Annotated in this window: 50 protein-coding genes and 9 pseudogenes (2 of these 59 only partly in view); 31 read left to right on the top strand and 28 right to left on the bottom strand. The window is 68.7% G+C overall.

Annotated features, from left to right (window positions below; genetic code table 11):
* A protein-coding gene (gene uvrA, locus AMK29_RS19760) for an excinuclease ABC subunit UvrA (RefSeq protein WP_073814572.1) crosses the window boundary here: on the bottom strand, positions 1-37 show its 5' end (the start). It extends 2,432 nt beyond the left edge of the window; 37 of the gene's 2,469 nt are visible here — the first part of the coding sequence; the start codon lies at positions 35-37; its stop codon lies off the left edge, out of view.
* 300 nt (positions 38-337) lie between these two features.
* Here uvrA and AMK29_RS19755 point away from each other — a divergent pair.
* Positions 338-1,190, top strand: a pseudogene (locus tag AMK29_RS19755) (hypothetical protein); the annotation flags it as partial.
* 463 nt (positions 1,191-1,653) lie between these two features.
* Here the strand turns inward: AMK29_RS19755 and AMK29_RS19750 are convergent.
* The 8 genes and pseudogenes from AMK29_RS19750 to AMK29_RS19720 all read right to left on the bottom strand — a co-directional run bounded on the left by AMK29_RS19750 (position 1,654) and on the right by AMK29_RS19720 (position 7,020).
* Positions 1,654-1,896 carry a DUF6411 family protein gene (locus AMK29_RS19750; RefSeq protein ID WP_073814571.1) on the bottom strand — a complete coding sequence of 81 codons (243 nt, stop codon included), beginning with the start codon at positions 1,894-1,896 and terminating at the stop codon, positions 1,654-1,656.
* Between the two features lie 334 nt (positions 1,897-2,230).
* A complete protein-coding gene (locus AMK29_RS37235; protein ID WP_241845519.1) occupies positions 2,231-2,746 on the bottom strand; it encodes a hypothetical protein in 516 nt (171 codons plus the stop codon).
* A 399-nt stretch (positions 2,747-3,145) separates the two neighbouring features.
* A pseudogene (locus AMK29_RS37665) lies at positions 3,146-3,253 on the bottom strand (DUF6207 family protein); the annotation flags it as partial.
* Positions 3,254-3,555: 302 nt separating this feature from the next.
* Entirely contained in the window at positions 3,556-4,629 is a 1,074-nt protein-coding gene (locus AMK29_RS19735; RefSeq protein ID WP_143202919.1) for an RICIN domain-containing protein, read from the bottom strand.
* 182 nt (positions 4,630-4,811) lie between these two features.
* Positions 4,812-5,264: a hypothetical protein gene (locus tag AMK29_RS19730; RefSeq protein WP_073814569.1), complete on the bottom strand. Its 453-nt coding sequence runs from the start codon at positions 5,262-5,264 to the stop codon at positions 4,812-4,814.
* 89 nt (positions 5,265-5,353) lie between these two features.
* Complete coding sequence (locus AMK29_RS19725) at positions 5,354-6,067, bottom strand: hypothetical protein (RefSeq protein WP_079196981.1); 714 nt, start codon at positions 6,065-6,067, stop codon at positions 5,354-5,356.
* Positions 6,006-6,680 (bottom strand): DUF6879 family protein, encoded by a 675-nt coding sequence (locus AMK29_RS37805; protein WP_338012736.1) that lies wholly within the window; start codon positions 6,678-6,680, stop codon positions 6,006-6,008. The genes AMK29_RS19725 and AMK29_RS37805 overlap by 62 nt, the downstream gene beginning before the upstream one ends.
* Before the next feature lie 43 nt (positions 6,681-6,723).
* On the bottom strand, positions 6,724-7,020 hold the full coding sequence (locus AMK29_RS19720) for a hypothetical protein (protein WP_073814567.1): 297 nt from the start codon (positions 7,018-7,020) through the stop codon (positions 6,724-6,726).
* Between the two features lie 68 nt (positions 7,021-7,088).
* Between AMK29_RS19720 and AMK29_RS36445 the strand changes: the two genes are divergently transcribed.
* Together AMK29_RS36445 and AMK29_RS19715 are read left to right on the top strand one after the other, a co-directional pair.
* Positions 7,089-7,232, top strand: a complete 144-nt coding sequence (locus AMK29_RS36445; protein WP_158071331.1) for a hypothetical protein — start codon at positions 7,089-7,091, stop codon at positions 7,230-7,232.
* A gap of 87 nt (positions 7,233-7,319) precedes the next feature.
* Entirely contained in the window at positions 7,320-7,898 is a 579-nt protein-coding gene (locus tag AMK29_RS19715) for a hypothetical protein (RefSeq protein WP_073814566.1), read from the top strand.
* A gap of 233 nt (positions 7,899-8,131) precedes the next feature.
* Here the strand turns inward: AMK29_RS19715 and AMK29_RS19710 are convergent, their stop codons facing one another.
* Positions 8,132-8,545 carry a hypothetical protein gene (locus AMK29_RS19710; RefSeq protein ID WP_143202917.1) on the bottom strand — a complete coding sequence of 138 codons (414 nt, stop codon included), beginning with the start codon at positions 8,543-8,545 and terminating at the stop codon, positions 8,132-8,134.
* A 561-nt stretch (positions 8,546-9,106) separates the two neighbouring features.
* Here AMK29_RS19710 and AMK29_RS37940 point away from each other — a divergent pair.
* On the top strand, positions 9,107-9,547 hold the full coding sequence (locus AMK29_RS37940; protein ID WP_443334074.1) for a DUF6207 family protein: 441 nt from the start codon (positions 9,107-9,109) through the stop codon (positions 9,545-9,547).
* Between the two features lie 335 nt (positions 9,548-9,882).
* Here the strand turns inward: AMK29_RS37940 and AMK29_RS19705 are convergent, their stop codons facing one another.
* Both AMK29_RS19705 and AMK29_RS19700 read right to left on the bottom strand, forming a co-directional pair.
* Positions 9,883-10,782: a GNAT family N-acetyltransferase gene (locus AMK29_RS19705; protein WP_073814562.1), complete on the bottom strand. Its 900-nt coding sequence runs from the start codon at positions 10,780-10,782 to the stop codon at positions 9,883-9,885.
* 1,291 nt (positions 10,783-12,073) lie between these two features.
* Positions 12,074-12,709, bottom strand: coding sequence for a hypothetical protein (locus tag AMK29_RS19700; protein WP_143202916.1), 636 nt, complete (start codon positions 12,707-12,709; stop codon positions 12,074-12,076).
* Positions 12,710-13,240: 531 nt separating this feature from the next.
* Between AMK29_RS19700 and AMK29_RS19695 the strand changes: the two genes are divergently transcribed.
* The 3 genes from AMK29_RS19695 (at position 13,241) to AMK29_RS19680 (ending at position 17,805) form a co-directional block, all read left to right on the top strand.
* Positions 13,241-13,732 (top strand): hypothetical protein, encoded by a 492-nt coding sequence (locus AMK29_RS19695; protein ID WP_143202915.1) that lies wholly within the window; start codon positions 13,241-13,243, stop codon positions 13,730-13,732.
* A 1,534-nt stretch (positions 13,733-15,266) separates the two neighbouring features.
* Positions 15,267-16,007 carry a class I SAM-dependent DNA methyltransferase gene (locus AMK29_RS19685; RefSeq protein ID WP_073814556.1) on the top strand — a complete coding sequence of 247 codons (741 nt, stop codon included), beginning with the start codon at positions 15,267-15,269 and terminating at the stop codon, positions 16,005-16,007.
* 979 nt (positions 16,008-16,986) lie between these two features.
* Positions 16,987-17,805 carry a barstar family protein gene (locus tag AMK29_RS19680; RefSeq protein WP_073814555.1) on the top strand — a complete coding sequence of 273 codons (819 nt, stop codon included), beginning with the start codon at positions 16,987-16,989 and terminating at the stop codon, positions 17,803-17,805.
* Between the two features lie 323 nt (positions 17,806-18,128).
* Here AMK29_RS19680 and AMK29_RS19670 read toward each other — a convergent pair whose 3' ends face one another.
* Complete coding sequence (locus tag AMK29_RS19670; RefSeq protein WP_143202914.1) at positions 18,129-18,605, bottom strand: hypothetical protein; 477 nt, start codon at positions 18,603-18,605, stop codon at positions 18,129-18,131.
* Between the two features lie 396 nt (positions 18,606-19,001).
* Here AMK29_RS19670 and AMK29_RS37225 point away from each other — a divergent pair.
* Positions 19,002-19,364: pseudogene (locus AMK29_RS37225) on the top strand (phosphotransferase); the annotation flags it as partial.
* A gap of 117 nt (positions 19,365-19,481) precedes the next feature.
* Here AMK29_RS37225 and AMK29_RS19660 read toward each other — a convergent pair.
* A pseudogene (locus tag AMK29_RS19660) lies at positions 19,482-19,715 on the bottom strand (ATP-binding protein); the annotation flags it as partial.
* A gap of 469 nt (positions 19,716-20,184) precedes the next feature.
* On the opposite strand from AMK29_RS19660, the gene AMK29_RS19655 reads away from it, so the two are divergent.
* From AMK29_RS19655 to AMK29_RS37935, 5 genes and pseudogenes are all read left to right on the top strand, one after another.
* On the top strand, positions 20,185-20,616 hold the full coding sequence (locus tag AMK29_RS19655) for a DUF6003 family protein (RefSeq protein WP_073814552.1): 432 nt from the start codon (positions 20,185-20,187) through the stop codon (positions 20,614-20,616).
* A gap of 229 nt (positions 20,617-20,845) precedes the next feature.
* Positions 20,846-21,654, top strand: a protein-coding gene (locus AMK29_RS35740) for an IS5 family transposase (protein WP_443334073.1) whose coding sequence is annotated in 2 segments (ribosomal slippage) — positions 20,846-21,193 and positions 21,196-21,654 — 807 coding nt in all. Because the reading frame shifts where the segments join, the coding sequence is not laid out codon by codon here.
* A 70-nt stretch (positions 21,655-21,724) separates the two neighbouring features.
* A complete protein-coding gene (locus AMK29_RS19640) occupies positions 21,725-22,294 on the top strand; it encodes a hypothetical protein (protein WP_241845517.1) in 570 nt (189 codons plus the stop codon).
* 477 nt (positions 22,295-22,771) lie between these two features.
* A complete protein-coding gene (locus AMK29_RS19635) occupies positions 22,772-23,041 on the top strand; it encodes a GlsB/YeaQ/YmgE family stress response membrane protein (protein ID WP_073814550.1) in 270 nt (89 codons plus the stop codon).
* A 354-nt stretch (positions 23,042-23,395) separates the two neighbouring features.
* A pseudogene (locus tag AMK29_RS37935) lies at positions 23,396-23,491 on the top strand (IS5/IS1182 family transposase); the annotation flags it as partial.
* A gap of 56 nt (positions 23,492-23,547) precedes the next feature.
* Here AMK29_RS37935 and AMK29_RS19625 read toward each other — a convergent pair.
* On the bottom strand, positions 23,548-23,997 hold the full coding sequence (locus AMK29_RS19625; RefSeq protein WP_073814832.1) for an SMI1/KNR4 family protein: 450 nt from the start codon (positions 23,995-23,997) through the stop codon (positions 23,548-23,550).
* A 382-nt stretch (positions 23,998-24,379) separates the two neighbouring features.
* Positions 24,380-24,844: an SCO4402 family protein gene (locus AMK29_RS19615; RefSeq protein WP_241845515.1), complete on the bottom strand. Its 465-nt coding sequence runs from the start codon at positions 24,842-24,844 to the stop codon at positions 24,380-24,382.
* Between the two features lie 37 nt (positions 24,845-24,881).
* On the opposite strand from AMK29_RS19615, the pseudogene AMK29_RS19610 reads away from it, so the two are divergent.
* The 3 genes and pseudogenes from AMK29_RS19610 to AMK29_RS19600 all read left to right on the top strand — a co-directional run.
* Positions 24,882-25,198 (top strand): annotated as a pseudogene (locus AMK29_RS19610) (ATP-binding protein); the annotation flags it as partial.
* Positions 25,199-25,282: 84 nt separating this feature from the next.
* Positions 25,283-26,059 carry a hypothetical protein gene (locus AMK29_RS19605; protein WP_073814547.1) on the top strand — a complete coding sequence of 259 codons (777 nt, stop codon included), beginning with the start codon at positions 25,283-25,285 and terminating at the stop codon, positions 26,057-26,059.
* A gap of 541 nt (positions 26,060-26,600) precedes the next feature.
* A complete protein-coding gene (locus tag AMK29_RS19600) occupies positions 26,601-26,873 on the top strand; it encodes a DUF6296 family protein (RefSeq protein WP_073814546.1) in 273 nt (90 codons plus the stop codon).
* Between the two features lie 158 nt (positions 26,874-27,031).
* Here the strand turns inward: AMK29_RS19600 and AMK29_RS19595 are convergent, their stop codons facing one another.
* Positions 27,032-27,379 carry a hypothetical protein gene (locus AMK29_RS19595; protein ID WP_073814544.1) on the bottom strand — a complete coding sequence of 116 codons (348 nt, stop codon included), beginning with the start codon at positions 27,377-27,379 and terminating at the stop codon, positions 27,032-27,034.
* Between the two features lie 449 nt (positions 27,380-27,828).
* Here AMK29_RS19595 and AMK29_RS19590 point away from each other — a divergent pair, with 449 nt between their 5' ends.
* Positions 27,829-28,155, top strand: a complete 327-nt coding sequence (locus AMK29_RS19590) for an SCO4225 family membrane protein (protein WP_079196978.1) — start codon at positions 27,829-27,831, stop codon at positions 28,153-28,155.
* A gap of 228 nt (positions 28,156-28,383) precedes the next feature.
* Here AMK29_RS19590 and AMK29_RS19585 read toward each other — a convergent pair whose 3' ends face one another.
* The gene (locus AMK29_RS19585; RefSeq protein ID WP_241845513.1) at positions 28,384-28,668 is read right to left on the bottom strand and encodes a hypothetical protein; all 285 of its coding nucleotides are present in this window, start codon (positions 28,666-28,668) and stop codon (positions 28,384-28,386) included.
* A gap of 990 nt (positions 28,669-29,658) precedes the next feature.
* A complete protein-coding gene (locus AMK29_RS19580) occupies positions 29,659-30,708 on the bottom strand; it encodes a fatty acid desaturase family protein (RefSeq protein WP_073814541.1) in 1,050 nt (349 codons plus the stop codon).
* Positions 30,709-31,256: 548 nt separating this feature from the next.
* Here AMK29_RS19580 and AMK29_RS19575 point away from each other — a divergent pair.
* Positions 31,257-31,664: a hypothetical protein gene (locus AMK29_RS19575; RefSeq protein ID WP_073814539.1), complete on the top strand. Its 408-nt coding sequence runs from the start codon at positions 31,257-31,259 to the stop codon at positions 31,662-31,664.
* A gap of 184 nt (positions 31,665-31,848) precedes the next feature.
* Positions 31,849-34,410 (top strand): NACHT domain-containing protein, encoded by a 2,562-nt coding sequence (locus tag AMK29_RS19570; protein WP_073814538.1) that lies wholly within the window; start codon positions 31,849-31,851, stop codon positions 34,408-34,410.
* A gap of 633 nt (positions 34,411-35,043) precedes the next feature.
* Here the strand turns inward: AMK29_RS19570 and AMK29_RS19565 are convergent.
* Positions 35,044-35,427, bottom strand: a complete 384-nt coding sequence (locus AMK29_RS19565) for a hypothetical protein (RefSeq protein ID WP_073814537.1) — start codon at positions 35,425-35,427, stop codon at positions 35,044-35,046.
* A 43-nt stretch (positions 35,428-35,470) separates the two neighbouring features.
* Positions 35,471-35,674 (bottom strand): annotated as a pseudogene (locus AMK29_RS35725) (transposase family protein); the annotation flags it as partial.
* Positions 35,675-35,783: 109 nt separating this feature from the next.
* Here AMK29_RS35725 and AMK29_RS37660 point away from each other — a divergent pair.
* The 6 genes and pseudogenes from AMK29_RS37660 to AMK29_RS19540 form a co-directional block, all read left to right on the top strand.
* Positions 35,784-35,894 (top strand): annotated as a pseudogene (locus tag AMK29_RS37660) (phosphate acyltransferase); the annotation flags it as partial.
* Positions 35,895-37,811: 1,917 nt separating this feature from the next.
* Positions 37,812-38,969 (top strand): threonine synthase, encoded by a 1,158-nt coding sequence (locus AMK29_RS19555; protein WP_073814534.1) that lies wholly within the window; start codon positions 37,812-37,814, stop codon positions 38,967-38,969.
* Between the two features lie 24 nt (positions 38,970-38,993).
* On the top strand, positions 38,994-39,665 hold the full coding sequence (locus AMK29_RS19550) for a helix-turn-helix transcriptional regulator (protein ID WP_073814533.1): 672 nt from the start codon (positions 38,994-38,996) through the stop codon (positions 39,663-39,665).
* Between the two features lie 118 nt (positions 39,666-39,783).
* The gene (locus AMK29_RS36440; RefSeq protein WP_158071330.1) at positions 39,784-39,921 is read left to right on the top strand and encodes a hypothetical protein; all 138 of its coding nucleotides are present in this window, start codon (positions 39,784-39,786) and stop codon (positions 39,919-39,921) included.
* Between the two features lie 421 nt (positions 39,922-40,342).
* Positions 40,343-41,620, top strand: a complete 1,278-nt coding sequence (locus AMK29_RS35165; RefSeq protein ID WP_079196976.1) for an eCIS core domain-containing protein — start codon at positions 40,343-40,345, stop codon at positions 41,618-41,620.
* A 715-nt stretch (positions 41,621-42,335) separates the two neighbouring features.
* Entirely contained in the window at positions 42,336-42,836 is a 501-nt protein-coding gene (locus AMK29_RS19540) for an SRPBCC family protein (protein WP_198942281.1), read from the top strand.
* A gap of 283 nt (positions 42,837-43,119) precedes the next feature.
* Here AMK29_RS19540 and AMK29_RS19535 read toward each other — a convergent pair whose 3' ends face one another.
* The 4 genes and pseudogenes from AMK29_RS19535 to AMK29_RS19520 form a co-directional block, all read right to left on the bottom strand.
* Entirely contained in the window at positions 43,120-43,971 is an 852-nt protein-coding gene (locus tag AMK29_RS19535) for a universal stress protein (RefSeq protein ID WP_073814531.1), read from the bottom strand.
* A gap of 193 nt (positions 43,972-44,164) precedes the next feature.
* A complete protein-coding gene (locus AMK29_RS36435; RefSeq protein ID WP_158071329.1) occupies positions 44,165-44,314 on the bottom strand; it encodes a hypothetical protein in 150 nt (49 codons plus the stop codon).
* A 502-nt stretch (positions 44,315-44,816) separates the two neighbouring features.
* Positions 44,817-45,257, bottom strand: a complete 441-nt coding sequence (locus tag AMK29_RS19525) for a VOC family protein (RefSeq protein ID WP_073814827.1) — start codon at positions 45,255-45,257, stop codon at positions 44,817-44,819.
* Between the two features lie 42 nt (positions 45,258-45,299).
* Positions 45,300-45,563: pseudogene (locus AMK29_RS19520) on the bottom strand (IS5/IS1182 family transposase); the annotation flags it as partial.
* Positions 45,564-45,805: 242 nt separating this feature from the next.
* Between AMK29_RS19520 and AMK29_RS19515 the strand changes: the two are divergent.
* The 3 genes from AMK29_RS19515 to AMK29_RS19500 all read left to right on the top strand — a co-directional run bounded on the left by AMK29_RS19515 (position 45,806) and on the right by AMK29_RS19500 (position 49,511).
* Positions 45,806-46,324, top strand: coding sequence for a hypothetical protein (locus tag AMK29_RS19515; RefSeq protein WP_073814529.1), 519 nt, complete (start codon positions 45,806-45,808; stop codon positions 46,322-46,324).
* A gap of 635 nt (positions 46,325-46,959) precedes the next feature.
* Complete coding sequence (locus AMK29_RS19505; protein WP_241845511.1) at positions 46,960-48,177, top strand: protein-L-isoaspartate O-methyltransferase family protein; 1,218 nt, start codon at positions 46,960-46,962, stop codon at positions 48,175-48,177.
* 641 nt (positions 48,178-48,818) lie between these two features.
* Entirely contained in the window at positions 48,819-49,511 is a 693-nt protein-coding gene (locus AMK29_RS19500) for a hypothetical protein (protein WP_073814527.1), read from the top strand.
* Positions 49,512-49,630: 119 nt separating this feature from the next.
* On the opposite strand, the gene AMK29_RS19495 is transcribed toward AMK29_RS19500, so the two are convergent.
* The 3 genes from AMK29_RS19495 to AMK29_RS19485 form a co-directional block, all read right to left on the bottom strand.
* The gene (locus AMK29_RS19495) at positions 49,631-49,960 is read right to left on the bottom strand and encodes a deoxyxylulose-5-phosphate synthase (protein ID WP_073814526.1); all 330 of its coding nucleotides are present in this window, start codon (positions 49,958-49,960) and stop codon (positions 49,631-49,633) included.
* 315 nt (positions 49,961-50,275) lie between these two features.
* A complete protein-coding gene (locus AMK29_RS19490) occupies positions 50,276-50,914 on the bottom strand; it encodes a response regulator (RefSeq protein WP_073814525.1) in 639 nt (212 codons plus the stop codon).
* The gene (locus tag AMK29_RS19485) at positions 50,911-52,224 is read right to left on the bottom strand and encodes a sensor histidine kinase (protein WP_079196973.1); all 1,314 of its coding nucleotides are present in this window, start codon (positions 52,222-52,224) and stop codon (positions 50,911-50,913) included. Before AMK29_RS19485 ends, AMK29_RS19490 begins: the two co-directional genes overlap by 4 nt.
* 226 nt (positions 52,225-52,450) lie before the next feature.
* Between AMK29_RS19485 and AMK29_RS19480 the strand changes: the two genes are divergently transcribed.
* From AMK29_RS19480 to AMK29_RS19470, 3 genes are all read left to right on the top strand, one after another.
* Positions 52,451-53,158: an ABC transporter ATP-binding protein gene (locus AMK29_RS19480; protein ID WP_073814524.1), complete on the top strand. Its 708-nt coding sequence runs from the start codon at positions 52,451-52,453 to the stop codon at positions 53,156-53,158.
* Positions 53,155-55,500, top strand: a complete 2,346-nt coding sequence (locus AMK29_RS19475) for an ABC transporter permease (protein WP_079196972.1) — start codon at positions 53,155-53,157, stop codon at positions 55,498-55,500. Before AMK29_RS19480 ends, AMK29_RS19475 begins: the two co-directional genes overlap by 4 nt.
* Positions 55,501-55,997: 497 nt before the next feature.
* Positions 55,998-56,082, top strand: the beginning of a protein-coding gene (locus AMK29_RS19470) for a hypothetical protein (RefSeq protein ID WP_073814522.1). It continues 410 nt past the right edge of the window; only the first 85 of its 495 coding nucleotides appear in the window; the start codon lies at positions 55,998-56,000; its stop codon lies off the right edge, out of view.

Raw genomic sequence — 56,082 nt, 5'->3', positions numbered from 1 at the left:
GGACATGCACGAAAGGGTCGGTCGCATCCTCGTTCACCGTTCCTGATTACCTGATCGCACCGCGAACCGCGCGATGGGCGCCGTCACCGGGCCCCGCTCCCGGGGAACATTCGAGAGTGCTCGACCGTGGATGCGCCGACCGGGGGCGCCGAGCTCCCGCTCGTGATGGCGCACGCAACCGTGTGGCCCGGTGGCGGGACAGGCCGCTGCACGCGGAGATCCGGCCGGACCGCCTGTGCCTGCCGGCAGGAGCCAGCGTGTCACGTGGCGTCGGCGTTACCTCTGCGGGGCATCCTGTGGCCACGTGCGATCGCTGGGCAGCCGGCGGTAGGGAGTCATGCGGGTGTCGTCTCAGGACGTTACGGTCGTGACTCTTCTGGCGGATCCGGATGCGCCGACGGAGATCGCGCAGCGCATGGATCGGATACTTCCCGATCGGCTCGCCGCCAGGTCAGGCCGGCAACGGCGGTTCGACGTCGAGGTGGTCAGTGAGCCCTTCACCGCAGGGACCGAGGACCTGTCCACCGTGACGCGCCGGATCGTGGACCGCGCATGTACGGGGAACTGGGATCTCGTCGTAGCCCTCACCGACCTTCCGCTGCACGCACACGGGCGCAAGCTCGTGGTGGATCTGAGTCACGAACACGGCTTGGCGCTGCTGTCTCTTCCCACGCTGGGGGGGGCCTCCGGCTGCAGAGCAGGGCCCGGCGGGCCGTGGAAGAGGTCGTGCTCAGCTTGTCGGGTCCGCAGGTCACCGGGTCCGAGGGGCCTCCGAGCACCAAGCCGCTGCGGGGGCCCTTCTCCGGCCGTCTCATGCCCATCCGTCCAGGACAGGCGGTGAGGAGGAGATCGCGGATCTCCGGTACGTCGTCCGTGGGCCGTACGGATACCCGAGGGTGCGCTTCGGTACGGTCCGCGCCAACCGGCCGTGGCGGCTGGTGCCGGGTCTGTCGAAAGCCCTAGCGGCCGCACTCGCCACGGGAGCGGTCGCCACTGTGAACTCCACCTTCTGGAACCTGGCCACCTCCCTGAGCACGCCACGCCTGGTGATCGCCACGGTCGGGTCCGTCGCGCTCATGATCGGCTGGCTGATCGTGGACGCGAACCTTTGGCACCGAACCGGTGAGGTCTCGCCGGAAGCGAAGAACAGGGCGGCTCTCTACAACGTGTCCACGGTGGTGCAACCGGGTCGCCGTGCGGGCCAGCGGAGCCAGCTCGGGAAAGACCGTGGTCACGTCGAACGGCCGGGGCGGAGTGGTCGGGGTGCTGTTCATGAACTCGATCTTGCCAACTGGCTATGACAAGGGAACCCGCAGCCGCCTCGGGGCAGCCATCTCTTCCGGGCGGTACATCCTGGAACGCGCGGGTGCGAAACTGCTTTGACCTGCGCCAACGCTCAGCCCCGCACTGTCCCTCACTTCACCATGCAGGACGGCTGCTCGGGAGAGCCCGACCACCGCAGCAGGTTCCCGGCTGCGGTGCGTTCGATGTCGCCGGTCCAGACATCTGGATGGTGAGCACAGCCATGTCGCCAGAAGCGTTCTTCCGGCTGCTTCTGCGACCCGACCAGCCATCCGTAGTCGGGTCCAGACCAGACACACCGCGGCCCGGCCGCCGACGGGGGTCGGGGGCCGGGCCGATAGGGGCGCGAGGTCAGAAGGGCATGTGGCCTCGAATGCGGCGGCCGGCGGAGCCACTCTTGCCGACCGCCTTCGAGCTGCTGCGGAACGGCTTGCTGAAGAGGCGGCCCAGCGGGCCGGGGGCCTTGCCGCCCGCGCGGGAGCCCAGGCCGAGGGTCTTCTGGGTGCCGCGTTCGGGGTGCTTGGAGAGGCGGGGCAGGAAGAACGCCAGAACGGCGAGTACTACGCAGACGGCGATGATTCCAGCGATCATCATGGTTGGACCCCACTTCCTCGGTGGTGCGGTGACGCTTCGTCGTGTGTGACCGCGCCTACCCGGCGAACCTTCGTTCACGCCCCGGCTGTCACGTGCTGAACGGCGCAGACGGCGTTGCGTACGCACAAGGTCGACCGATCCACCTCGAACTGTGCCCGGCATGCGACGAAAGGCGACCTGAGGCGTGAACCAGATGCACCTGTGCCCGGTCCAGAGCCAAGCGCGGTCACCCCGACCGCGGCACTGGAGACCTGCGCGTGGCCCAGGGCGGAATGGTCACGCAGGACAAGAACCGCAGCTGCGGCAGCGTTGGCGGCCCTTCACGAAGTACCCGTCAGCGTGAGGGGGGGGCGGGTGGTCTGCGACCGGTGAGGGCTGCGGCTCGATCCATGAGGGGCTCCGCGATGTCGGCGTATTCGCCGCGGGCGACCGAATGACGCAGTTCACAGAGCGCGGCGAGCTCCCCCAGTAGTCCTGCCGGGGTGGCGAGAACGCCGGCGAATTCGTGCCGCACTCGCGCGGCGACCGCGGGGACGCGCAGGCTGTGGGCCAGCAGAAGGCCCGCGTCGAAGCCGACCGGCACGCTGCCCCACCGCTCCCGGTCCATCACCGTGCGCGGGGCATGGGTGAGGTTGGCGCGGTGCAGGTCTCCGTGCCCCGTCGCACGCTCGATGCGGCCGGGGGCGTCAATGCCGAGGAAGAGGGGAAAGGAGCGGCGCATCCGGAGCGTCCGTACCGTCTCCCGCTCCGTCTGCACCCCCGCCAGGTGGTCGAGGGCGCGGTGGAGGTCGGCCCACCATCCGTCGGTGAGGTGTGGGTCGGCGATGAGTTCTGGCGTGTGCGGGGGCACGACGGGGTGGGGATGTGGGTGAGGAAGCTGGCGTCGTGGGTCCAGCCGTCCTTGTTCAAGGGGACGATGGCGTGCAGGCGTGGGCGCGGTACGGCGTCCGGGACGTTCTCGGCACGGGTGATGCCCTGAAGTGGTGAGGGAGTGCCGGCCCGGTCGTCGGGGGTGGCTTCGACGCGGAGCCAGTGGTCGGTGCCGGCGCGGGAGCTGATGGTGCGGCCGTTCCATCCCTACACGCAGGGCAGGCTGGTCGTGACGGCGAGGCGGTGGGCCGCTTCGCCGTGCGCGGCCTCCATCCGCTGTTGGGTACCGTTATCGGGGGGTCGAGTGCATCGAGGACCCTCTAGAGTCCGTGTCGGTACCAAGGGCCGGCGCAGGCGACCGCAGAGAACGGCTCGTGGGTCAGCGGCGCAGGTCGGCGTAGAGCCGTGCAGTCACACCCAGGGCCCCCAGGATTCGCCGTATCCGCGGTGTCCCGGAGGTCGCCCAGTGCCGGCCGAGTTGCTCGACGGCTGCCTGGAGGGTCTATTCGTCGGTGTCGGTGATGTCGAGAATGATCAGGCCGGGCTCGCTGACGGGGATGGGGTCAACCGGTTCCATGCCCGCCCGAAACACCCCTGGGGGGGTGGCGCAGTCGGGAGCATCGCCCGGACCACCTGGACGGGTCGAGCTCCGCGCGGATTTGACCCGACGGACGGTCCAGGCGCCAAGCCAGGCTCTCTTCATGATCTGACGAGCCGTGTCGTGACCGACCATGCGAAAGGGTCTCCCGCCCTGGTCTGCCACTTTCACAGCAGGGAATCCGCGTTCACTCAGCTGGTCAGCGTCCAGCGCTGGTTGGCGGGGCCGTGGCAGCCCCAGACGAGCAGGCGGGTGCTGTCGGTCTCCGTCGCACCGGCTAGGTCGAGGCATCGGCCGGCCCGGAAGCCGGCGGAGGTGACAGCCCGGACGCCGCAGCAGGCCCGAGCGGGTGAGCCGGTCGCAGTGGTAGGTCGCGGTACTGACGGTGATGTGGGCGAGACTCGCGGCTTCCGACACGGACGGTCGCCGGCGCGCGTGGCGCAGGAGGGCGGCGCGGACCGGTCCCAGTACGAGGTCGAGGCGGTCCTGCGCGGGCGGGGGTGCGCCTCGGTGGACCGGTGCGCGAGCCGGCCCAGCCCCGGGAGCGGGTAACCGACCCAGAGCAGGTCCGGGTCCTCCGCGCTGTACGTGCAGGCGCCGAACCCGGACGCCAGCGGGACCAGGACGAACCGGCGCCGCCACGGTCCGGTGGCGTGCTGCGGGCACGGGTGCGGCAGGTGGAGCCGGCCGTCGGCGTACCGGACGGGGGCGCCGAGGTCGTTGATGAGAGTGTCGAGCGCACCGGTGACGGAGGCGACCCCGACGCGTTCGACTTCGCGGCCCAGCAGCGCGTCCGCCTGGTGCCACAGCGGGGCGAAGGCGTCCCAGACGGCGCGCGTGAGGGTCCGGTAGGTGTCGACGAACTCCCCCGGCCGTTCGGCCACGTGCTGCCACGGCGCGGGGACGGCGCTGCCGAACCGGTGCTCCACCTCACCGAGCAGGGTGTCCGGCTCTATGCGGTCCAGCTCGTCGGTGATCGAGGTCGCGGTGCCCGTTCCGCCCCCGGTGCCGACGCCCGACGTCAGGGCGAGCGAGTCGGGTGCCCAGGGATGGCTGGAGGCGAGCAGTGCCCGCAGGGTCGCCGCGGCCGCGGGAGGTGCCGTGTCGCGGATGACGCGCCGCCACTCCGGTGGCATCCCGTGGGAGGCGTGGCCGAAGGTGTCGGCGATGACGGAGAAGAGCGTCGTGCCCGGGAGCCTGCTGACCGACAGTCGCAGGTCTTCCGTGGGGCCGACGGGCACGGTCGGTTCCTTTGGCATGGCCATCCCCCGATGGTTCCCCTGGGTGACCGGTCGTCCCCGGTCGGCTGGGAGCCTAGGGGGACGGCGCCTCCCCGGACGGGCGTTGGCCGGATGGTGGGGGAGGACGACCGAAACCCCCGCCGCGCGGGCGGCGGGGGCAGGGGGCCGGCCGGTGAGCGGTCGGACCCGGTGTGCGGTGGGGGTGATCAGCAGGCGTTGACCCAGTCGTGCGACGAGATGTTGTCGTTCATCGGCTCGCCGCCGCCGTTTCCGTTGTACGGGAAGCGGTCGTAGCGCATGTCCATCAGGTAGCTGCCGTTGCCCAGGCAGTACCAGGCCCCGCTCTGGTCGGTGTGCCAGAAGAGCCGCACGTCTTCGTAGGCGCCGGCGAAGCCGTTGTTGTGCACCGACGTCGCCTGGTTGCGCATGTTCCGGTCGGCCCAGTTGTCGCTGTCGCCGGACCAGGTCGCCTGTCGCCCGCCCTTCCACGAGTGTTCCCAGGCGTACAGGTAGCCGTCGGCCGCCGCGGTGGTGGTGCCGGCCGCCACCGCGGAACCGGCCGTCGGCGCGGTCTCGGCGTGCGCCGCTGACGGGAACAGGCCGATCGTGGCCGCAGCCAGCGCGGTGGCCATGAGGTGGGTGATGCGGTTCTTGGACACGGACTCTCCTCGTGTGATCTCGACTGTCGGTGCAGGGGTGAGCGACCCGCGCCGGTGTGCACGGGGGCCATGGGGTGGCGGACCGCCGGTCAGCGGCCCAGTACGGCACGCGCCCGCGGCAGGGCGGCGGCCCGGAGCCGCTCCACCCGCTCCACGGCGGTGCGGTGCTCACGACGGAGTTCCCGGTCGTGATGGTGGTCGAGGCGCTGGGCGACGGCCGCCAGGGCGCTGTCATGTGCGCACCGCGCTTCCTGGACGGCCACGCGCACCTCGCGGGCCCTGTCGGGAGCGCCCTTCCCGCCGAGGAAGACGTCCCTGGCCTCGCGCGGGGTCCGGTACGGGAAGCCGTGTTCGCGCATGCACGCCGACCATTCCCGTACGGCTGCGGCGAACTCGGGTTCGGCGGCGACCCGCTGCCGCCTGATGCCGCCCAGGTTGCCGACGAGGGTGTTCGCCGCGTACCAGCCGGCAACGTCTCCGTACAGGGCGCGCCAGGCCGTCACGCGGCAGCCGTTGCCGCTGTGTCCCACGACCGCGCCGCCGGGCAGTTCGGCACGCAGCCCCTGCCCGTCGGTGGTGCCGTTGAGGGCGGTCATGGCGGCGTGGCGGCGTTCCGGGGACAGGCCGCCGAGGTGCTTCCGGTTCGGGTCCTGGCGGCGGAGCGCCTCGACCCGCGGTTCGAGGACGCTGCCGTAGCCGTACCTCCCGGCCCACTGCGCGTCGTCGACGACGTACGGGAAGTCACGCGCCTCGGGCAGTGGGTTCTCGGGCTTGGCCCAGTACCGGAACCCGGCCGTCGTCATGCACCGGCGCTGGAGCTCCTGTTCCGCGTCGTGCAGCAGGCTCCGCCCAGTGGCGGTGGTGGCGGCGACGGTCCCCGCTGGTGCCGGGGCTCCGCCCTCGCCTGCCGGTGCCCCGGCGCTTACGTAGGCGGTGACGGCGAGGAGGAGGGCCGTCCCCGCAAGCGCCGTGGCCGTCGGCCGGCGTAGGCCGATCGGGCCCGGCCGTCGAGAGAACGCTCTCCTCATCACTGGTGTGCTCCTGACATACGTGGGTCACAGGGCCCGATGCCTTGCGGTCGCGAACCCGTCGCGGCCTGCCCGGTACCGAGGAGTCTCGCGGGGCGGCCCGCCGGCCCGACAGCCTTTCGAAGGCTTTCGAAACGTGCCCGCAAACGGCACCGCCGCCGCCCACGCCCGGCTGTGGACCGGTGATGGCGTGCTCGAAGCGGATGTAGCCGGTGACGGGCTCGGAGACGATCCGGGCGCGGTGGACCTTCACCCCTCGGGCGACGGTCCGCTCCACCAACGGCAGTCGCCCACTCCAGAACTCCGAGTCGTCCGCGGGCACGCTCCCGTCGCACAGGAAGGTGCCGTAGACTTCCCGCTCCTCCCCCACCACGTAGACGCCGCGCATCTCCAAGTGCAGGGCGCGATGTCGTGCGGAGTCGAGCAGCTCCTCAAAGCTGGGGACCGGCGGCTTCTGCGGCATCACACGCCTCCTTTATCTGGGCCACCATCCGGGCCGGGATACGGATGACCGTCTCATCGTCCGCCGACGGACTGTCCGCACTGCAGGCGGCCCGGGTCACCTCGTCGCCGAACTTGCCCTGCAGGACCAGTTCCGGGCCCTCGTCGGAGTCGGTGTCCACCCACACCGCCGGGCAGTTACCCACGCCCGAGTTCGGATCCGTACCGAAGAAAAGTAGCGCCGTGAGCGCGCCTCCGAAGCCAACCGGTTGGGGACAGTTGCGCATCGACCGCCCCGCGCCGGGACACCGCCGTCAAAAGGCCCTCACACGACGGCATTCGGTCCCTGCTGGACTTGATCGACTACGCCTTGGCCGATGACGACATCGCAGAGGCCACAAACCTGAACTACTGGGCCTACTGGGCCTACTGGGTCGGCACTATGAGCATGCAGCAGCCGAATGACACCTCGATGGCAGACCGCGCGCTCGCAGCATGAAGACCTGGTGATCCTGCTGCGGGGCTTGCCCCGCTGGTTGTCTCACGGGCCAGGGATGCTGTCGGTGGCGGCCGGTACGTTGCGACCATGGGTATCTATCTGGTGAGTGTCACCGCGCAGGACTGGTCGCAGCCCGGGGAGGACGGGTACGGGGACGTCGCCGTCGCGTTGAACACCGAGCTGAAGCGGCGCGGCCTGCCCCCTTACGAGCTGGGGCAGGCCGTATGGGAGGCGCCGGGCTGGTTCGAGGAGAAGGTCAGCCCGTCCATGGACGGCTTCGTGACCCTGTGCAGGACGCGGCTGACCGATGTGGAGCTGTCGACCCTCCTCGACTGGAGCGTGCTAGTGCCCTTCGCACTGGAGGAGGCGATCGTGCTCCCTGTCGGCACCGCTTTCTCCGGCGAAGAGACAGTGGTCGCCGGGGCCCCGCAGGTGCTCGCCCTGGCCGAGCGGCTCGCCGGCGCCGTCGAACTGCCTGTGGACGCGATACCGGCGGGCGAGAACCTCGCGCTGAGCTTGTGGTTTCTGGAGGGCGGGGCGGGGCGGGCCGCCCGGGCGCGGCCGGGACCGTGGGCCGAGGACCGGGACGCGGCCTTCTACGTGGCTCTCTACCTGCGCGCCGCGCAGTACTCCATGCGGTACGGCTGCCCCATGACCTACTCCTGAGCCATCACGGCGGCCGAGGATCGAGGGTCAAGGGTCGTGCCCTGGATACCTGCTATCTGCGGACCGGTCTACTCAAGGTGGCCGACCCGAGGTTCTTCGCCCACCCGGGCCGGCTCACCGGGCCTTCATACGCCCCCACCGTCCGATCCTCCAAGCACACACGGCGCCCAGAGAACTGCATCATCCGCTCGCCAGGTGCTGCGCTGTGCCTCCGTCACGAGCCCCCGCGCAGCTCAGCGTGGATCGCCGTACGAAGCCTCTTCCATCGCCGTCAGAAGTAGCTGGAATTCGGCGTCAGCGAGCGCGTGGGTCACCCTGCCGAGTTGTACGGGGCACCGGCTCACGAGGGACGCGGCGAACTGCAGCACGGCCGCCTGGCTCCTGGACGCCTCCTGGGACCACGTTGGGGTCTGCAGGAGGTGGCCGACGCCGTCCCAGTCGACCGCCGGATACCGGGCGGAGAGGTCGATCAGCGGATGGTCGACCGCGGCCGCCAGTTCCTGGTCATGGGTGAGACGCCGCAGCCAGTAACCGTCGCTGTGAGCTCCCAGCAACTTCGTCGCGGCCCGCATCGGCTCATTCACCACCCCCTCCAGCAAACTCTCAGCAAGCTCCTCCCCCGTCGCGCTGTCACTGACCACGGTCATCGACATCTCCATTCGTCGTGAAGCGAAGCCACCAAAACGGCGGCCCACGACTTCACTGTGCGCGGCGACACCGGCCAGCCTGTGGCGAACACGCCGGACAAGGCAAAGTCATGGACCGGTGGTACCAACGGCATCTTTCCGGCCGTCGCCGAGTCGACGTCCTGCCGTGCCCATCACCACGACGCCGAGTGCAAGTCCTGGACGCTGCGATTGTCCGGCTCTCCCTCGACCACCGGATCGGGGTCCAGCGGCGAGGGCAAGCTGGAGGGGGAGCACCGAAACGAGCGCGTTCGGGTGGTGTGCATCCCGACCGTCATAGCGTCATCGGCACGACCGTCTTGATCGTCTATGTCGAGGTCGGCTGAGGGCCGTGCCTCGTTCCGGTTCGTAGACCGCTCCAAGTACGGCGGATTTTAGGCTGGCGTGGGCGACTCAGGCCTATCGGAGACGGCCTGACGGCGACTGACATGGCCTTGACTCACGCTCGGCCTCTTTCACTCGAACGGATGCGGGTCGCTGTCGGGTGCAACCACCCTGCCCGGAACTGCAGTCGCGAGGGGCATGCAGATCCATGAGCAGCACCTTGCCGAACCGGGCGCGGGCGTCCTGGACGTCACCGTCGTCGACCTGGAGACGGCCTGCGTGGCGCTGGACGGGCCACGGCAGCTGTGGACGGCCTCCGGGCGTCATGCCGGTCGGCGCATGGCAGGCGAGAGCGGGCGTGCGAACCGGGTGCACGCGGCAGTGCTTCGGTGTCCAGGTCGCCGCGAGGCCCTCGCGTTCCTCGGCACCGAACAGCACCAGCAGCCAGAACACCGCAACCACGACCAGGGCCCCACTGAACGACAGCGAGGGGAAGCCGAAGGCTACGTCAAGGAACTCCCCCCATGGCTTTCCCCTGCTCCATCTCGACTTTCCGTCTCCCGTCACCGGCGGCCCGTGCCCACGCTCTCCCCGTGGAGCCATCCCCAAGCACAACCACACCTCTTGGCATTGCCGTGACCAGGCAGTCTTCGACGCCTTCTTGATGCCGATCGCGAGCGCCCATGAACGGCGTCCCAGTCTTGGTCCCCGCGCGTCAGGAACTCGTCCGCGACGCGTCAGGAACCGGGGAGGAACCGTGACGGAAAGAGAGCCTGCTGGCCATCCCGCTGGTGGGTCCCGTAAGGGAACGGGCGCGGCCGCCGTTGATCATCGTCGGTGGGGACTGACGACGAGACGGTGGTCCCTCCACGGCAAGATCCTTCACGTTCACTGTCCGCCCGCATGCCGCCGGGCACCAGTGAGCGGTCCGGACGTGCCCTCGGACCGGACCGCTCACCGTGTGCTACTCCTCGCTAGGCCGCTTGGCCCGCCGGGTGGAAGTTGATGCGTTCACGGATGACGGGGAAGCCAGCCTTGGCGAAGTTCGCGGCCATGGGGAAGTTGGCCTGGTCCGTCGCTCCGCTGACGAACTCCGCGCCCTGCTCGACGAGGAGGTGGGTGCACTCCGCGAGGAGGTCGTAGGCGTAGCCGCGACCGCGCTGCTCCGGGACGACTCCGATGAAGCCGATCGTCGGGCCGGAGGGGTTGTGGGCCGGAATGTGGATGCCGGCCAGGTCGCCCTCCGGCGTGTGTGCGATCTGCCACCACTCCCGTGGGGAGGGGCACCAGTGGAAGAAGTCGAGTTCCTCCTGGGCGGCCTGGTCGAGGCCGCCCTCCTCGATGGCCCTGAGCGCGTGGGCGTCCAGGGTGGCGGAGTGGATGCGGCGCAACGCGTCGAAAAACACGGCGTCGTCGGGTTCGGCGCTGAAGCGCAGGCGTCCGGGCCGCTCGGGCAGACCTCGCTCGGCGGTCCAGCGGTACAGGAAGCGTTCCACCAGGAGTTCGTACCCTGCGGCTCGTGCGGCGGCGAAGCGCGCCTCGGCTCCGGCGCGCAGGTAGGTCTTTTCCCGCCAGCCGCCGGGCAGGTTGATCTCGAGTTCGACCTGCCAGGGAGCGGAGCGCAGGAGTTCGGCCCCGGCCGCCTCCTCGCCCTCGGCCACGTCGAACCAGTTGATGTTGACGGGCTCCGAGTCGTCGGGGCCGCCCCACCACGCGCCGCGTGCGACGACCTCGCCGTCGCGCAGGGCGACGCGCTTCCAGTCGGGGCGGAACCGGGTACGCCGGTGGCCTTCACCGGCGCCGAGGGGGTCGGGGTGTGCGTCGAAAAGATGTGCGTCGCTCGCGGAGAGCGTGCGGATGACCGTATCGGTCATGGATTCCTCCGGGATACAGGCTGCTTGGAGCGCTCCCGGTCAGAACTGACGAAACACGCCGGGACAGCGGAAAAGGGAGCGCTGGAAAGGTGTGAACCGCACGGCACTCGCCTCCTTCCATCCATCTCAGGGCGTGAAGCCACACCGTACGTGATCTTCCGCGGATCCGTCCACGGATTTTCGCGCCTCTTGAAGGAGGGGTTCGCGGGAAGATGCAGAGCTCTCTCAAAGGCCCGCAGTTGGCGGCAATCACCTGCGGTGTCGCACGAAAGCGCCGGCCACCGCCTCGGACCCGCGAGCAACCGACCCCGTTCCCCCGCTTCTTCGGGAACGGGGGAACGGGGTACGGGGTACGGGGTCGGTTGCTACAGGTCGAGCGCGAGGAGATCAGCCCGCACGACACGCCCACACACGCCCCGGCCAACCATCAGCGGGAACGACACCGGCCTTCAGCAGAAGAAGGACACGCCTCACCGACAGATCCCAGCTCAACGCCCGCGACCTGATTCGCGAGGCACTGAAGGATCCATGGCGCCCATCACACGCACGGACCGGGGCGCCCGACCCCGTTGCGGAGGACGTGCTTTCGGCCACGACTAGACACTGACCAGGCTGAATGATCGTACTAAGGCCGGATCGCACGCCATGCGACACACGATCAGTTCGATGCGCCTCCGACCACAGGCGTTCTTTCATCGGCGATCCCGGGCTTCAGTGCTCGCGGGTCGCCGCCGTGTGCCCGGCGGGCGACCACCCCTTGCCGAAAGTTCCGGCCCTTCACACTCGGGCTTCATGCCTCACGGCATTGGCGCGCGGGGAGCTGCGAGTGCTGGCTACGACCGCGACACCGATCTGTCCAGCCCCGTTGTCGTCGGATCAGCCGAAGTCGATCGTATCCGCGCGAAGTCGGTCGGAGCCGGGGCAGGGCGGAGCAGGGGGGGGTACCTCGTCCCGGCACGCGTTCTTCCATCGCTTGCAAGGTGCTCCGTCCCGCCCTCAGGCGGGGGCCATGACGCCCCGACCGGTTCCTCGACCGGCTTCCACCGGTCGTCGATGAGCATGAAGTCCCCGCCCTCAGCCCAAGCAGTTATGGCGGGGCGAAAGCGGGTGGGCGAGGCACGACGACGGCACGGCAGACCTAGGAAAGTCATTCACCATGACCGACGACGCCTACATGGGAATGTGAAGAGGGCACCCGCCCGGGAATACCCGGGCAACCCCCCCTGAACTCCCACCTCTGCGGACTACGCCGCCCGCCTGCCCCGCAACTCATCGCACTCGCCGCCAGGCTTCAGCACCGCTGTCCCGGCCCGATGACCGCAAGTCCCACCTGCCCGGCAAGCCAGTGTGCGTACGGCTCTCTCCTCTGACGGCCGTCGACATCGACGCTGCGAACGTGGACGAGGACGGTGTGGTAGCCGGCGGGGCCGTCGTACTGGCGGGTGCTGGTGTTGAGAAGGAGCGTCACCTCTGCGTGCTTGGACTCGCCGCGAAAACCCACCTCGGGCGCGTCCGGCCAGCACAGGTCCTGCCAGTTGATCTCGCCCACGCTCGGACCGATCGCCGAGGTGAAGGCGCCCTCGACGCTGTCGACCGCCTGGTTGAGCAACTCGTAGTCCACCGGCAGCCGCCCTTCGTACGCCGACGGTTCGGTCGGCAGGTCCGGCCCCCGGACACCTACGAGCCATGCAGGGCGGTCCTCGAGCAGCACCCGATCGTCGAACTCCCCGTACTGTTCCTGCCCCCGGAACCACCCCTCGGGCAGCTCCTTCGCCCGCCGCCGCACCTCGTCGACAGAGCGTAGCTCTGCGTAGAGGGAGACGTTTGTGTACTCGCAACGGCCGAGCTCCATGAGGCGGCGCGCGATGCTCAGGGCAAGGGCCGGGTCGGGGCCGTGGAAGACGGGGTAGGCGATGTCGTTGGACATGAAGGGACTGTGCCACGATCCGTCACCGCAGGTCATCGCATTTTCGGCCCAGTCCAGGGCACGCATCCGTCCGAGCCCGCCACGTACATCGGCAGCTAGGTCCTGGGCGAGTCACCGTTCGGATGGTGATGTCGTACGGGAGAGGAGCCTTCGGTGATGGTCGCCGGGCAAAGGTCGGCTCGACGCGCCATGCGGGATCGGCTGCGGACAGGCTCCGCCGCACACATGGGGATGCGGGCGATGCGGGGGCGGCGTTGGTGAGAGGGAACCGGAGTGATGTGGTGTGCGTCGTGTGATGTGTCGCGGTTCCTCGGCGCATGAAGAGGCAGGGAAGCAGTGCGAGACCTAGTAATCCGAGTGGCAGTGGGATGCGTGGTCCTTGCGATGGCATCCTGTGCAGCTCCGGAGGAGCCGGCCCGGACGCCACTGCCGACGGCCGAGCGCGGGAGCATGCCCGGGAAGGCAGGTTCGCAGCCCTCACCGGCGGAGTCGTCGAACACGGCCGAAGCCGTCGCCCAGGCGACAGGCCACATGCTCGCCGCCGCCACCGGCGCCAATGCGCCGGCCCACCCTGGTCTGCTGGTCGCCGCCGAAGCGGCTAGCGGGGCGCTCTTCGTCTGGGAGACGGCCGACGGCCGATCCTGTCATGGTGTCGCGAAGACGCAAGGGATGACGACCGTCGCGTGCGCTTCCCGCCCGAACACCCCCCCGGTGGGGGATAACCCGCGACTCGTGCCGTTGGTCCGCATGATGGCGACGGGATGGAACGTGGTCTTCGGCACGGAGCACGAGACAGTTGAGTCAGTCACCTGCAACGGTGAACCGGTCCGTGTGCGGAACGTCGGCGTGCTGGCGGACGGACGCCGCACGATCCACGCCATCGAATTCCCCGACCTCACTCTAGGCGCGGTGACAGTGAAGGTGAGGAGGGGAACGCGGGCGGTCACGGAGCGCCTCGAACTGCACCCGTCCTCGAAATCGGATGGCCAGGATCTGGCGTCGTGTGACCCCGCCAAGCCCTAGGGATCATCTCCAAAGGTCAGAGCCAGAGCAGAATTGAGACGATGGTGACGGCGGCTTGGTAAAACTCACGAGTCTTGTCGTAGCGAGTGGCCGGGCCGCGTCACTGCTTGAGCCTGTTGAAGCAGCGCTCAACAACGTTGCAGCGGGGCTAGATCGCTCGGTTGAAGCCGGGTGTCCGGCCGCCTCGTAAGTCTCGGTTCAACCGCCCGAGGATCTCGTCGAAGCGTTCGGGGATCGTGGGCGGAATGCCGCGTCGCCGCAGGTAGAAGCGCCACTTGCGAAAGCTGTAGCCCTTGTCTGCGACTATACGGTCGGGCCGGTCCGCGGACGCCCGGGGCCCACTCCGAGCACGCTGATCAAGCCCATCATCTGCCGTAGCGGGTACTTCTCCTCTGCCGGGGCAGATCGTGCAGGCGTGTGAGTATGGCGCGGCCGGAGTGCTGGAGTTCCAGGTCGAAGACGACGCCCCATCCCGAGGATTTCCCGCCGCGGCGGGGTGGTGCGAGTGTTTCCCGGATTCAGAGCGGGGCGTGCGGCCGGGCCCATGCGGTCGAGACAAGCGACGACATCTCGAGCGACGGAGTCGTTGTCTTCCCCGGCGCGCAGCAGGGCTCGAACGGCGGTGTCGGCCTCGGCTTGTCCGCCTAGGCGGTCCGGCGATACTGCTCCCAGAGCACGCCTGGGCTCCGAGCCTGGCCCGCGCACGCCATATCGGCCCGGGCTGGAGCCGACCCCAGACCCTGACGCTCAAGCGTCGCGCCCGAGTGACCCGCTTCGTAATGTCAGTCCGTGGCGTGGTGTGATGCTGGGGTCTGCCGGGCGAGCCGGGCTCCAGGGGCGCGGGGGGGGGGAGAGCCGGACACCTGCCGCCCGACCGAGTTGGCTCGTTGGCGCCACCCCTCATGGCCTCAATCAAGAATTTCGCGCTGCGCATCACCCGCGCCGCGAGAGGCGAGGGAGGGCTCACCTGGGCCCGGGGCCGTTGCCTTGGCTGGGGTCAGCGCCCGGGTCCGCCAGCTCCGGCCTTTCCTCTGTACAGGGCGACGGAATTCTGCTGTTCGTTCGTCATGACCCCAGCCTCCCCGGCACTAACCCGCCCGCATCAGAGCGCAGATACTCACCCGCACCCGAGTAGGAAGCACGCCCCCGCATACATGGCCGGATCGAGGACTCGGCCGGGCGCGTGCACGCGGCCATCACGCCGTCGTCACCGTCGTCACCGTCGTCCGCGAGATCTGCAGTGCCGCTCAGGTTGCGGGAGGGACGGGATGCGCGACCGTGATGGCTATGTGGGTCCGGGCGGGGAGAGGCAGACGCGACGGGTGCCCGCACTCCCCCAGGGCGCCGCCGTGGAGCACGGTTGTCGGCCACGTCGGCGGGAAGGGCCGACCCGGCTGCCGCATCCCTTCCCCTGCCGGCCCCGAGCCGGAGGGTGCCCTGGAACGTCCGTAGCCCGCCGCGAGCCCTGAGGTCGGGGCCGGTGAAAGATAAATGCGTCGACAGCGTCCCTCGGTACCCGGCAAAGTGGCCGCCCGTGACGAGCAGTGAGTTGTGGACCCGTGCGACCGCCGATCGCTACGACGCCGAGGAGAGCAAAATGTCCTCGGCTGCCGTTCTCGGACCGACTCTCGCCTTTCTCGCCGAGCTCGCTGGAGACGGACAGGCACTGGAGTTCGCCATCGGGACCGGACGAGTGGGAGTCCCGCTCCGTGAACGCGGCGTGCCGGTGATGGGCATCGAACTGTCCGAGCACATGGCAGCGGTGCTACGGCGCAAGATCGACGAGGACTTCCTCCCGGTGATCATCGGGGACATGGCCACCACCGTCGTTCCCGGCGAGTTCACCCTGGTCTATCTCGTCTACAACACCATCACGAACCTGCTCACGCAGGACGAGCAGGTCGAGTGCTTCCGCAACGCCGCACGTCATCTGGAGCCCGGCGGCCGATTCGTCATCGAGCTGGGCGTGCCGCCACTGCGGTTCCTTCCGCCCGGCCAGGTCGCGGTGCCGTTCGACGTCTCTGAGCAGCATCTCGGTTTCGACACCTTCGACCTGGTTGAGCAGATTCTCGTCTCGCACCACCTCACCCGCGACGGCGACGACGGCCGATACCGCCGCGAAAACTCCCGGCACCGGTATGCCTGGCCTACAGAGCTCGACCTGATGGCACGGATCGCCGGGCTCGAGCTGGAACGTCGCGTCGCGGACTGGGACGGGGCACCGTTCACCCGGGACTCAGCGAAGCACATCTCTGTGTGGCGCAAACCAACGTGAGATCGGGCCAGCGGGCTGTGAGCGTGAGCCGGAAGCTGGGCATCCGGTGGGCGCGTGTCCCCTGACTTCGGGTCCTGTCCGGTTGCGATGCGCCGCCTGCATCACCTCGGACCGCCTGGGGATGTAGCGCGCCCTGTCAGCCACCAGAACACAAGACACCGGCACCTCCTATTCGAGGTGGCGAAGGGGCGCGGCAGGAGCCCCTTCGCGGGTCCACAGGCCTGCCCCGCCGAGCCGGAAGACCGGACCCGGATGGCAAGCGGCAGCGCTGCCGGTCTACCTGCACCCGGCATCGCGGGCCCCACGCCGAACGGCCCGCACCGGCACCCCGTGCGGCCGTTCACCACCCAAGAACCCCCGGGAGGGGAGGTCCGGCAGACCCTGCATATCCAGAGCGCGGTCCCAAGTGCTCAGCACCCGCATGCCCCCGATCCCCCGACCCACACCCAGCCGTCCGACCGAGCAGCCCGGAAAGCCAGGCCGGGCCTGCCAGGGGTCGGCGCAGTGAACCGCAGATACGGCTTGCGGGTCAGCGGCGCGCGTCGACGGAGAGCCGTGCTGTCATACCCGGCTCTCCGGGGGCGCGTCGTACCTGCGGTGTCCCGGAGGTCGCCCGGTGCCGACCGAGTTGCTCGACGGCTGCCTGGAGTCTCGTCGTCGGTGGCGGTGATGTCCAGGACGATCAGGCCGCGATCGCTCCGGTGGATCGGGTCAATCGGTTCCATGCCCCCGCCAGAACGCCCCTCGGGGCGGTGGAGTCGGAAGCGTTGCCCGGGCCACCTAGACGGCGAGCCCCGCGGCTTTGACCCGGTGGACGGTCCAGGCGCCGAGGCAACACACACCGACGCCAAGGACGCTCACACGAACTGTCCATGACGTCGAGTTCAGAATGGGTTGGAGTCAAGGGTGGGGACAGCGCCGACGACAGCCCAGCGAGTTGTCGGGCGTCGGTAAGGTCGGCGCTCTCATTAGGGGTGCGATGCGAACATCACAGCGGGGCAGCGAGGGGCAGAAGTACGCACTGATCTCGGAGGAGGACGACGGCGACTTCTGGGGCTTTGCTCACGAGGCCCAGTGGCTCTTCACGCCTCTGCCAGATGAAGAGGGCGCACGCCGGGTGCACCTCGAGGGGTGCCTCCCGCAGGGCGGCCTACGGGAGAGCGTCGATCATGTCGGTGGTCGTCCCGCCATGGCGGGGAACGCCTGGCTCGCTCTTCTCGACGGCGACGGTGCCACCATGGGGTCCTACTCCGTCTACGAGGTCACCGTCGTCGACGTCAAGCCTTCCGCCCGCGGAACCGGCCTCGTCGACCTGACGGTGACGCTGTGGTGCGAGGACACCCTGCCCGGAGCGGAACGAGCGTGGGACCTGGTCCGCACGGGTCACCTGAATCGCACCGGCATGTGGCATGCACTCGCACCTCAAGAGAGGCGCGCGTGGCTATCGGTGGCGCTGTGGTCCCGGGCGTACCGACGCCAGGGAAAACCCGATGCCCCGGCAGGCCAGGTGTTCGCCTTCGACGGTCGGCACATCGTCGACGAAGACAGCTTCTACTGCGCGATCGGTGAGGCCGTCAATGGACCCGGCGGATACTTCGGCTGGAACCTGGACGCGCTGGACGACTGCCTTTGCGGGGGCTGGGGCGCCAATGCTCCATTCACCTTGCACTGGGAGTCCTCGGCCGAGTCTCGGGCACGGCTGGTAGAACGCGTCCCCGTCGGCGACCGCGAGGTTACAGTGTTCGACCTGATCCTGAAGATCTTCGAGGAACGGGGCGTGAGCGCCATCCTTGAGTGACGGCTGGTCGCTTCCTGGCATCGGTCCGGGGAAGATCGTTCGGACTCTTGCGGACGGCGGCGTGGGATGCCGAGGTGGACAGCTGGTCGCTGGGCTCGGCGTTGGGTTTCGGCGCGCTCCGCGCGAAGGAAGGTGAGGGTGGAGTCGAGAACCTCGATCTCACCGATCCAGCCTCCGGTCTCGGCCCGCGTCCTGCGTTGCAGGAGGTCGCCCGACTTGGAGAGCCGGGCGAGCATCTTGGGATTGACGTGGTCATCCGGGCAACGGATGCAAGCTTCTCGGAACCACTCACGCTGGTGGATTCTGGACCGGCTAAAGCAATCTCAAGAGATGACCTCCACGGAATCCGGCTTGGGGAACGGCATCATTGCCCAACCCAGGGGCCAGCCTTCTCCGCGTTGCTCCGACGCCTCGACCTCCAGACGCCGGGGAATCCGCCAGATCCACCATTCGGCGTCGTCCTCAGCACGCCCCGGCCACGGAATCGTGGCGCGGCGATACCGCTCGTCGACGCCGTCGAGCTCCGGCCGTCTGATCTCCCGGACGCGTGCTGGGAGCTTCGGCCAGATCTTCGCCAGGACGCCGCGGCACCAGATGTCGTCGCTCAACTCAGGAGCGCACCACGAGTAGCCCTCCTCCACCTCGCCGATCACGCTCTTCCAACGATCGAACAGCCCATGGAGGGTGACCCGTTGTCCGCCTGCCCAAGTGGGAGCGACCGCGGTGATGGCAGCCTGCACAGCGTCGGATTCCTCTGCGCTGAACGCGAGGCTGTCCCTGGGCCCGTCCGGTCGATGCATGCAGCGACTATCGCCTGGTGGTAACGCTGCCTGCCACCGGCTTTCCCCATGCCGCCCGACGGCGACCGATCAGGCCGTCGGGCCTCCGATCGATGACCCCACCGCTTGTCGATGCCAAAGTCCCGATCGTGGTAGTCGTTCGGCTGGCGATGCGGCTGGGGTCGGGCATGGCGGGGTAGACGGTCCGGTCGTCGATCCGGGTCAACTTAGCTTCGGAACCGGCGAGGCTGACGTGAAAACCTTCTCCATTGGGTTCGTTCCATCCCAAAGCCTCTGATCTGTAGCTCTCAGCGACCGAATTGGTGATGCTGTCACAGGGATCACAGCGAGTGTTCCGGAGAGCGAAAGTCGCTCCGCATGCGCCTCAGTACCGTAACTTCGCAACCGTGACTTCGAATGACCGACGCCGAGTTCGAGATCACCGCGGACCTGGTCCGCCACCTGCTGCACGAGCAACAGCCAGACCCTTGCAGGGCTGGCCATCCGGGGGGGCGAGCGGTGGGGCCATCAAATGTGGCGCCTCGGGGACGAGTTGGTTGTGCGCATGCAGCGCATGGATCCCACTCCGGAGCTCCAGCTAAAAGAGGGCGGTGGCTACCGGTGCTGGCCTCGCGCTTGCTGCTCCCGGTGCAGTGCGGTGCGGTGCGGCGAACCGTCCCAGCGCGCGCTTCTCCAAGCACTGGACCGTGATGACGTGGGTTCCCGGCGGACCATGGCTCGATCAGCCGCGGCGACCACGCGACCGACAAGCTGGCGGGGCTGTGGTCGCTGTCCTCACTGCCCCACCACCCGCTCACAGCGCGGGCATGTTGGCCTCTGGCCAAGCACCACCCGAAGGCGCGCCGCCGGCGAGGCCACGAAGCATCATCAGGACGTGCCGCGGCGGTCGTGTTCCCTGTGTCCCAGTTCGTCGGTGCAAAGGAGATCGACGCGGCCGTAGCGGGAGATGGTCTTGGCCAGCTGCTTCTCGTCGACGGCTTCGAAGAGCTCGTTGCCGAGCTCGGCCGCCGGGACGTACGCGACCCGGTGGCCGGCCATCACGGCCTCGATGCCGAGTGCGACCAGCAGGTGGGACTTGCCGGCGCCGGAATCCCCGATGAGAGGCAGAGGGGCAGTTGCGATGTGCCCCGCCTATACGACAGTGGACCGCCTGGGGATGTAACGCGCCCTGTCAGCCACCGCAACACAAGACACCACCTCGTGTCAGCGACCAACCATCGCCATCGGCCAGAGACCTGGAAGAACACGCCGCGCCTGGCCAGCCGGCACCGACATGACCTCACCACCGTGAAGCCGACACATCGCACCTGATCGCGCCCCAAGCGATCACGGACAGCGCGCCCCTCGAGAGATCCCGGGGCCACTGGTGCGGGGCGTGCCTGGTTCCGGTCGGCTCTGCAGCGCGTTGGTGGAGTCGATCTCGCTTGCACCTGTCCCGCGCACGACCGGCACTCGCCCCTCTTCCACCAGTCGTTGTGAGCAGGAAGTGCCGGCCGCCACGCCGAACAGCTATAGCGGGGCGAAATTGGGTAGGCGGCAGCGCAACGACGCCGCGACAGACCTTGGAAAGTGATCCGCCATGACCGATGACGCCTACCTCTTTCTCGCCGACACCACCCCCGGCTCGGATTTGCCAGGCACGCCCGTCTCCCTCACCGGAGAGCTGGAGTGCCTGCAGACACCGGCTGTGCAAGCGTGGCTCGATGCCCACGAGACCGACGCCACCTCTCCGGCGCTGTGCATCGTGCCGCCCGAACAGACCGGGATGATCCCCGATGGGGTCGAGCGGCTGCCGGTGCCGCTGACCGAGGAGGAGCTGGAGCGGGTGCGCCGGGCCGGCGCCACCGATCCGGTGGCGGTCGTCGAGGAGGAGTTGCTGTCCTACCGCGACAGCGAGGAGGGCCGCGACGCCCTGCTGCACAAGGCCCTGGCCGCCGGCGTACCGGCGCACCGCATCGTGGAACTGTCCGGGGTGGACCCCACGGCCCTGCCGACCGCACCTCGCGTCTGACCGATCCCGTTCCTGAACGGCCCCAGTCCCTGCCTTCCACCCGCACGGATGCAGGGACTGGGGCATGTCGTGAGGGCAATCGCCCGGGAGAGCGGTCCCGTTGCTCAGAGTGGCGCTACGGGTGGTCAGGACGTGCCCGTAGACCTTGGCGTCCAGCCCGATGAAGCAGCGCTTCCCAAGAATTCCTAAGACGTCGTTTCTTATGGCGTGATCATTCGATGAACCGTGCATGGCGGATCTGGTCGAACGGCTGGTGCCGGACGAGTTGTGGGTGCTGTTCCGGCGGGTGGTACCGCCGACGGTGGTGATACGTCCGCAGGGCGGTGGCCGGCGGCGGGCAGGTGACCGTGAGGCTCTGGCTGCCATCATCTTCGTGGCGACCTCAGGCTGCACATGGCGGCAGCTGCCGCCGGTGTTCGGCCCCGCCTGGCCCACGGTCTACCGGCGCTTCGCACAGTGGAGCCGGGACCGGGTCTGGGCAAAGCTCTACCGCTTGATCCTCGACGAACTCGGAGCGCGGGGCGAGCTGGACTGGTCGCGGTGCGCGATCGACTCGGTCAGTCTCCGGGCTGCAAATGGGGGCCACTGACGGGACCGAATCAGACCGACCGTGGCAAGCTGGGATCGAAGATCCACATGATCTGTGACCGGAACGGACTGCCGCTGTCGCTGGGCATCTCCGGCGCGAACATGCACGACAGCCAGGGCCTGGAGCCGCTCGTGCGCGGCATCCCGCCCATCCGGGCCCGCCGCGGCCCGCGCCGCCGGCGCCCGGCGAAACTGCACGCCGACAAGGGATACGACTACGACCACCTGCGCCGATGGCTTCGCAAGCGCGGCATCACCCACCGCATCGCCCGCAAGGGCATCGAGTCCTCACAGCGGCTGGGCAGACATCGGTGGGTGGTCGCAAGAACCGTGTCCTGGCTGGCCGGCTGCCGGCGCCTCCACCGCCGCTACGAACGCAAGGCCGAACACTTCCTCGCCTTCGTCGGCATAGCCGCGACCCTCATCGGCTACCGCCGACTAATCCGGTGAGCCAGTCGGCCAGCACCGGTGGTGTCAGTGACAGCTCATAGGGTGCGCTGGTATTCGACGAGGAGGTTCCATGGGCTTTTCCGGTCATCTGGTCTTTGCACGCAGCGAACGCCCGCTGCTGGAAGCACCCCTGTTCAGCAGTACCGGTCCAGAGCTGAGGGACGACGTGCACGGGTGGCAGCCGCGACCGGGCGGCTGGCAGACCCTGCAGTTGGAGCAGGGCATCTGGGAGGACGATTGCCTGTTCGCCTTGGTGGAATGGACCGGCGCGCCGGCCTGCGTGGCTGATGCCTCCGACAGCAGTGTCGCCCTCGTGACCGGCCTGCACACCAATGGGCGTCGCTGGCAGGCATGGCTCAACCTGGACAACGCCGCGGCCCTCCTCGTCGAGGAACCGGAGGACGTGGACGACCTGAGCCTGTGGATGGCCACCCCGGAGTTCGAAAAGGCCATCGGACACAAGCGTGCAGAGCTCGATGCGGAGGTTCCGGCCGACGCCGAAGGCGCTCATGTGGGCGTCAGCAGCTGGTGTCCAAGCCACGGCGGCGCAGCAGCCTCGAATCGAGGAACTGCTGCGCGCACAGGAGACCTTCGTGGAGGAGCTGTTCGACGCGCTGCTGGACGAGCTGGGCTTCCCTGAAGCGGTCCACTCCACACCGCAGCCATAAGAAACGATGTCCAAGCCGGCGTACATGAAGCCCCCGCGCCGAGGCAGACACCGTCGGTGACCAAAGCTTGGGCTCCGTCGTGACGGAAGCCCAACCGAGCGGATGACAGCGCCGACGGGGCCGGCCCGTTTCAGGGCTGCGACCTGCGTGCCTCGACCCTCCTCCGGTTTCAGGCAGCGGGAAGAAGTTGCCGGTCGTGGTGGTGAGCTGTCAACGGCCAACCAAGCGGAACATGCCGGCGTGCGGGCCGCGAGGACGGTGTCAGCCGCGGGCGGAGCAGGTGGAGTTACGGCCCTGATCCAGTCCTGGCACCGCTGTCATGTTCGTCGCAGCCGGCGCCTGGGCCAGCTCATCCCTCCTGTGATGTGTGCATGAGGGGTTTGAACGCCGCCGGAGCGCGTATACGCCGTATTGACGCAGACTTTATATCAGCAGGTAGGAGACGCATCATGGGCATCATCGCGTGGATTCTCATCGGTCTGATTGCCGGTTTCATCGCCAAGGCGATCATGCCGGGCAAGGACCCGGGCGGCGTCATCATCACAATCCTGATCGGCGTCGCGGGCGGTCTGCTGGGCGGCTTCCTGGGCAAGGTCATATTCGGCGTCGATTCCATCGACGGCTTCTTCGACCTGTCCACCTGGATCGCGGCCATCATCGGCTCCGTCATCCTGCTGGCCCTCTATCGTGTCGTCACGGGTAACCGACGACACGCCTGAGCGGCCTCTGTAGGACTGCACCACCGTGCAACGGCTCCCCCCTTTTCTTCCAGGGGCGGAGCCGTTCGCCGTATTCGAGTCGCCAACAGTACGCACGCGGACCGAATCGCCACCGCGCCCGGCATCCCGAACGCGGCGGACGAAGAAGCGGCGATCGCCTCGCTCGCCGCCTCGCCGAGCAGGGATTCCTTTTTTACCGACGCCCGCACCGGGTCTACGACCCCAGCCCGCCCGTTGAGTCTGTGGGTCGTACTGGACGAATTACCCCTGCGGCACGTCGTCTGCAGCCGGGAGAACGGCCTCTGCCTGGCCGGCCGCAATTCGGCAGTACCACGCAACGTACGGCCACATGCCCATGACCTGACCGCGGCCCGAAACCACCGCATCATCCGAATCTGTGAAAGCCAGGGCGTTCCGCCGGCCCTGGGTGACCACACCGACCAGCAGGCTCCCCACCCTGGAGGGGCAACGCTGACGAAGCTCATTGCCGTTCCAGGGTGACCGCCTCACGACCAGACGAGTCGGCCTTCGGCAACCGCGCAGACCGGGTGGGTCCCATTGGCGATCTTCGTCAGCATCTCCGCCACGGAGTCGAAGTACTGGGCCAGCGATTCATACTCGCCCGTGACCGTGATCTCACCCACGAACCAGCGTCCGACACGCCCGTCCCGCACATCGATGAACTTGCCCATCCAGCCGTCCTGGTCCGACAGGAACGGGATCCACTCATTACGCCAGAACGGATTGTCCGGCTGGTCCGGAGGGTCGAATCCACCGGGCATGGAGCGGTTCGCGTACAGCTTCTCCATCGCCCGAATGCCCAGAAAGAAGCTTCCCTCGTCCGGGAACCCGTCGAAGCCGCAACATGCCACTCCGTCGTCGACATCTTCCTCAGGCAGATCCAGACTGTTCTGCAACAGCCACGTTCGCAGATCCCCATGGAGGGAGATCCCCACGGACTGCACTCAGTTCGTGCCGGGGCTGGAGAAGATCCGCGTTCCCCGCCTCGGTCCGGGCAGGCCCCGCAAGAAACCCAACAGCATCGCGGCAGACAAGGGATACAGCAAAGCAGCGGCACCTGCCGCGAGTACGTGCAGCGACGAGGTATCCGGCACACCATTCCGGAGAAGATCGACAGTCATGCCGCCCGCCTCCGCAAAGGTTCACGAGGCGGTCGACCGCCGGGCTTCGACGAGGAGCGCTACAAGGAACGCAACACCGTCGAACGGGCCGTCAATCGACTGAAGAACTCCCGGGCCGCGGCAACGCGGTACGACAAGCGCGACTACGTCTTCCTTGGAACGGTCACCGCTGCGGCCCAGGTCATCTGGCTGCGTTTCATGACTCGCCGTGCTGGTCATCCGTCCCGGACGCAACCGGCTCGGCGCCGAGCGGCCAGCGATAGCCGGCGTCATGCAGCTTGCTCAGCGCCGAGTGATCATTGGACACCATCACCTGGGCCAACCGGGCTGCCGCGGCGACTACGGCAAACCAGCCTGGTGAGTCCAGATAGACCTTGTCGCAGGCAGCGGAGCCGATCGAGTCCTGCACCGCGTTGTAGGCGGTACCAAGACCTGCCATCAGTTCAACCTCCTCCTCGCTGCGAAGACACTGCCCCAGCCAGGGCCACGGATTGTCCGCATCGCAGAAGTCGTCGAAAAGCACATGCACCGTGTACTTGAGGTCCTCGAACTGACCCGGATCGAGCCACACCTCTCGCTGCCATGTCGGACTCGCCAGCGCCACGACGGCAGGCACCACATGGAGGCGGTAGTACGGCAGAGCAACACCGTGATCAATCACGAGCCAAGAATCGCATGATCGGCCGTTCAGCTCCTAGAAGGAACTGAACAAGACCATCGCCCGCTACGGTCGCGTCGACCTGCTCTGCGTCGATGAGCTCGGCCTCATGGAGCTCGACCGGCACGGCGCCGAGCTGCTGTTCCAGGTGCTGACCGAGCGGGAAGAGAAGAACAGCGTCGCCATCGCCTCGAACGAGTCGTTCGGCGGCTGGAGCAAGACCTTCACCGACCCCGGCTCTGCGCGGCCATCGTCGACCGTCTTACCTTCAACGGCACCATCATCGAGACCGGCACCGACTCCTACCGCCTCGCCTCCACCCGAGCCCGAGCGGAGGAATCGGCCAAGGCCGACTGACCGCGACAGACTCAGGGTCGACTACCCCGCCCCCATCCAGGCGACGGCCGTCGGCCCGACAAGCTCCAGTAGGCTGCGCCAGCCATGGATACGAACGCCGAACCCGAGCAGACCCGGCACACCACAAACGCTGCTGGTCCGCCGATCCGGCAGCTGTTCCGGGACGTCATCGCCGACCGCATGCAGGGTCCCCGGCCGCCCCAGGCCGCGATGCTGTTCGACGGCGAGGCCGACTCTTGCCGGTACGACCGGAGCTTCCTCGGCGACTTCTACAGCGAGATCCTTCACCAGGACACCTGCCAGCCGGCCACCGCTGACGGCCTCGCCCTGGTAACGGCCCTCGCAGTCGACGACCGCGCTCCCGCCCGGCACCGTTTCCAAGCCGTCGACTTGCTGTTCAGGGCTGCCACTGTCGCTGATCGCCATCTCGCCGAGACCTGGCCGGCCACCCCACAGCATGCCGATCCCGACAGCGAGGCCCGGGCCCGCAGCGCGGCTCAGGCTCACGTTCCAACTCTGCTGGCCCGCTGGTCGGACGAATGCCCAGCGGTACGCCTCGCCCTCGCCGGACTCGCCGTGGTCTTCCCGACGGACCGCACCCTCCCCGCCCTGACACCGCGCCTGCGGACCTTCACGCGTCAGCACACCCCAGGCACCGACATCGGCGACTACGTGCGATTCGTCCTCGTCCTGGCCGCCCAGAACGAGGACCAGATCCTCACGGCGACGGAGAAGCTCACTGACGCCTACTGGACGGGAACACCTCGCGGAGCGCCGGCCCGGCCACGAGCCCTCCACCTCCTCGGCCAGATGCTGACGACGGTCGGAATCGAACTCACCCGAGCACCCGCCAGGCAGTGACGCACCGCGTCGCTCGCGCTGCTATTTCTCGTGGACATTGACGGGCCCCAAGATCCCCGACTGCCGCCCACATTGGCGGACACACGCTGCCCCTAGAAGTGAAGGAAACCACCCGCCCAACGGCCGCATGTCGAGGCCGTCGAGTACACAGACCGAGCCGCCCTGCTCCTGCGCATCCTTGCCGGCTTCCTCTCGGGTCCTCCGAGCCAGTTGGCAGGAGCCCGCTCACCCCAACGTTGTGACGTCAGCCGTTCAGTGCCGCCTTCACCCGAAAGTCGCAACGCACTCGGTCAGCGCATGGAGGAGGAAGTCGGCGCCGTCCCGGTCGGGCCTTCGCTCAGAACTGCAACATGATGTGCAATGACGCGCCGTCCACGTCCAAACCAGCAACGCCGATCACTACCGAAGGTCGCAGATGCTGACCGATAGGGGTTCCATGGCAGCGTCGGTGCGGCGGCACGGCCTCACACCGCTCTGACCAGCTCGTTCTCAGTCGGTCGGCCGAGGAGCCTATACCGGCGACCGGCGTAAAATGGATGAAATGAACTCAGTCCGATACGAGCTGGTGTTCTCCGATGACACCGGCTCCACCCAGGATGTCGTGATCGTCGGACGCACCTCCTCCAAAGGGCCCGGCGGCCATCCGGTCTACGCCGACCCCACCGGCATCATCCGGGCGGAGATCAGCGACCGGAACGAGGTGCGCATTCTCGCCTCAGGCGGGCATCAGGCTCCTGCCCCGCACGTCCTGGCCCGCCGTCTCACCGATGGCGATCCGATGGATCCCGCCGACCCCTCCACCTCCGCAACCTGACCGGTACCCGACCCGGCTGACCACCTCGCCGGCGCGCGCGGCATTCAGGCAGAGACACCTCGCGAGCGCCCCCTCCCGGCGCCGAGGCCAGAGGCGGACAGGGCTGCCAGGGTGTCCAAGAAGTCCTAATTCGACGACAAGGCATCGTGTGAGGCCCTCTAGGCACAGAGCGGCTTTGAGGGACTCGTGCGCGGTTGGGCACGGAACTTCACCTCGTGCCCAGCGTCGTCGGTGAAGACGGCCTCCGTCTCGGACGCCAAGGTCATCGTGCCGCGCTGGAAGGGGTTGTCCCAGCCCTCAGGCGGGTTTCCCGAGCCGTCGGAGAGCTGGGCTTCCGCTTCGAAGTACGTCGAGCCGATCCACGCCTCCTTGATTCCGCAATGCGTATACAGGTCGAAGGGAATCGTTCGGCCGGTGTTCACGTCCCCAGCGGCTTGAGTGCATCCTGTGAGCACCCCCGCAGCCAGAGTGAGGGCGAGGATGATCTTTCCAGCTCTCCCAGTCATGGCCTTCCGACGCGTGTACGAAGCCGCCGGTTCCACCCTTCAGGAGGCTGTGCGCCGCGGGGCGCCGACTCGACGCCTCGTTCGGCACTGAGGTCGAGACTCTTACGGACAGCACCACCCTCGACTTCGCCGCCGGCCGCTACTGAGTGGACTCGGCAAGCGGTGAACCGAACCACCACGTCCTTTCGCGTCCATCGCTTTGTCGAGTGGACTGACCCGACATTGGTGAGGATCCTGGGGGGGCACTGCCGACCGTCGGCGGCCGTGGCGGTGCGGCGGACGGAGCTCCGCGCACGGTGGCGACGTGGGCGCGGACCATGCCGTAGGTGGCGGAATCTTGCTCGGCGACCAGCTCGCCCTGCAGCTGGGTGGCGCCGGTGCATCCCTCCGCGAATCGCCGTTCCAGGTAGGGCTTGTCAGGGTGAAGCCTGCTGGGCCGGGGCCGGTTTTTGCTTCCCCGCACGATCATCCGGCTCACGTTCGCCAACCCCGCCTCGCTGGTCTACCTCGGCCTCGTCGTCGCGGCGGCCCTTCCGCTGGTGTTCGCCTCAGCAGCCGCCGACCCCGGCTTCGCAGCCGTCTGGGTCCTCCTGATCACTGCACCCACCAGCATGCTCCTGCTCCTCCCCGACTTCGCGGACGGTGACTCGGCCCTGGCGACCGGTTACTTCCTCGCGGCGCTGGCCCTCTCCGCGCTGCTCCACTCCTTCCTCCTCGGCCTGGCATACCGAGGGCTCCGGGCAAACCCGGGCCGGCAGGTGCGCACCACCACGTGAAAACCCTCCCCCGACGCGCGCTGCTCGACCCCCCGGAAATGAAGCAGTGACGCCGCCTGGCCACCCCCGATGACAAGACCGCCGAGTCCTACCAGGCAGCCATCCTGGTGCCCGCCCCGCCGTCGTTCTCCAGTGACTGTGGCCGAAACGTGGGGCTGTCCGACGCTGCGGGCGCCCCTGGCCACTGGCGGCCAGCGAGCCTCTTCGTAACGGGCAGGTATGGCCCGTTCAGGTGCCGACGGCCGTGACACCGAACATCAGGGTCCGGCGACCGACGTCATAGTGCACGGTCGGTGTGCTGCGCAGGAGGCCCTGGAGCACGTCGGCGTCGTCGGCGTCGACGGTCAGCACCTCCTCCCAGGCACCTTCATCGAGTACGAGCTGCAGGGTGAGGGTGCCCCGGGCGGCGGGCTCACCGGCGACCCAGCTGAACTGGTAGTGGCTGAGCTGACGCACCTTGATGCTGTCGTCCGTGACGGGCTGGGTCACCTTGGTCATAGCGGCTCTGGGCATGATGGCTCTCCTCGCGCGGGGGATGGGGGTATGGGCAGCCGCGGCTGGAGTACACAACATGGACGTCCCTGCGGCCACGGCCAGTGGAATCAGGCTCAGCGTGCACGGCGGCTCCTGCCAGGCGAGGCGCCCACCTGGCCGAGTCCCGTCCCACAGCTCTGCCTACGACAGCCCCGGACCCGTTCCGGCCCCCATGAGCAGCGCGATGCCACGCCCCGGGCCGTCACCGCCACCGGAGCCGTCACCGCCACCGGGGCCGGGGGCGGGACCGGGGCCGGGGCGGACAGTGAGCAGATCAGGAGCAGTCGGTGCAAGTCGAGCCGGCTCTCCCTGCGGGATTCGACGCTGCCGGGCTGTGTGACACCGCCGCCGACGCGACCCGCTGAGACCGCCCACCGGGCCCAGGTCAGCTGCCTGCGGGCCTCGTCGAGGGTCGATGGGGTGCTTGGTGATCAGGGCCAGGGCCTCGATCATCTGGGCTCGCGGAGTCGCTACGGCGCGGACGTGCATCGGGCCCGCAGCTCCACCAGGTCCGGATGCCCTTCGATGGGCGCGCGATGAGCGGTCGCCATGATGACCTCCAGAGAGGAACAGGCGGGCTCGCCTTACCCGTAAAGTTGTATGAACAGATGAATCCCACAAAGAGCTGGACCGTTCTGCTGTGGAGCGGTCCCGACTCGATGCCCCAGGAGCGGGGCTTGTACTCGCCGGTTCGGCAGGATTCCAGGCGCGGTTTCCGCGTCGCAGCTCGTTGTCCGGCGCACTCATCGCGATGATTTCGGCTGCGCCGCACGTCCTGCGCGATGGCGGCCGAGCAGCTGTCGCGGCCCTGGTGCCGCAGGACGGCGACGACGCGGCTGGCCCACAAGTGCTCTCCGTGCTGGCTCACGCCTGGGACCGGGCGCCTCGGGCTCGGTGACGAGCGCGATGAGGCGGGCCGGTGTTCCGAGTACCGACGGACCGTGCACGTGCCGGCTGCCGGGCGTGGCGTCAGGCGGCGGTGCGCGGCATTCTCAAGGGGGCTCCCGCGGCGTGGAGGCTGGCGAGGGTCTGGCGGTACGAGTCGGCCAGGGTGGTCTCCAGGTAGCTGACCCCGATCTCCTGGCAGTACCTGCGGACGATGGTCTGGGCCCTGCGCAGATGCGGGCTGGGCATGCTCGGGAAGAGATGGTGCTCGATCTGGTAGTTGAGACCGCCGAGGACGATGTCGGTGAACCGGCCTCCGCGCACGTTGCGGGAGGTCAGGACCTGGCGCCTCAGGAAGTCGGGGCGGTCGGCGCCTCGCAGGATCGGCATGCCCTTGTGGTTCGGAGCGAAGATCGAGCCGAGGTAGACCCCGAAGAGGCATTGGTGGACGAGGAGGAACACGACCGCCTTGCCTGGCGGCAGCACCAGGAACAGCGCGCCGAGGTAGGCCGCGACATGCGTGGCGAGCAGAGCCCCCTCCCACATGCGGTGCTTGAGCGAGCGGTCGAACAGCGACCGCACCGCGGACACGTGCAGGTTGAACCCCTCCAGCGTGAGCAGGGGGAAGAACAGGAACGCCTGCGAGCGGCCGAGGAGCCGCGGCAGTCCCCTGGCCGCACGGGCCTGGTCCTGCGTCCAGACGAGGATGTCCGGGTCGAGATCAGGGTCGAGATCCTCGTGGTTGGGGTTGGCGTGGTGGCGGGTGTGCTTGTCCTGCCACCAGCCGTATCCCATGCCGATGCCGAGGTTTCCGGCGATGCGCCCGGACACCTCGCTGGCCTTGCGCAGCCGGAAGACCTGTCGGTGGGCGAGGTCGTGCGCGAGCAGTGCCACCTGTCCGAACACGAAGGCGAGGAAAACGGCTGTCAGCAACGTCCACCACGTGTCACCAATCAGGACGAAGGCCGTCCATCCGGCGGCGTACAGGGCCGTCACGAGCGTGATGCGCAAGGCGTAGTAGCCGGGGCGCCGGTCCATCAGGCCGGCCTCCTGGATCTTCCGGGAGAGCCGGGCGAAGTCGCTGGCCGGCCTCGCCCGCTCGGGAGGGGGACGCACCGTCTGTGAGGAGTTCATGATCAGTAATCGCTTTCCGTGATCGTCAGGCGGCACGGCATTGCGCATGCCCTGTCCGGGCTTCACTCGGCACGTGAACTCCCAGTACTGCCCCTACCCGGAATTCCGGATTGCACGTGCGCCAGGGTGTGTCTGCGCTCACCATGCCGACCCGGGTCCCGCTCGTCGACACATGCCGGTCGTCGACGACGTCGAGAGGACACGGCGTGTCTCAGACCAGTCCTGACCGAGGTCCGTGGCGCCGGTTCTGTGATTCCGGTACGTGGCGGGCATTCCGAGGGGCATTCCGAGTAAGCCGAGGTCTCGGTCAGGCTCCTGTTCACAGTGGCGGTTATTCCGAGGGGTAGCGGACGAGCGGAGACCTGGGTTGGTGAACAGGCGTGACGGCGGGGCCGGAATGCACTGCCGGCCCTGCCCGGGATCCCGGCACGGAGGTTCGGGCGCGGGGCGATGCGGGCAGGTACCGTTCGGGTAACGCCCCCTCCACTGGCGCCAACTCGACTAGGGGCGTGGGAGTTTGGGCGGGACGACGGGGAAACGGAGGATCCATGGAAGTGATCACGGCCGAGCTCCTCACGGCGCTGGCCAGTGGTACGGCGGGTGCGGCAGGGCAGCAGGCATGGATGTCGCTGCGCGACCTCGTGCGGCGCCGCACCGCAGCGGACAGGATGACCGGCGCACCCGAGGAGCTCCCGTCAGGGGAGGAAGAGCTCGTGGCCCTGGGCGAGCAGGCCGAGAGCACGGAGCGGGCGCGAGCGCTCGCCCGCGTGCTGGCGTTGCGGGCCACGTACGACGAGGCGTTCCGCGACGCTCTCGCGGCCTGGCGGAGTACCGCGGAAGACGCCGCGGCGCGAACCGGTGCGGGTGATGTCGACAATCGCGTCACAGGCGGCAGGCAGGGCACTGTGATCATGGGGCGGGATTTCCACAGCCCCATCACATTCAACCAGCCATGACGCGGAGCCGGTTCTGCCGTGATGGGGCGCTCTGACGTGCAGTCATCAGTACGCCTCCGTGCGTCCGCACGTCCGGAGGCGGGCCGCCCGGTGTCGGAACGGCAGGAGCGCGGCGTCGGGCGAGGCGGGGGTGTACACGATGGAGCTTTCCTACAGACCGCGGACCAGGACCGAGTGAGCGGGCATGTCGGAGCAGGCGCAGGGCGACGTGCACAACGTGTTCTCGGGCAATGCGACGTACGTGATCCAGGGTCGGGACTTCAGTGCCGTCCACCTGCATCTGCCGTTGCCGCAGACGTCGGAGGACCGCGCCGCCGCCGAGGTGGCGCGCGTGGTACTCGCCCAGTGGCGGGATGAGGCGGGGGCCCTCGGCCTGGCCGGAAGCGCCAGGCTCGCGGTGGGCTGGCGGGCCGACTGGACGGTCGCCGATCACCGTGAGCACATCGGGGCGGACGTGGCCGGCAGCACTGCCGGCCTCGCCGAACTAGCCGCCGCCTTCCAGGCTCTGCCCGCCCAGCGTCTGGTGATCATCGGTGGTCCCGGCACGGGCAAGACGTCCCTGGCAATCCTGCTCGCGCTGCAGTTGCTGAGCCTGCACGATGTGACGAGGCCCGTTCCCGTACCGCTGCTGGTTTCCTCCTGGGACGCGAGCAAGGAACACTTCGACACCTGGCTCGCGCGCCGCATCCATGAGGAGTACGCCGGCCTGAGCAAGGATCTCGACCGCGCCCGAATCCGCGAACTGGTACGCGACCGGCGGATACTTCCGGTTCTTGACGGCCTGGACGAATTACCGCGTCCGCTTCGGTCCGCGGCACTGGCCGGGCTCAACAGGACGGGCGCCGGCAGCGCGCCGCTCATTCTCACCTCCCGCACGACGGAGTACGCCGAACTCGTCGCAGAGGAGGCCGTGTTGCAGGCGGCGGCCGTGATCAAGGCGCAGCCGGTGGAAGGGGCCGCGGCGGCCGCGTACCTGCGCGGCTCTTCGCACCCCCAGCGCACCCGGCGCTGGCAGGAGCTCCTGGACCACATCACCCACCACCCCGAATCCGCGGCGGCCAGGGCCCTCTCGTCCCCCCTCATGCTCTGGCTGGCCCGCACGGTGTATGCCCGCGCGGACGCCGAGCCCGGCGAGCTCGCCGACGAGACCCGCTTTCCCGACGTCGTGGCCATCGAACGGCACCTGCTCGACTCGATCGTTCCAGCGGTCTTCCCCTCCGGACCGGCCTCGCCCCACCAGCCTCATCCGGTACGCGAGTGGGGGCACGCGCAGGCGCAGCGTGCCCTTGGCTTCCTGGCCGCCCATCTCACCGTGGCAAAGACCAAGGAGTTCGCCTGGTGGGAGCTCCACCGAGCGAAGGCGCCCACGCTACTCAAGGCACCGGCGCTGCTGGCCGGCTACGCGCTGCTGATGGTGGGTTCCTCGTGGTTCCAGGACTGGATCACACGAGGTGATGCGTTTCAAGCCTTCCAGGTAGCCGTGGGAGCCTGGGCCGCCACGATGTTCGGGATGATGGGAGGCATACTCCTCCTGCTCTCGCACGTGTTGAAGGGGGCTATGCCTCGTCGGCTCGCCGCGTTCGGCAAGCACCGCTCACGCATCCCAGGCCTGTTCTGGCTTCTTATGTTTCTGGCACCCATCGTCTTGCTCCTGCAACAGGACGAGCCGTTCATGGCGCTGGGCTTCATTGTCCCGCCGCTGCTCATGATGGTCGTCGGCGCGCCCGCCGACACCGCGCAGGCCGTCGGACCGCGGGCACTGCTCAGCGGCGAGCGGGCCAGTACCGTGCTCATGGTCCTCGGTGTCGCACCGGTGATCGGAGCCATCGGCACCCTCAGCATCGTCCAGGTCCCCGACCGCACCGTGCTGTTGGGCAGCTGGATCTCCGGAACCACAGGGGCGGCCGCGGTGATCGTGGCGCTCAGCCCCTGGACGCAGTGGCTGCTCGCGAAGGTGACTCTCGCGGTCCTGGGCAAGTTGCCGTGGTCGACCATGGCGTTCCTCGAGGACGCGCGTCGGGTGGGCCTGCTGCGGCAGGTCGGCGGCGTCTACCAGTTCCGGCACGCCCAGATCCAGGCGGGCCTCGCGGCACATCAGCGCGGCGGCGCGCCGGCGCGTCAGCGGCGTGCCCCCACCCGCGCGCCCTGGCCGGTCCGCCCACTACCCACAGCGAGCAGAACTGAACAGTCCGTACGTCTCCCCGGCTACGTCGGGCTGCGGAGCACCAGAGGTCAGCCAGCCCTGTACGTGGGGATGTGGACGATCGCGCTGGTGTGGATCGCCATCATCACCTACCAGGACGGCTGGCAGGATCCTGGCGCATGGCAGACCGTGGGCTTCTTCGTGGCGCTTCCCCCTGCCGTCGACCTGTTGGTTCCGCCCCTCACCTGGCGGCGCGCCGAATTAAGCCTGGACGAGGGAGGGATCGAGTTCGCCTCGGGTAAGCGAACGCTCCGCATCGAATGGCGGGAGGTCGCGGACATCGCACCGCGCCTCTTCGAACCGCCGCTCGGCAAGAATGACGACGGCACCGTGATGCTTCACCTGCGGTTCACCGCCGAGGCCACCCCGGGGCCACAGATCCGGGTCAACAGCACCGGCTGGGTGGCTCTGTGGCCACTCGACTGCCCTACCGGAGACCCCGACGACGCGACGATCAGCCCGGAATTGGATGACGCGCTCCAACGCTTCGCGGGCGAACGATGGCGGCAGGCCTCCGGCGGGGAGATGACGGGCCGACGGTGAAGTCGTTCGACCCGCACGTGGGGAGGCTTCGGTTGGCTTGGACGAGCAGGGCTCATTGATCGTCCCAGAAGGGGGCGAGCTGCAGGTCCTGTGCTCGTCGAGCTTGGTCGTCCCTTGGTCGTCATAGTGTCTCGGGTGCGTGCTGATCTTCTTCCTGACGACCTGGGAGCGGGTGCCTCGGCTGCTGCCGCCCGCTCCCGAACGGCGCCATCGCCACCTACGGGCGGTTACACGCTCCCAACCGAGTGCACCGGCTGGTGCGATGTAGGTGCTGCGGACCGGTGTCGCGTGACGTGATGCCCCGCGCGATACACGCGGGGCATGCGAAGCTGACGCTCGGCAGCATGGACTACGCCGAGTTCGCCGCAGCCGCTTCCGCGGAGCCTGATCGGGGCCTACGGCCCGTCTAACCGGGGACGGCGGTGAACGGGCCGTCACCCCTCGCGCGCTCCTCGCCGACGCGCTGCGCGTCGCCGGAGGACTCCTCGACGACCCGATGCAGCCTGTTGCGGCTCTGAAAGTCAGCGTCGACTGGCCGGTGATCTTGGTCGAGAACCCGTCTACCAGGAGCTTCGTTGCACAGCACTGTCCAACCCTCCTCGGTCAGTACAGCCTGCGCGGAAAGGGCTCATGTCAGCAGGCGTGGCCGGGTGCGCATTCCATGGCGAACTCCCAGAAGAGCAGAGCTAGGGTGCACACGGCGAGGGATAACGCACCCATGATCGTGAAGCGCCGACGCGCCGGCCGTTGCCGTAAGCGGAAGGCGATCAGGAGCCCGACGGCGGGGGCGACCACCACGCCGGCGAGGCCCGACCACAGCAGCACGACGGAGACAAGCTCCCAGAACGGATCGCGATCGCGCGAGCTGAGGCCGACGACGGTGGAAAGAGTGAAGGCGACGGGCGAGGCCAGCCACCACAGGGACAACCCCGCGATCACCCGCTTGACGGAGGCGGGCAGGGCGGAGGGGATGCCAGACGGGGCGCTGTGGACTGGAGCGGAACTGTTGGAGGGCATGGGCGAACCGTACGTCCTCCCCCCTTGCCGCGGGTCAAGGCCCGGCGGCCAATACGTCGGTGGCTTCGAATGTGTAGCGGTATATGGCCGCGGTGCCGATACCGAAACCCGCGGCGAGCTGGGCGCGCTTTTCACCACCCCACAGGTGGGCCAAGGCGAGGAGCGCCTGACGACCGGCGGTCAGACGCCGTCATCGGGTCCCGATCTCCCTTTGCCATACAACGAGTCGTCCGGTCAGGCACCGCAGCGGCCGGACAGATCAATCGAAGACGGGTTTGGTCGAGAACCCGTGCCTGCCGGGAGCTTCGTCGTTCCGCAAATCCGTCCAACACGCCTTCAAGACCAAGAGGTTGGAAGGCGCAGTGCTCCAGGGCCTGCGCAAGCCGGGGAGCGGCCTCTCGCGCGGCGCGCTCGTCAGCGACATCGTCAACACGGTCGCCATCACGGCGATCCGGTCCCAGGTCCCGCGCAGTGGGTTAAACGGGAATGCCAAACGTCCAGTGGTGGGCCCATCGCGCCAGTCAGACAATGGAACTACGAGCAGCGCGGACCAGGGCTTACGGCTATGCCGGTTGCCGGCCAGCCGTTTGCGTGATCAACCTTTCAGTCCCGGACAGTTTCCCCGCTTCCGCTCAACCCAAGAGCCCGGGATTTCTCCGCACGGAGGTACTTCCTTCATGTCCGAAAGTAAGTGGGATGTGCACTGCCCGGAGGAAGGGCATGCCGTCATGCAGCTGTTCGACAGCATAGATGAAGCCGATCAGGCCGCTGTCGAACACAACGCTGAGTTCACTCCGCCACACACGGCTGGGACGGTTCCGCATACGCCTACCGACCCTGACCCGCCCCACCTCACTGGAGCTCAGCGCGATGCATTCACACAGAATGAATCCGACTTCGCCGAACTGGAGGAGCACACCCTCTCGGTACGCGAGGCTGCCACCGCACGTCTGCGTGACGCAAACTACGATCCAGGCAGCAGCTTTCACTGCTTCAGATGCCCTTGCCCATCCTTCAAAGAAGAAGAATCTGTTCCCCCGTCACTCATCTGCACCCGCCCCTACTGCCGTCATCACAAGACATCCCACGACTTTCAGTAGCGCCGCGTCCGCATGCACGGCGATCTATGGCCTCGGCGGCGGACGCGATCGAGAGGGGCGCGGTCTTCATGGAGGCGCCGCCGGCGTGACGGCCCGCGCTCACAGCCCAACCGCGCCCGACCGTGCGCCACAGTAACTGCGGCTCTGCCGAAGGTTCGAACCGTCGGGCGGTGGTTATCGCCACGATCTCTCACACACATGGCCGTGTGGTCCCTCCCGAGAACTCACGCTGCCGTGCGGCAACACGCAGACTCCCGCTGTCTCTCAGTCCGCTGTGCCGATACCGAGAGATCTCAAACAGAGCACGGCCACCCTCGAGAGCAGGCGCCGCATGCGGAGGCTCCGCTGCGGTCGGTGAGGCGGCGAAGCCGGACATGAGTGCCGCGCACGGGGTCCTCGACCCCCATGTGGTGGCACGGGCCCCGAGACGAGCTTCCTGCTGGTGCGTACGGCGGAGAGGGAAGTGGACCTGTTGGCCGTCCTGCTGCGACGGCTGGATTCCGTACTCGAGGTCCCTGCGGGCCGACCATGATCAAGCGGGGGCGACACCCGCGTGCTTCTGCCCGCCCCTGAGGTTGAAAGGACCTCAGTCTCGTACAACCCGTCGCCATCCCTAGCATGCCTAACTGAATGACGTTCGTGCAGACGCTCGTGACGACCGGTCATTCGGCGGCGACGTGACTCCCCTCCGACTGCAGATACGGCCGTCAGTGCACTCTCACCGGCTACCGGACCTCCGGCTGCGGACTCGCCGCCGCAACCCTCGCCCCCACCATCGTCACCGGCGGCCTTGTCGCCGCCCCGGCGACGGGCTCTACCCCCTCGGCCGCAGGGAAGGGCCGGCCTTACGCGTCGCCGCTGCCGATCAGATCGACCCCACCCAGCCCCCTGCCTCATCGATACCGAGGCCGGAGCTCTTACGACCCTGCGAACCCCCGGCGAACAACCGACGCAACAACGACACCAGGACACGAACAAGACGTTATGACGCGTATCAGAACGAGGTGTGAGTTGCCTCCCCACGGACGCAACAGGCGCTGTACCGGTGCACGGGCGCGGAGGTCATGTCAGCCGTGAGCAGGGCTGGCGCTGCTGGCGGGATGGGGCCGCCGGTCCGGTCCGTGTGCGTCCGGGAACCCGCCGAGAACCGGGATGCGCTACCCACGAGTCTTTAGACTTTCTGTGTATACCTGGAAAGTTCATCTAGGATGGGGATGGCAGGGTGCCTGCCGGGTCGGAAGACGCAGCGACGGCACGTCGAGCGAGGGGAAGCCGGAACCGCCCATGCACACCGAACAGCACCCAGCCGATACCGCCCCCGACCTGTACGACCGGTCCGGAAAGCGCTACCCCCTTGACGCCCCTTGCTGGCGGGGCAAGGACGGCAGCCCCCTCGCCGTGAGTGCACTGCCGGGCCTGCGCCCCGAGCAGATCGACACCGCCGAGCGGTCCCTGTGGCGCTACCACGCGGCCCTGCCCGTCCCGGCCGCCCGCCGGGTCAGCCTGGGCGAAGGGTGCACGCCCATGGTCCCGCTCGACTGGGCCGGCCAGCGCGTGCACTTCAAGCTTGAGTGGTTCAACCCGACCTCCAGCTTCAAGGACCGGGGCGTATCGGTGATGATGTCCCACCTCGCGGCACTCGGCGCCGACCGCGTGCTTGAGGACAGTTCGGGCAACGGCGGTGCCGCAGTCGCCGCCTACGCCGCAGCTGCCGGCATCCGCGCCAAGATCATCGTCCCCGCCGCCACCTCAGCGGCCAAGATCCTCCAGGCCCGCGCCTATGGAGCCGAGGTCGAGCTCGTGGGCGGCACCCGCGACGAGGTCTCGGACGAGGCGATCCGCCAGTCGGAGCGCATCCCCTACGCCAGCCACAACTGGCACCCCATGTTCATCCAGGGCACCAAGACCATCGCCTACGAGATGTGGGAGTCCCTCGGATTCACCGCGCCCGACAACGTCGTCCTCGTGGCCGGCGCCGGGAGCAACGTCATCGGCTGCGACCTCGCCTTCGGTGAACTGCTCGCCGCCGGACAGATCGACAGGCGTCCGCGCTTGTTCGTCGGGCAGCCGGAGCACTGGGCGACCATCGCCGACACGTTCAACGGTGTCGAGCCGGGCCGCCGCGGCGAGCGGGTGCCGACGATCGCCGAGGGCGCGTCCATCGCCGCCCCGGTCCGGCTGCCTGAGGCGGTGGATGCCATCCGCCGCTCCGACGGCGCCGCGTACGCCGTCCCGGAGGCGCAGATCCACGCCGCGGTCCGCGCACTGAGCGCGCGAGGCCTGTACGCCGAGCCGACCAGCAGCGTCGCCGCGGCGGCCCTCGACCACTTCATGGCGACCGGGGAAATCACTCCGGATGAGACAACCGTGGTCGTGCTCACCGGTGCGGGGCTGAAGTCCGCCGAGAAGATGGCCTCGGTGTTCGCCGAGCCCGTCGACTGAGCCGCACCAGGAAAGGGAGGCGCGATGACACACCCCGCCGACAACGACCCCACCGACGAACATCTTGTCCAGGAGGACGAGGACGAGCACCTCGTACGGGAAGCCGAGCGCATCGCCGTCGCCATCGGGCGCATGTTCCCCGGTCTGTGCGAAGTCGTCCTCCATGACCTGCGCCGGCCCGACAGCGCCATCCGCGCCATCGAGAACAACCTGTCCGGGCGGCAGGTCGGCGACTCCGCAACCGAGCTGGGGCTGCGCCGCATCGCGGATCCCGACTACCCCAGCGTCATCCAGAACTACAGCAACCGGTTCCCCGACGGGCGCCCGGCCAAGAGCACCTCGATCGGCATCAAGAACGCCGAAGGACGCTATGTCGCGGCCCTCTGCCTGAACCTGGACGTCAGCACGCTGTCCCCACTGGCCCTGACCCTGGCCAACCTCGTCGCCACGGACGTCGAACACCGGGGTGAGTCTCTGGAGACGCTACGCGACCGTACAGGACGCGAACTCCGTTCGGTCATCGACTCCTTCGCCGCCAAGCGCTCCAGCACCCCCCGCAGCCTCAACCGCGACCAGAAGCGTGAACTGGTCCGGCATCTGCATCGCAAGGGGTTCTTCGAGACCCGCAGTTCCGCACAGCTCATCGCCGACCGGCTCGGCGTCTCCCGGGCGACCGTCTACAACTACACGAAGTAGCCGCTCCAAGTATCAGCCAGACAGCCTGCGGGATACCCGGCCGCCCACAGCCGGCGAACTGCCCCGCGCCCGAACCTGGCCCTCATCCACGCTTCCGTCCCACCGCGCGGTGACAGCCATGGTGACCGTCGGCATCACCGCACTGGTCGCCGTCGTCCTCCTCACCTTGACCGGCCACTCCCGAGCCACCGGACCGGCCGCCACCATCGATGCCGCCTCCACCGGCGGCGGCATCAGGGTCAACATCCGCCGCTAGCACCACAGGATGGGCGCCCTCCGGTATCTAACTGAGGGCACCATCCTGCCATCCTGTCGGGCTCCGTCGTCGGGTGGACAGAAGCCGGGCGGGCTTCTGTACGGACGGCTCACGGTGACGCGGGGCGGCGGTCCGGGCAGTTGGCCCGGAGCAGCGGTCCAGGGCGCCGGTACCGGCAGGACGTATCGGGGAGCCGACGGCTTCCGCGCGTCACCGCCGACCGACGCTGGCAGGCGCGACGGCCCCGGTGGGGCGTACGGCCGCTCCGGGCGCGGCCGGCCTCGTCCCGTCGGCCGCTCCGGTCTGGGTGCTCGGGCAGTTGACGCTGCCCTCTCTCCTGCCCGTCGAGGCATACCTCCGGCCGGTCCGATGCTGTGTCGTGGGGTCGAATCTGACCCTCTGCACGGAAGGCGCCACCTCCATGGCCCGCCAAACCGACCATCGGTCCCCGGATCCTGAACGCCCGCGTCAGCAGGCCGCGGCGCGAGCTCATCTCGCCCCGTCCGTCGCGCTGGACATCCAGCGCACCGCCGGGAACAGGGCCCTGATCCAGCTCCTGCGCCAGGCCGGGCACCCCTGGGCGCAGGAGCAGCATCAGCACTCGGCCGGCTGCGGCCATCAGGCGGTCGAGCGGCCCGCGGTGCAGCGGTCGGCCGTCCACGACGTGGTGCGCACCTCTGGCCGTCCGCTCGACGACGCCACCCGCACCGACATGGAGTCCAGGCTGGGCGCGGACTTCTCCGACGTCCGGGTCCACGACGACAGCGCGGCCAAGGCCTCCGCGGCCGAGGTCGGCGCCCGCGCCTATACCTCCGGCAACCATGTCGTCATCGGCGCCGGCGGCGACGACAGGCACACCCTCGCCCACGAGCTGACCCACGTCATCCAGCAGCGCCAGGGACCGGTCGCCGGTACCGACAACGGCGCCGGGCTCAAGGTCTCCGATCCCTCCGACCGCTACGAGCGTGAGGCGGAGGCCAACGCCGACCGCGTGATGAGCGGTCCTGCACCTACGGTGGTCGCCCGCGCGCCAGCCGACGACCGGGGGCGGCGAACCGGGTCCGGGGAGGTCGGGGTCCAGCGGGTGATCGGGCAGAACAACAGCACTGCCGGAGTCGATCACGCGCAGGGGGAACACGTTTTCAACGACGTCTCGACCCTGGCCACCGAGTTCAAAGCCGCTTGCAGGACGAATGGCGGGGCGCTCGCTCGACGGCTCCACCCGGTACAGGGCGACGGGATGAACCAGGACGACACGACGGTGGCGTTCATGCGCCTCCGGGTGCAGGCAGCGGCAACCGCGGCGAATCAGCTCACCCCTGACCTGATCGCCACTCTGAACACCCGCCGACGTCACGCGCTCTACGGGACCGTGCCCTCAGGAAACGGCGACGACGACAACGCCGAGCTCTTCGGCCGGTACAAGCAGGACATCCTGACTCTGGCGAACAGCTGTCACCCCGACAACATCTTCCAGGAGAACCTCGGTCTCAGGTCCGTGCCCGAGCTGCGCACCGCTCTCGCCAACACGATCGTCGACCGTGCCGCGCTCACGTACCTCAGGACGCGACACGGGGCGAGTGTCGTCGATGCCTGGTTCACTCCCGCGATGCAGGACATGAACACAGCTTTCGGACACATCTTCACCGCGCTCGACAATTTGCTCCAGATCAAGAACCGGCTCATCAACGGAGAGTAGCGACCGTCTTTGCAAGCCATCGTCGCTGGTCGGAGGAAGGAGCCCGGGACCGAATCCTCAGAGCCGTCCAGGCCCGAGCCGACGCGGAGGGCCGGTTGGGCTGGAGTGAGGTCGGCATCGACTCAACCACCTGCCGGCCCATCAGCACGCTGCAGGCTCAAGGAAGGCCGCCCGAACCACCGGCTCAAAGCGGGGCAGTCCCGGAGGCGTATCGGCTCCGCCTTCCTCGCCGCGCTCAACTCCGGCCGACGAGACGCCCGGATCCCCGCGGGACGCGACTTGGTGGTCACCCTGCGACACAGTGATCAACCCGGACGGCTCCGTGCCCTTGGCCGGTGCAGCCAATCCCAGAGCACACGCCTCGGCCACTCGGTCTGCTTTCCCATGCGGTGGTCCATGCCCCAACCCGGGACATGATCAACAGCTCAGTGGGGGCGTCATCCCCAGGGGGCGACATTCAGAGCCGGAGCGTGTCAGGGCGGGTGGCTTCGGAACGCTCTGGACGGTGCTGATCTTGACTATCGGCCTGGACCCAGTCTGGTTGCATTCCGCCGCATCTGGCTTCTCGAGTTCGCGAACCCGACCATTCCTAGAAGGCAGGAAGATACTCACCCTGCACCCCGTCAGCTTCAATTCTGGGACACGAAATGCAGTACCCTCTACCGAGGAGAACAACGGGCAGTACGAGAGCACGTTGCCCCAAAGGAAAAGACTGATGCGCACCATGAAATACACCGTCTCCATCGAGATCACCCTGCCGCGGGAGAAGGTGGCCCAGCTGCTCGCCGACCCGGCACACCTGCCGAAATGGCTGCGGGGCCTGGTGCTGCACGAGCCGCTGAGTGGGGAGCACGGGCACCTCGGCACCAAGTCACGGGTCGTGATGCAGATGGGCCGGCGCGAGATCGAGTGCACCGAGACCATCACACGCCGGCAACCGGAAGACCTGCGCGAGGTTCCGGGAACGAGCGTCGTTCACTTCGACCGCGAGATCGTCGGCGAGGGCATGTGGAGTGCCGTGCGCGACCGGCTTACCGAAGCCGGCCCGGAAACGACGCTCTGGGAGAGCGAGAACGAATACCGGTTCAGCGGCTTTCTGATGAAGCTGGTGGGGCTTCTGATGCCCGGCGCCTTCCGCAAGCAGTCGCTGCAGCACATGCAGGATTTCAAGGCGTTCGCGGAGCAGGGAAAGGACGTTCGCGAGGCGACGGACTGATCTGCCGTCACGAGTAGGGCGTCTGACGGCGTGGCGTGTGGATCCTCCCATCGGTGCGTAGATGACCTCTTTGCTCCGAAGCTGACCTGTGCTCCGAAGCCACCTCCTGTTGGATGTGGCACATCGCCCTGATGACGCCGCACCCCGCTTGAGCAACGGGCCAGCCGATGTCCACGCCGTCGGCAGGGGGTGACACCGGGATCCAGGCGCTTGGGTCGTGGCACTGCGGGAGGACGGGCCGGACGGGACAGCGGCCGGGGTGGATGCACGGCCGCCTGGTCCATCAGGTGTGCGGCACCACGGCCACCGGGCAGGAGGCGTGGTGGATGACGGCGTGGGTGACGGACCCGATGTGGGAACCCTTGGCCGCCCTGCGTCGGCCGACGATCACGAGACGGGCGTCCGTCGCCGCCTCGACGAGGTGCTCGGCCGGTCGGCCCTGAGCGGCCACCTCGGTCAACTCCACTGCCGGGAACCTGGCACGGAAGGGGCTTACCGCGCCGGAGAGCGCCGACTGCGTGTCCGGGTCTTCCGCTGCCGTGGAGTGATGCAGGAAGGAGCGGTGCCGGCTGTGCAGGATCTCCAGCGGGACACTGTGGCGCCCGGCGAAGTCGAACGCGAACTCGAGGAGCTCGTCGTGTACCTCGTTCACGTCGAGTCCGAGAACCACCTTCCCGGGGCCGTTGCCGCCTACGGCAGCCTTTCCGGCCTCTCCGTACCCGGGGCGCACCAGCACGACGGGGCGCTTCGCGTCCGCGACGACCTCTTGCCCCACCGAACCGACCACGAAGCCGCGAACGCTGCCGAGGCCGTGCGATCCGACCGCCAGCAGCTCAGCGTCCGAAGCACCTGCGAGGAGCACGTTCGCGGGGGCGTCCTCGATCTCGTCGGCGGTCACCTCCAGATCCGGGCGCCGAGCCCGGACACGCTGCTGGGTGAGGGCGAGCACGCCTTCCGCCTCATCGGCACGGTCCTGGTGCGACACCTTGACCGCCTGCAGCTGGTGCTGCTGCCATCGGGTGGCGTACACCAGCCGCAAGGTGGTGCCGCGCAGCGCCGCTTCGTCGGCGGCCCAGTCCAGTGCCGCCACACTTCCTTCGGAGCCGTCCACTCCCACGGTGATCGGTCGGGACATGCGACTCTCCTTGCTTCGGACGGTCATCGACGGGTCGGCGCGTGACCCATGGGCGTCCACGTGTGAGGGCACCTGGCCGAGAAGCTACCGAGTCGCTGAAACACTGCGGCGCGTCACGACCGGCGACGCCGCCGAAGTGCCCCGTCCGGGCCCACGCATCAGGGCGCGGGGCTCGTCCGGAGTCGTCAATCGCTCAGGCGAGGACGCCTACGGCGCCGGTGACCTCCAGCCCGAAGATCAGCAGGGAGACGTAGGACTGCACTCTCATGACGATCTTGGCCCGGGGGCCAGGGGCAGGGCGCCCGTAGGGCTGGAGGGTGAGACAGAGCCATCCGCAGCTCACTCGCGGTGCGTGACGATGACGTGTTCTTTTCCATCCCTTGCGTCCAGGTACATTCGCGGGCTCAGCTCTTTGGAATTACGGAATCCGGGTCGCATGGGGCTTGGCCTGGTTCAACTGCGACAGACTCCTGGACCCGGAGTCGAGCGAGGAAGCGTCGCGGTCGATCGGCAGGAGCACCGCCGCGCTCATCTCCGAAGTCCGCTCCCCCGGCGACTGGAAGCTGCGCGCCGTCGTGTGGATCCTGCGCAGGTGGATTCCCGACCGTCGTCGCTGGCCCCCGGCGAGTATGCCCGTGCGTAGAAGCCGACGCCTGTACGGAACGGGCCCGATGCCCAGCCGACCGGCGTCGTCCCTGGGGTGCTGACGGACGCGGTCCGGTACGCGGATCCTGCGCAGCACGGATCGCCGACGTGCCGGCTGGGGGCCGGGCCGGGCGCTGCGGCGGCTGATCGATCGGGCGCCGAGCTCCTCTCCCCAGCTCCGGCTCCGCCTGTGCCGCGTGTCAGTGCAGTTGCTGAGCCAGTCCGATGATGATGCCCTCCGGGCCACGGAGGTAGCAGAGCAGATAGCTGTCCTCGAACCGGGCGATCTCGCCGACGAGTTCGGCACCATGAGGGCGCAGACGGGCAACGGTGTCCTCGATGTCGTCGACGGCGAACATGACGCGGTGCGTGCCCAGAATGTTGTGCGGCCGCTTGCGCGGACCGGCACTGATCACAGCGGGGCTACGGTACTTCGCGAGCTCGAGCCGGCTGTGCCCGTCCGGGGTCTTGAGCATCGCGATGTCACATCGGACGCCGTCGAGTCCGGTGCACTGGTCGGCGAAGAGGCCCTCAACCTCCCCCCGGCCCTCGAGTTCCATACCGAGTTTCACGAAGAACGCGATGGCAGCATCCATATCCTCGACGACGATGCCGACGTTATCCATCCGCTGAATCGCCATGCTGAGTACTCCTTTTTCGTTTGCAGCCGGTGGTGGCCTCGGATGTTCCCAGTCCGGCAGTTCTGTCCGGCCCGCGCTCGCGACGGTGTGGGATGACGAGTCCGATGCCCGGGCAAGCGCCGTCGGCGATCACGAGGGTATTGCCGACGGCGGCCTTGGCCCCGGATTCCTCCCACGCCTTGTAGTCGTTTCGCTTCCCGGAGAGCGGTCGGCCCACCACGACGACGCGCTGGTGTCGGTGTCGATGACGACCTGGTGGTCGGTGGAGTACCGGTAGTTCTTCGACCGCTCGGCGATGGTGTGATCACACCAGCCACGCCGTGATCGTTCCACCCAAAGAGGCCGAGCAAGTGCTCTTCCGCCCAAGTACCAAGAGCCACCGGGGCTGCGCCTGCCGACCCGGGCAGTCCAGAATGCTGCCGTGGCCGAAGACGAGCAGCACGGCAAAGAACCGCGTTCATTCCTGACATGCGTGACAGAGGTGGCCCGGCTGCTGGGCGTCGTAGACGTCCCCGTGGAAAGACCGACATGCCCGCCACCTCGCCCACGTGGTGCGTAAGCCCCTGCTCGAACGTGCAAGTCTGCCCGAGAAGTGGTTCGCCCCGCTGATGGCGGCAGCCGTGTACGACCCGGATCCCAGCTTCTGCCGCTGGTTCGTCGAGCCGGCGGTCTATGCGTTCGGACGCCGCCGTGTGACGGCACTGGTCGACTACCTGCGGGTCGGCACGGATGCCGAGCGCGCTGGTGCCGTGCGGGCCTGGTACAGCGCCCACGTACCCTTGCGTGCAGACCGGTCTCCGGCGTACGCCCCCGGCGGGGTGCGTGATCCCGCACTGGACGAGTCACAGGACATCAAGGCCGCCTGGCTGGAGGCAGCCCTACGGGTCTTCGCCGCAGCCACCGACCTGTGGATGGGCCACTGTGTCCTGCTGGATCTGCCCACCTCCCGCACGGCCTACCCGCCACACCTGCACGAACTACTTGAAACCACACTCGCATCCGCCCGGCTCCATCCCGACCTACAGATCCGCCGCTGGGCCGCAGCAGCAGACCACGGGGGAGGCTGAGCCCGACTCGTTCCCCTCCCGGCATCACAGTGTGGGTGAATTCGGCCAACGCTTCCGAGGTCTTCGACAAGAACGGCAACCCGGCTCCGTGTGGGCGCCAGCGGCCCGCCGATACGGGGTTCTGAGAATCCACGTTGGCTCAGGTACGGAGCCAGATGACGAGGGCTGCTGCCGTGGCCCTGCCGAGGAAGACGTACCCGCGCGTGTCGTACCCGGTAGCGACCGCCCGATACCCCTGTGCGGTCGGACGGACAGTCTGGCCTCCTCGTTGTAGGTGTCGAACTGGAGGAACTCGCACGAGACACGCTGGCCTACCTGAACGACATCGGTGGGAGCGTCAAGGTGCCGCCAGGACAGTTCGGGGATCGATGATCCCGACGTCGGGAAAAGCGGCCGGTGCAACCCACTTACCCTTGCCGCCGCTCCGCGGATCCCGCGGATCACCCCGCTGTCCGTAAGGGCTGGCGGCGCCTTCTTGGTGATGACCGCCGACGGCATCGCCGCGGCCCTTCGGTGCACATCGGCGCTGCTCGTCCGAACCGCGCTCACCCTCATCCCGGTCGGCCTCCTGTGGTCCTCCCCCGCCCGCCGCCCGACCGCTATGCTCCATCCCGCTCGCACGAAGGAGAGCTCTCATGTCTCTTGACGTCCACGCAGACGCGACGAGCAACCTGCGCGCCGCCATGGTCGACCGCCTCACCTCGGCGGGCGTTCTGACCGACCCCCATCTGCGCGACGCGCTGCGCCACGTTCGCCGTGAAGTACTGCTGCCCCATGCCTACGTACGGGTCAGCGGGCCTGGTGCCGATCCGATCGACTGGATCCTCCTGGACGGCTCCCATGCCGGGGACCGTCAGGAGTGGCTCGACCTGATCCACAGCGACGAGTCGATCCTGCTCCAGCGCGACGGCGAGCCGCTCGACGCGCTCGCCCGCGGGCCGGTGACCGGCGGCCACATGACGTCCATGTCCACCTACACCCCCGCCACTGTCGAGGCCCTCCAAGCCCTGCAGATCCGGCCGGGCCAGCGCTACCTGGAGCTCGGGCCCGGCCCCGGCGTCTCCCTCGCGCTCGCCGCCACCATCACCGGTCCCGGGCTCGCCACGGGCGTGGAGCGGGACGGACACATGGCGGCCTTCGCGCAGCGGAACCTCGACCGGCTCGATCTGGAAGCCACGGTCGTCGAGGGCGATGCCCTGGCCGGACATCCGGAAGGCGGGCGGTTCGATCAGATCCACTCCGGCATCGGCGTGCCCCGTGTCCCGCCCGCGTGGGTGAAGCAGCTCGCACCGGATGGACGGCCGCTCACCACGCTCGCGACCCGTACGCCGAGCTGGCCCGGACAGCTCCTCGTCACCAGGACCGGTACGGGCCGGATCGAGGCTGTCCTGCGGGGTCGGCCGCGGGGGTACCGGCCGATGCTGGGCTACCAGTGGCTGAGTGCCCTGGACCACCGCGCCCGGATCAGTGCCGACCCCGGCACGGCGCGGCCCTCCCGGCTCGCGCCGCCACCGGACGACGCCTACGGCTTCTGGCTCGCCGCGGCGTACCTCGCTCCTGGCCTGGTGCGGGACTTCCAGGCCGAGACGATGACGATCGTCGCCCCCGAAGACGAATCCTGGGCCGTGGCCGGCCCTGGCGACGGCACCGTCCGTGTCCACGGGCCGCGCGAGGTCTGGGCGGAACTCGAGGACCTGCACGCCCGCTGGGAGCAGGCAGGCCGACCGGAGACGTACCGCGTCGAACTCGGCGACGGCACCGGAGAGCAGTGCGTCACCTCCGGCGCGGGTCCGAGGGACCTCGGCTGGGTGCTGCCGCCGCTGCCCACCGTCTCGCGCCCCGAGCTCCGATGACGGCAGACCGCATCACGGTCGCCGTTCATGCCCCCCAGTCCCCTACATCAGGCGAGGTGCTCAGTATCCTGCGCCCCGGCTGGAGATCGTATTCGTCAGCTCTGATGCCCGATCTCAGGCGCGCGTGAACTGGGTCGCATCGGGGCCGCCGATGAGTCGGGCAAGGGAGCACGGGAGCGTGCGAAGCCGGCCGTCGCATGACACACGTCTCCACATGGCACCGGCACGCGCCGAACGGCCCGCACTATTACCCAGTGCGGGCCGTTCAACCACCCACGGGCCCGCCGGAGGGGGAAGTCCGGCAGAGCCCTGCATATCCAGAGCGGTCCCATGCGCTCATCACCCGCATGCCCCCGATTCCGCCACCCACACTCCCCCATCACCATCAGACAGGGTGGACTCGGGGTCGTTGGCGCCCGCTCTCCCACATGCCTCTCTGTCAACGGGCGACGATCACCACGCCGATTGGCTCCGGCCGAGGGGGCGGGCTGGGGCGGCGAAGCCTTGTCGGGTGAGAGCGGCCCCCGGGCCCCTGCCGTGCGCGTGCACCCCGTTGCATCCCGGGAAGGGATTCGGGCGGAGGCAGGCGCATCTGAGTGCCAGGCAGCTTCCCGAGTGTCGATCACAAGGGAGGTGAATCCATGACCAAGTCGGTTGTTCCCACCGCTGGGCGGGTGACGAAGGAGTGGGCCGCGGAGTTTCCGGGGTTCGACACCTGGAAGTCCTTGCACCTGCTCCGTCGGATCGGCCCGGTCGTGCAAGGTATCTGTCTTGACCGGACGACCGGCGGCGACGGGTACATCCCGACAGCTCACGTCCATGCGCTGACGAGGGAGTTCCCGGTGGTGTCCCTGATGCTGGGGCAGCGTCTGGCTCGCCCGTCAGGGATGCCCGATCCGGTTCTCTTCGGCCGCCACGAGCGGGACTTCGCCCATGCGGTCGGCGCGCTGCGACAGCAGAGCCGACTTACGCTCGATGAGCCGCCGTCGATCGACGGGATCGTACGGGAGTACCACGCGGAGGCTCGGCGTCGTCTGGAGAAGGGGCACGGCGCTGCCGTTCTGGAGATGGAGGACAGTGTTCTCGTCGCAGCGGCGGCAGGCCGGGACGAACTGGCCGGAGAGGGACTGGCCCTCGCGCGGGAACTCGCCGCAGCCTGGCCCAAGGGGTCGATGCCGTTCGACTGGCCAGGCGCAGGGCCATGGTTCGACGGTCTCGCCGCCCGTGCCGGCGACCGCGAGTCGCTCCGGGCTGTGATCCGTGGCCAGGTGACTGAGCAGAGGCTCGGAAAGGTCCGGGATCATGTGTCCCCAGATCCCGCACCGGAGGGGTGAGGCTCGTCTTCTGCCCGGATACCGATCCGGTGGTCCGGGGACAGCCGGCCAATCGCGGCGTCCAGGACCTCCCGGTCGGCATCGGTTCCAGTCGATGGATCCCTCGGCATCTGCGAGGGCTACGGCACCTCGCGACGCACCAATGCGCGCGCGAACGGCTCACCGGTCTTTCGCGCGTATGCCATCCGCTCGCGCACCTCGCCGAGTGTGCGCGGACGATAGCCAGGGCCGCCACAACAACTCTTGTGGAAGCGGACACCGGCGTTCAGCAGTACCGACAGGGTCCGCCAGGCAGCAGTGTCGCGCCGCCGCGGCGTTGCGAAGGCGGAACCCACATGGATCAGCGGCTCGGCACAGCGTGGGCAGAGCCGGTCGCGGTCACCGACGTAAGGCTGCTTGTAGGAGGCCCGACAGGGCAGGCAGACGTAGGAGGTCTTCGCGTGGGCCATGTGGGGCAGAGTACGGCTCGTCCGGGATGAACTCGACCAGTTTTGCGTGACGTCCAGCAGGATCGACGAGACAGGCCCTGCCTCCGGGCGCGGGCATCGGGCGCGGGCGCGGGCATCGGGCGCGGGCATCGGGCATCGGGCATCGGGCATCGGGCATCGGGCATCGGGCATCGGCGACCGTTGTACGAGTTCGGAGGCGTGCACCACCGGCACAGGCGCAGGTTCCGGCAGGTGCCCCCACGCCTCCGCTTCGGTTTACGTCTGCTTCGTGGACCGCTGGGCGGCCTCGCGTGCGCCGACGCTGACCAGTCCCGTCTAGTAGGCGACGATGACGGCCTGGACGCGGTCACGGAGTCCGAGCTTGGCGAGTATGCGGGCGACGTGCGTCTTGACGGTCGCCTCGGCCAGGTGGAGGCGGGTGGCGAGTTCGGCGTTGCTCAGTCCTCGGGCCAGCAGGCCGAGGACCTCCAGTTCGCGCGGGGTGAGCGATGCGAGGTCGCGGTGGAGGGCGGCGGTGTCGCTGCCACGCTGGGCGAACCACTGCACGAGGCGGCGGGTGATGGCGGGCGCGAGGAGAGCGTCGCCGGTACGGACCGTGCGGACGGCCGCGGTCAGGTGTTCGGGGGTGACGTCCTTGAGGAGGAAGCCGCTGGCCCCGGCGGACAGTGCCGCGTAGACGTACCGGTCGAGGTCGAAGGTGGTCAGGATGATGACGCGGGGTTCGTCGGGGGCGCCCGTGAGGATGCGGCGGGTGGCTTCCAGGCCGTCCGTCTCGGGCATCCGGACATCCATCAGGATCACGTCGGGACGGGTGCGGCGGGCGGCTTCGACCGCCTCGGTTCCGTTGGTCGCCTCAGCGACGACGTCGATGCCGTCGGCGCCGAGGATCAACCGGAATCCGGTGCGGACCAGGGTCTGGTCATCGGCGAGGAGCACGCGCAGCGGCTCGGTCACGGTGCCTCCAAGGGGATCAGGGCCTCGACGCGGTAACCGCCGGTGTGGCGCCGGCCGGCGTTCAGGGTTCCGTCGTAGACGGCGAGGCGCTCGCGAAGGCCGATCAGGCCCCGGCCGTTGCCTGCGGCCGCGCCCGCGCCTGGGTGTCCGCCGGTGTCGGTGACTTCTATCCGGAGCCGTTCCGGGCTGTATTCGATGGTCACGGCGGCGGTGGCGCCGGAGGCGTGCTTCACGGTGTTGGTCAGGGTCTCCTGGACCACGCGGTAGGCGGTGAGTTCGACGCCGGGCGGCAGGGGGCGGGGCGGGCCGGTCACGGTCAGTTCGACCGGCAGTCCGGTGTTCCGGACCCTGCCGACCAGCGTGTCGAGCTCATCCAGGCCGGGCTGCGGGGCCAGCTCGGCCGCCGTGTCGGCCAGGTCTCCGCCTCCGTACGTCTCCTCGCCCTCGTCGGCCATGGTGAGCAGTCCCATGACGTGGCGCAGCTCGGTCATGGCCGCCCGCCCGCTCGCCTCGACGGCGAGCAGCGCCTCGCCGGCCTGCTCGGGGGCCGTTTGCATGATCTTGCGGGCGGCGCCCGCCTGGATGACCATCACGCTGACGTTGTGCGTGACGACGTCGTGCAGTTCGCGTGCGATCCTCGCGCGCTCGTGCTCGACCGCCCGGCGCAGTGCCTCGGCCTGTTGTCGTTCCAGGTCGGAGAGTCGGGTGCGGCCTTCGTCGGTCCGGAGTTTCCAGGTGCGCAGCCCGAGGGCGGCTCCTGCCATCGGGACCAGGATCAGCAGGGCGATGTACTCGTTGGGGATGATCGGTGTCACCGAGTTCCCCGAGGTGCCGACCATGAGGACCGATACCGGCAGTGCCGCAAGGGTCGCGACCCGGTAGGGGCTGTGGACCGCAGCGCTGTAGACGGCGATTACGAACGCGTAGAAGGTCAGCCGCATGACGCTCTGCGGTGTCGCCAGTACGGCGACCGTCACGACGCACAGCACGGTGAGCGGGAAGCGGCGGCGCAGCGCCAGGGCCCCCGAGGCAACGATCGCGAGGGTCACCATGAGGGCCATGCCGCCCGGGCCGGCCGGGCGCGGCACGACGTACCGCACGCCGGGGGCGATCTCTCGCACCACGACGTTGTTCGTGTTGTCGATGCCGTAATAGACCGTGGTGATGCCGAGCGCCAGCGCCACCAGTACGTCGAACCACCAGGCGCGACGGCTGAGGCGCGGCGGCGGACCGGTCGGGAGCCTGGCGTCGCGGACCGTCTCGCGGACCGAGGACGACAGCCGCTGCTCCAGCATCGTACGTACGTACATCACCGGTTCATTGTCGCCGCCACCGGAGCCCCGGGAGTCCGCCTCGACGGCTGTTCATGGCGCCCGTGTACATCGGGCGGCTACATCGCAGGGATGACGTTCCGGCAGGTGGTCCCGATGTGGTGCGGCGAAGGGTCCGGGCGGGTGACGCGCGGCGGCGCGGCGCGCTCTTAGCGTTCCGGGAGCCAGATGCCCTGCGTGCCGCCCGTATCGAAGGAGCCCGTTCATGACCAGGCCAGTGATCGAACTGCGTGAGGTGAGCCGTCGTTACGACGACGCCCTGCCCGCCCTGCAGGAGGCGTCGTTGATCGTGCGGCCCGGCGAGGCCGTCGCGGTCCTCGGCCCCTCCGGCAGCGGCAAGTCCACGCTGCTCAATCTGATCGCCGGCCTGGACCGGCCCGATGCGGGGTCCATCACCGTGGACGGCGTGCGCGTGGACCGCCTCGGCGAGGCAGGGGCGGCCCGCTACCGGCGGTCGAAGATCGGCATGGTCTTCCAGTTCTTCAACCTCCTCGACGACCTGACCGTCACCGACAACGTCATCCTGCCCGCGCGGCTCGCGGGCATGGCACGTGGCGATGCGGCCCGCCGGGCGGCACAGCTCCTGGAAACCCTCGGCATCGACCGGCACGCCCACGCCCATCCGGGGCGGCTGTCCGGCGGTGAACGGCAGCGCGTCGCGGTGGCACGGGCACTGATGAACCGGCCGCCGCTGCTTCTGGCAGATGAGCCCACCGGGGCCCTGGACACGGCCGCCGGACAGGACGTCAGCCGACTGCTCGCCGAACTCAACGCCGAGGGCCAGACCATCGTGGTGGTCACCCACGACCTGGCTCTGGCCCGGTCCTGCACGAACCGTACGGTCAGGATCGCCGACGGCCGGATCACCGAGGACCTCGTGTCGCCCGCCGTCGCCTCCGAGGCCGTCCGATGAGCGCCCTCGCCACGGTGGTGCGGTCGGGGGTGGGCCGGCGTCGGGTGCAGACGCTGGTGATCGGGCTCGCCACGATGATGGCGGTGGCCGCCTCCGTCCTCGGCGGAACGCTGCTCGTGGTCTCCGGCGCTCCCTTCGCCGACGCCTTCGCCGAGCAGCGTGGCGCGCACCTGTCCGTCGAGTTCGACGCGGACCAGGTGAGTGCTGCGCGACTGTCGGAGTCCGCGGACGCCGAAGGGGTGAGCAGTGCGGCAGGGCCGTTCCGTACGGCGACGGTCGCCCCGACGTCGGACGGGGCGGGCTCCGGGTGGCCGATGACCGTGGTCGGCCGAGGTGATCCCGGCGGGGACGTGGACGAGGTGGCGCTGCTCGACGGGCGGTGGCCCACGCGTTCCGGTGAGCTCGTGTTGTCCGCCGGCTCCTCGCTCCTCCCGATCCTGGGCATGAAGGTCACCTTCCCCGAGCTGTCCGTCAGCCCGACGCTGACGGTCGTCGGAGTGGCCCGGTCGGTGACGCAGACCGCAGACGCGTGGGTGATGCCGTCCCAGATGCCGGCGCTCACCGCACCCGGCAGCGGCGGCTACCAGATGCTGTACCGCTTCACCGACGCGGGCACCGCCGCCCAGGTCGATGCGGCTGGTAAGGCCGTGACCGAGGGGCTGCCGCCGAGGGCCGCCGTGGGCAAGCAGTCCTGGCTCACCGTCAAGAAGAACGCCGAGCGCGACACCGCCCTCTACGTCCCGTTCCTCATCGCGTTCGGCACCCTCGGCCTGGTGATGTCGGTGCTCATCGTGGGCAACATCGTCGCGGCGGCGGTCGGCGCGGGGACCCGCCGCATCGGCATTCTCAAGGCCATCGGCTTCACCCCGACCCAGGTCGTACGGGCCTACGTCGGGCAGGCACTGATCCCGGCCGCTGTCGGCACGGCGGTCGGTGTCCTCGCCGGCCACCTGCTGGCCGTACCGGTACTGGCCGAGACCGAGGAGGTCTACGGCTCCTCCTCTCTGGCGATCGCCCCCTGGGTCGACGCGTCAGTGATCGCCGGGGTGCTGGGTCTGGTCGCGGCGACCGCGTGGGCGAGTGCCTGGCGGGCCGGCCGGCTCCGTACGGTCGACGCGCTCGCCGTAGGGCGCAGCACGTCGACGCGGCGCGGCCGGTGGGCGGCCCGCCTGGCCGACCGGCTGCCGCTGCCGCAGCCGGTCGCGCTCGGCCTGGCCCGGCCCTTCGCACGGCCCGCCCGAGCGCTGGCCATGGGCACGGCGGTGCTGTTCGGCACCATCGCCGTCACGTTCACCGTCGGGATGGTGGCCTCGCTCGGCGAGGTGATGAAGGCCAAGGCCCACGACGTCGCCGATGTCACCGTGCCCGCGCCCATGCCGTTCGGCCCCCAGGGCCCTGGCTCCAAGAAGCAGCCCCGGGCCGACCCCGCCGCGGTGGCCGCGGCCATCGATGCCGACGCCGGAACCGGGAAGCACTACAGCGCCGCGCGGGTACGGGCGACGGTGTCCGGCGTGACCGGCATCGTCGATGTGATCGCCTTCACCGGCGACGCCTCCTGGGGCGGCTACACCATGGTCTCGGGCCGCTGGATCGACAAGCCCGGCGAGGCCGTGGTCCCGACGCCCTTCCTGGCCGCCACCGGCACCCGCGTCGGCGACACTGTCACCGTGAACGGCCTGGACCGGCCCGTCACGGTTCGGATCATCGGCGAGGTCCTCGACCCCCGGAACGACGGCATGCAGGTCTTCACCGACGCGGCCACTCTCGCGGCCGCGCACCCCGACCTGGCGGACACGAGCCATCACATCGCGGTCGCGTCAGGCACCGACGTCGCCGGCTACGTCGACGCGCTGAACAAGGGCCTCGCGCCGCTGGGCGCCACCGCCCGGGCCGGCGGGCTCGCCGACGGCAGCGACATGGTCGTCACGCTCAACTCTCTGTCCGCGCTCCTCACGCTGATGCTCGTCGCCGTCGCCGCGCTCGGTGTGCTCAACGGCGTACTGCTCGATACCCGCGAGCGCGTCCGGGAGACAGGTGTCTACAAGGCGCTCGGCATGACCCCCCGTCAGACCATCGCGATGGTCCTCACCTCGGTCGTCCTGACCGGTGTGGTCGCGGGCGCGCTGGGTGTGCCGCTCGGCGTGACCCTGCACGGCTGGGTCTTCCCCGCGATGGGCGACAGTGCGGGACTTCGTCTCCCCGACTCCGTCATCGCCGTCTACCACACGGCCGAACTGCTTCCACTCGCTTTGGGCGGCCTCCTCATCGCCGCCTTGGGCGCGCTCCTGCCCGCGGGCTGGGCCGCGAGGGCCCGCACCGCCACCGCTCTGCGCACCGAATGAAGGACAGGTACCGCACTCTTGCTTCCGCCCCCCACCGCACGCGGCGGTGGGGGCGGTTGATCCCAAGAGGTACGCGTCGCCTCGCCGTTGCTGCGGGAGTGCAGGGTCTGACCAGCAAACCGACACAGAGGTCGAACAGGCCGAACCTCCGCTATCGCAGCGGGCGCCGAATACCCATGCACAGCCGACGCCGTCACAGCCGCCTCCCCCGGCGCCGTGGCTCAGATGCGCGAAGAGAAACACCGTTTTAGGCTTCTGATGTGGGCCGCCTCAGCGTCAGGGGTTTCAGCCACAGTCACCCTCGGGCCTTGCCCGTACGGCGGTGAACGCCGTGCCATCTCCACCGACTTGGGGAGCCGGTCGAACGAGATGCGACTGCCGGAGGGAATCGGGGATTCGTCGGACCAGGCGTCGCCCTAGGGTCGCACCGCCCAGTCGCAAATTCGGGCAGTGAACGATACCACGGAAGCTGAAAGACCACCCGTTGGAAGGTCACCATGCGCAATCGAAAGGCAATCGTATCCACGGCGGCAATTCTGGCGCTAGTGGCGAGTGTGCCGACAGCATCAGCTGTCACAACGA

The sequence above is a fragment of the Streptomyces sp. CB02261 genome, assembly GCF_001905665.1.
In the GTDB taxonomy this organism is placed as follows: Bacteria; Actinomycetota; Actinomycetes; order Streptomycetales; family Streptomycetaceae; genus Streptomyces.
The sequence above is the reverse complement of the archived record's forward strand: the minus strand, read 5'-3'. Positions and strand labels throughout refer to the sequence as shown.

What these genes read in the sequence shown, in the direction of transcription:
- AMK29_RS19635 (WP_073814550.1), top strand. Translation starts at nt 22,772, where the DNA reads ATGGGCATCATCGCGTGGATTCTCATCGGTCTGATTGCCGGTTTCATC.
- AMK29_RS19580 (WP_073814541.1), bottom strand. Translation starts at nt 30,708, where the DNA reads ATGAACTCCTCACAGACGGTGCGTCCCCCTCCCGAGCGGGCGAGGCCG.
- AMK29_RS19700 (WP_143202916.1), bottom strand. Translation starts at nt 12,709, where the DNA reads ATGTCCAACGACATCGCCTACCCCGTCTTCCACGGCCCCGACCCGGCC.
- AMK29_RS37805 (WP_338012736.1), bottom strand. Translation starts at nt 6,680, where the DNA reads ATGCGCGGCGTCTACGTGGTGGGGGAGGAGCGGGAAGTCTACGGCACC.
- AMK29_RS19500 (WP_073814527.1), top strand. Translation starts at nt 48,819, where the DNA reads ATGACCAAGTCGGTTGTTCCCACCGCTGGGCGGGTGACGAAGGAGTGG.
- AMK29_RS19655 (WP_073814552.1), top strand. Translation starts at nt 20,185, where the DNA reads ATGACCGATGACGCCTACCTCTTTCTCGCCGACACCACCCCCGGCTCG.
- AMK29_RS19720 (WP_073814567.1), bottom strand. Translation starts at nt 7,020, where the DNA reads ATGCGCAACTGTCCCCAACCGGTTGGCTTCGGAGGCGCGCTCACGGCG.
- AMK29_RS19565 (WP_073814537.1), bottom strand. Translation starts at nt 35,427, where the DNA reads ATGCCCTCCAACAGTTCCGCTCCAGTCCACAGCGCCCCGTCTGGCATC.
- AMK29_RS35165 (WP_079196976.1), top strand. Translation starts at nt 40,343, where the DNA reads ATGGCCCGCCAAACCGACCATCGGTCCCCGGATCCTGAACGCCCGCGT.
- AMK29_RS19715 (WP_073814566.1), top strand. Translation starts at nt 7,320, where the DNA reads ATGGGTATCTATCTGGTGAGTGTCACCGCGCAGGACTGGTCGCAGCCC.
- AMK29_RS19535 (WP_073814531.1), bottom strand. Translation starts at nt 43,971, where the DNA reads ATGTCCCGACCGATCACCGTGGGAGTGGACGGCTCCGAAGGAAGTGTG.
- AMK29_RS19595 (WP_073814544.1), bottom strand. Translation starts at nt 27,379, where the DNA reads ATGACTGGGAGAGCTGGAAAGATCATCCTCGCCCTCACTCTGGCTGCG.
- AMK29_RS19550 (WP_073814533.1), top strand. Translation starts at nt 38,994, where the DNA reads ATGACACACCCCGCCGACAACGACCCCACCGACGAACATCTTGTCCAG.
- AMK29_RS19605 (WP_073814547.1), top strand. Translation starts at nt 25,283, where the DNA reads ATGGATACGAACGCCGAACCCGAGCAGACCCGGCACACCACAAACGCT.
- AMK29_RS19695 (WP_143202915.1), top strand. Translation starts at nt 13,241, where the DNA reads ATGCTCGCCGCCGCCACCGGCGCCAATGCGCCGGCCCACCCTGGTCTG.
- AMK29_RS19540 (WP_198942281.1), top strand. Translation starts at nt 42,336, where the DNA reads ATGCGCACCATGAAATACACCGTCTCCATCGAGATCACCCTGCCGCGG.
- AMK29_RS19640 (WP_241845517.1), top strand. Translation starts at nt 21,725, where the DNA reads ATGGGCTTTTCCGGTCATCTGGTCTTTGCACGCAGCGAACGCCCGCTG.
- AMK29_RS19570 (WP_073814538.1), top strand. Translation starts at nt 31,849, where the DNA reads ATGTCGGAGCAGGCGCAGGGCGACGTGCACAACGTGTTCTCGGGCAAT.
- AMK29_RS36440 (WP_158071330.1), top strand. Translation starts at nt 39,784, where the DNA reads ATGGTGACCGTCGGCATCACCGCACTGGTCGCCGTCGTCCTCCTCACC.
- AMK29_RS19600 (WP_073814546.1), top strand. Translation starts at nt 26,601, where the DNA reads ATGAACTCAGTCCGATACGAGCTGGTGTTCTCCGATGACACCGGCTCC.
- AMK29_RS19710 (WP_143202917.1), bottom strand. Translation starts at nt 8,545, where the DNA reads ATGACCGTGGTCAGTGACAGCGCGACGGGGGAGGAGCTTGCTGAGAGT.
- AMK29_RS19555 (WP_073814534.1), top strand. Translation starts at nt 37,812, where the DNA reads ATGCACACCGAACAGCACCCAGCCGATACCGCCCCCGACCTGTACGAC.
- AMK29_RS19505 (WP_241845511.1), top strand. Translation starts at nt 46,960, where the DNA reads ATGTCTCTTGACGTCCACGCAGACGCGACGAGCAACCTGCGCGCCGCC.
- AMK29_RS19485 (WP_079196973.1), bottom strand. Translation starts at nt 52,224, where the DNA reads ATGTACGTACGTACGATGCTGGAGCAGCGGCTGTCGTCCTCGGTCCGC.
- AMK29_RS37940 (WP_443334074.1), top strand. Translation starts at nt 9,107, where the DNA reads ATGCAGATCCATGAGCAGCACCTTGCCGAACCGGGCGCGGGCGTCCTG.
- AMK29_RS19495 (WP_073814526.1), bottom strand. Translation starts at nt 49,960, where the DNA reads ATGGCCCACGCGAAGACCTCCTACGTCTGCCTGCCCTGTCGGGCCTCC.
- AMK29_RS19525 (WP_073814827.1), bottom strand. Translation starts at nt 45,257, where the DNA reads ATGGCGATTCAGCGGATGGATAACGTCGGCATCGTCGTCGAGGATATG.
- AMK29_RS19735 (WP_143202919.1), bottom strand. Translation starts at nt 4,629, where the DNA reads ATGGCCATGCCAAAGGAACCGACCGTGCCCGTCGGCCCCACGGAAGAC.
- AMK29_RS19705 (WP_073814562.1), bottom strand. Translation starts at nt 10,782, where the DNA reads ATGACCGATACGGTCATCCGCACGCTCTCCGCGAGCGACGCACATCTT.
- AMK29_RS19475 (WP_079196972.1), top strand. Translation starts at nt 53,155, where the DNA reads ATGAGCGCCCTCGCCACGGTGGTGCGGTCGGGGGTGGGCCGGCGTCGG.
- AMK29_RS19670 (WP_143202914.1), bottom strand. Translation starts at nt 18,605, where the DNA reads ATGCATCGACCGGACGGGCCCAGGGACAGCCTCGCGTTCAGCGCAGAG.
- AMK29_RS19480 (WP_073814524.1), top strand. Translation starts at nt 52,451, where the DNA reads ATGACCAGGCCAGTGATCGAACTGCGTGAGGTGAGCCGTCGTTACGAC.
- AMK29_RS19725 (WP_079196981.1), bottom strand. Translation starts at nt 6,067, where the DNA reads ATGACGACGGCCGGGTTCCGGTACTGGGCCAAGCCCGAGAACCCACTG.
- AMK29_RS19680 (WP_073814555.1), top strand. Translation starts at nt 16,987, where the DNA reads ATGCGAACATCACAGCGGGGCAGCGAGGGGCAGAAGTACGCACTGATC.
- AMK29_RS19750 (WP_073814571.1), bottom strand. Translation starts at nt 1,896, where the DNA reads ATGATGATCGCTGGAATCATCGCCGTCTGCGTAGTACTCGCCGTTCTG.
- AMK29_RS19585 (WP_241845513.1), bottom strand. Translation starts at nt 28,668, where the DNA reads ATGCCCAGAGCCGCTATGACCAAGGTGACCCAGCCCGTCACGGACGAC.
- AMK29_RS19575 (WP_073814539.1), top strand. Translation starts at nt 31,257, where the DNA reads ATGGAAGTGATCACGGCCGAGCTCCTCACGGCGCTGGCCAGTGGTACG.